Below are 57,671 nucleotides of genomic sequence, written 5' to 3'. Positions count from 1 at the left end.
CAACACCGTGCAGCGCTTCATCGACTTACTGCCGCAGTACCAAACGCAACTGGTCACGGCTCCTTTAGTAGTTGCGCCCCGTTCGGCGTAACTTGCCCGAAATTCTCTTTTCTAACTCTACCTTACTCAATGCTTTCTCAACGCATTTCTTTGAGTCTGGCCCTGGCGGCCGGCTTTCTGGGCCTCGCCTCCTGCAACAAGGGCGGTGGCGATTTTCAGAAAACCAAGTCTGGTATCGAATACAAAATCTTCAAGAAGGTAGGCAACAAGTATGAGCCCCGCGAAGTAGCCGTCACCGGCGACCCTACCTACAAAGAGCGCATCGGCAAGATTATGGGCTTGCACATTGAGTACCGCACAGCGAAAGACTCGCTGCTGATGAGCTCGCGCGTGCAGCGCATGGGCATCCCCGCGCCGTTCCCTCTGGACTCGGTGCAGCAGAAAGGTGCGGAGGCCGAAGCCTTTGCCATGCTCCAGCCCGGCGACTCGGCCGTATTCAAATTCAACGCCGACACGCTGGCTATGAAGAACTCGGGCCGTCCGGCGCCGCCCTTCATCAAGAAGCAGGGCAACACCATCACCATGCTGGTGAAAGCTGAGAAGGTACAAACCCGCGACGAGGCCATGGCCGACCAGCAGAAGCAAATGATGGACGCCCAAGTGAAAATGCAGGCGCACGCCAAGGAGCAGCTGAAAAAGGATGATGTAATTCTGCAGGAATATATCAAGAAAAACAACCTGACTGCCCAGCGCGATACTTCAGGCGTGTACTATATCATCACGCAAGCCGGCACCGGCGCCAAGCCCAAGACAGGCCAAACCGTTTCGGTGCAATACAAAGGCACCTTGCTCAATGGCAAAGAGTTCGACTCTTCGGCCAAAGGCAATGGTGGTAAGCCAATCGAGTTCCCGCTGGGGGTAGGCCAGGTGATTCCGGGCTGGGACAAGGGCATTGCCCTGCTACCTAAGGGCTCGAAGGCCGTACTGCTGATTCCTTCGTCGCTGGCCTATGGGCAGCGCGGCGCGGGTGCCGACATTCCCGCCGATGCGCCTCTGCGCTTCGATGTAGAGTTGGTAGACGTGAAGCAACAATAGGTAAATAACCGCCGCCGGATGCAACCCGGCGGCGGTTATTTTTCTCTTACTGGTATGATGAATACTTTTTCTTTCTTCCGCGCCTCGCGCTTTGTACTCGGTTTGCTGGTATTGCTACTGAGCGTTTCGTCCTGCCTCAACAACGACAGCAACGACGATTATCTTGAGGACTTGAAACGCCAAGCTGCCCAAGCCAAAATAGACGACGAAGCTACCATTCAGAAGTACTTAGCCGATAATAAGATCACGAAGTTTGATAAACGTGCTTCGGGTATGTATTTCGTGCAGGACAGCACTGCCCTAGGTACTGGCGATATGCCGAAAGCTGGTCAAACTGTTTCGGTGCGCTACACCGGCTATTATTTCACTACCCCCCCCAAGGCATTTGATGCCTCTGGCGCTACACCTTTTCCTTTCACGTTGGGCATCGGCCAAGTAATTGCGGGCTGGGACGAAGGCATTGCACTGATGCGCAAGGGAGGCAAGGCTACCTTACTTATTCCGTCAGAACTGGCATACGGTGTATTTGGTCGCTCTACTATTCCGCCGAATACACCGCTACGCTTCGAAGTAGAACTGATCGACATTAAATAAGCTAAGCGGCTACCTTTTACTTTTTTTCTGATGATACGACCTTTCCTGCATCGCCTGTTTCTCTGCGCTTCGTTGCTGGTAGCTGCTGGCAGCGCTACGGTACTTTCTGGCTGTAACAACACGCCTAGCTACCTTAAGCAATACGAAGACCACCGCGAGCAGCAAAAAACCTTGGACGATGCTTCGATTATGAAGTATCTCACGGACAACAACATCAAAAACTTCACTCGTACTGAATCGGGCTTGTATCTGGTGCCCGTTACAGACGCTCCCGCGGGCACTGAGTTGATTAAGGAAGGTCAGCGGGTGGAGACGCAATACATTGGCCGGTATCTCGAAAATGGCGTAGTGGGCACTAAGTTCGATAGCTCCTACGACAACCGCACGCCCTGCCAGTGCTTCCAGGTAGTAGCTGGAGCCGGCAACGTAATCAAGGGCTGGGATGAAGCCTTGCTGCTTATGAAGCCCGGCGACCGGAAGCAACTATTGATTCCTTCCTACCTGGCCTATGGCTCTCAGTTATCGGGCGACCAACTCTCGAACGTTGGCAACGACCAGGTGCTGTATTTCGACATGATCGTGACCAAGCGCATCAACTAACAACGCATGATGGTCTCTCGTTGGCGGGGTTTCTGGTTGTGCTTGAGTCTGCTTTTCAGCACTCTCACTGTTGTAGCACAAACTCCACCAGCTGATACCGTGCAAACCGCTAGCGGCTTGCGCTACTTGGTAGCAACGCCCGGCACTGGTGCTACCCCCCAACCCGGCGATAAGCTGGTAGTGGAATATTCTGGCTTCTTGCCCAGTGGCAAGGTGTTCGATTCGTCGGCAGTAGATGGGCATCCGTTGCGCCTACGAGTAGGGCGCGGCGAGGTTATCAAAGGCTGGGACGAGGTGCTCTTGCTTCTACCCGCCGGCACTCGCGCCCGCGTCTGGATTCCGGCCGCGCTGGCCTACGGCGCGAAAGGCGCCCGCGACCCCGACGACGACAGCCGCTACCTGATTCCACCCAACACCGACTTGGTCTTTGACCTAACCGTGGTGAAGGTGCGCTAAGTAAAGTCTGTCATCCTGAGCAAAGCGAAGGACCTTCTCATGTTAGAACGATTTTCGTCACAACGACTCGTTCTAACATGAGAAGGTCCTTCGCTTTGCTCAGGATGACAGACTTATTTTTTACTCACTCACCATCTCACAACTTCGCCACTACTCCGCCAGCACTTCCGATAGCACGGCCAGAGACCGGACATCGCCCAGGTGCTCGATATGGAGCTGGTAGTAACGAATAAGCAAATTGAGCAGCTCGCGGCGCACCCGGCCGTTGGGCACGGTGGCGTGGGTAGGGTCGTGCAATAGCTCGTCGAAATACTGGTCGAACTCCTGGAAGCGCAGCACGGTAGGCGTGCTGGTGCCGCTACCCGTAGCAGGCACCGCCGAGGCGAAGGCAACCTGCGTGGTTATCTCCTGTCCCGATTCTATCCCAAACCCTAAGTAGGAAGCCAGGCGCAGCAGGAAAATCAAGGCAAAGTTTTCGTAGCCCGTTTGCTGCTGATCGAAGGCCAACAAGGCGTCGTGCAGGAAATGAAACAGTGGCTCATTTTCTTCCTCTTCCTGCACCACCCGTCCTACAATTTCCGACAGCACCAACACCACGCTACTCTTCTGCACATCAAACGGAATGCTGCGGTAAGACTCAGCGCAACGGTACTCCGAGAGGCGCGTTAGGCCGCCCTGCCGCGAGGTGTAGGCCACCAGATCCAGCAGCGTAAACGGCTGAAACAGCGCAATACGCCCGGGAGGTTTAGCCTTGCGCACCCCATTCACCACGTACGACTGCAACCCCAGACGCTCGGTATACACCCGGGCAATGATAGACGTTTCGCGGTAACGCATGTAGTTAAGAACAATACCGCGGGTTTTGATGAGCATGATTTCACTTAAAAGAGTAAGAGTAGCTCACGTCCTTCAACTAGGAAGAGCGCAAGCTTTTGATATCTGCTTTAACATCCTTTGGGATAGACTAATTCCTAATTCTCTACTACCGCAATTTTGCTGATGCAGCCGTTCTTGCCATCGGCGTCGGAGGAAAGAACCAAGTACACGCCGGACTGCACGCGGCGGTTGTTGCTATCCAATAGATTCCAGGTGACGGTGCCGCCGTTGGCGCGGGTTTGGTAGACAAGGGCGCCGGTGACGTCCGTTATTTTCACAATGGCATCGTTTACCAGGCCCGAAATCCCTACCTCACCCGTGAAGCTGGTGCGAACGGGGTTAGGGGTCACCTTTACACAGTCAGGCTTGCCTTCCGTGACGGTGGCCGAGCCGCGGTACGTCACCAGGCCCGCATCGGTGGCCACGAACACCTCGCCGGTACGGTCGTTCACCGATACGTCGTTGATGCGGTTGGATGGTAGTGGGCTGTTGTCGGTGGTGAAGTGCAGCAGCGCCTCGTCGGCATCGGCATTGAACAGCCACAGACCATTATCGGCCGTGCCGAACCACTTGCGGTTGGCCCCATCTGTAGCGATGCACAGCACGGTTTGGCCGCGTAAAATGGCAAAGCCGGTATCCGATTCGCCCTTACGCAGGAATGGCACCCGAAAAGTTGCGCTGGGGTCGAAGGCTTGGCTGGGGTCGTCGAATACGGCCACGCCCACTTCGCCACTGCTGCCGCTGGCTACCCAGATGGCACCTCGTCGGTCCTTCACTACATCGTAGAGATTGATGAGACCCGGCGTAGAGTTATCGGGGGCGGTAGCACTCGTGAAATAGCGCACGGCGCCGGTAGCGGGGTCGTAGGCCACTAGGCCCTGTCCGCCCTGGCGGGCCTGCGTGGCCCAGGCCACGTTGTCGTCGTCGAGAGCGAGGCGGTCGAGGTTTTCGGAGCCGGAGAAGTAGGGCAGCGTCCGCCAGGTATTGCTGGTAGGGCTAAAGACGAATAGGCCCGAATTGTTGGTGCGCTGGTGGCGGTTTACTACCCATACGTCGCCGTTGCCATCCAGGGCCACGTCTGTGATGCGAGCATAGTTCGGATTACTGATGGCACTCAGCAGCGGGCTGTTGCCGTTGGCAGGGTTGAACAGCCGAAAATTACCCGCGCCCTTCCATTCCAGCAGTCCCTGCCCATAGCTGCCCACGTAGAGCGTGCCGTCGGCGGTGCGCACGCCGTGGGTAAGGTCTTTGGGATTGGGATATTGCGTAGGGTCGGGTAGGGTGGTTGATGTGATGTTGGCCCAGCGGCCATCATGATATTCATAAAAACCAGCGTACAGGTCGCTTTGCAGGTAGCGGTCCTGGTAGCCGCCGCTGAACACATCGGTGATGCCGCTACGAGCATCGCTATACACGCCAAAGCTGAGGGAACTGGCCGGGGCGTTATTTACAAAGCTCTCCGCCTGCTGCCCATCGGCCGCAAGGCGGACGAGGCCATTGCGATAATCAGCCACGTAATAGGCACCATCCTGCGCCCGCAAAGCCGCCCGTGGGCTCTGAACAGGCGCGGCAGCGAGCGGCCGAACCTGTCCGGCAGCAGTCAGCACGCTCACTTTTTGGTTATCGGTGATGATCAACCCAGCTGCCGAAGGGGTGAGTTGGTTGAAAGTGCCAGCACTGGTGCCGGGTACCGCCTGCCAGGTTTGGCTGGCAGGTAGGAAGCGGTAGAGCTGGTCGCCGTTGACGCCCGCGTACACGGTGCCAGCCTGCGTAGCCAGTGTGCGGTATGGGTCGCCGGCGCGCGCGGGTAGGACGATGGCCCAGGCACGAGAATCGAGCAGGTTGGCGGCCAGAGAGCCGCGCAGGACGCCGCCCGATGTGGCGGCCAACAGGTAGCCATCGGCCACGGTGGTAGCATACACTTGCACGGCAGCCCCGCCAGCACCAATAGTGGTGTAGGTTTCGCGCACTTCCAGCCGCGCCATATCCAGCACCAGCAGCCCAAAGCTGCATGATAGGTAGGCCATCCGGTTGTTGAATGAGATGCCGTAAATGGCTTTAACACCCGTGATTTGCTTACGCAGGATATCCGTCAGGTTCTGGATGGAGCCGTCGGCTTGCAGCACGTCGAGGTTGCCGTTGGCGTAGGCCACCAGTGTCTGGCGCGTCAGAGAATCGTAAGCGACGGTTTGCACGCCTACGTCGTGCAGGCCGTCGCGACGCGAGAGCAGCGCCGTTGTGTTCAGCTCTTTATCGTAATAAAAAAAGGCATCTTCGGCGGCTACGTATACGCGGCTGCCGGCATCGGCTAGGGCCTTGGCGCGGTTGCTGGGTAGGTGCAGTTGCCAATCGCCATAGCCCACGCCCGACTGCGCCCAGGCAGACGACGGGGGCAGCAAGCCCGTAAGCAGAAGCAGTACACAGCACAGGGTGGGTAGGAGGTGGCGCATGCGGAACAAGGTACATACTACGCCTTTAGCTTGTAGCTATTAGCTGTGGGCTTTTCGATTGGTCAGCCAACTTCTGCTTACCCCTTAGCTTTCCTGTCGGGCAGCGGGACGAACTGTGGCGGGTGCTTTCTCCTGCATTCCGGCTTGAAAACACGGCCGGCAGCGTGCTTCGTACGAATCGGTTTCGCCGAGCAGCACCTGCGCCTCAGACGCCGCAATACGGAACGAGTAGGCGGCCACCTCGCCGCAACACACGCACACGGCGTTTACTTTGGTCACGAACTCGGCCACGGCCATCAGGGCCGGCATGGGGCCGAAGGGCTTGCCAGTGTAGTCCATGTCGAGGCCAGCCACGATGACGCGGGTACCCTGATTGGCCAACTGATTGCACACATCAACCAGTGAATGGTCGAAGAACTGCGCTTCGTCGATGCCCACCACGTCGCAGCCGCTAGCGAGCAGCAGTATTTCTTCGGGCAGTTGCACGGGGGTGGAGCGGATGCTGGTGGCGTTGTGCGACACCACATCGTGCTCGTGGTAGCGGGTATCGAGGGCGGGCTTGAAGATTTCGACCCGCTGGCGGGCAATTTTGGCGCGATTGAGCCGGCGGATCAGCTCCTCGGTTTTACCTGAAAACATGGAGCCCGCCACCACTTCAATCCAGCCCCGATGCGGCGCTTCGCGGCCATTGCCAACGCGAGGTTCGATGAACACAGTCGATGCGTGAATGAATGAGTGAATAAGAGAATTTGCCTGGAGGCAAACGGTCAAATTTACAACTTTGGCTGGCAGGCGGCAACAAAGCTGCCTTCGCAGTTGAGGGTAGGAGGGTGTGGGGGTGAGGGTAGGAAGTAAGAAGTTTGTCATCCTGAGCGGAGCGAAGGACCTTATCACGGTGGAACGAGTCGTTGATAGAATGGTCGTTCAACTGGCATAAGGTCCTTCGCTCCGCTCAGGATGACAAACTTCTACTTCCTATCCTCACACCCTCCTACCTCCTACCCCCACCTACCCTTCTCCATACTGCACGTGCGGCAGCTTGGTGGCTTCGGGCACGCGGCCTGTCACTTCGCCGGTGGGTAGGCGGGTCTGGCAGGTGAGACGCTCGTGGCTGAGCAGACGGCCAGCACGGCGGTAGCGCAATTCTACATCGGTAGGCGGCGTTAGTAGTTCCAAGCCCGTTATAACCTGAATGCGGCAGCTGGTGCACCGCCCACGGCCCCCGCAGGCGTGCATCCAGTCGTAGCCGGCGGCGTGCAGGGCCGCTAGCAACGTAGCGTCGGCTGGCACCGGCACGGCCGCACCAAATAGATTTTGCACGGTCAGAATGGGCATCTTTCCCTAAATTGCCATTGAATAAGGCTTTCAATGAAGGACAAATATAGCTCCGCGAAACGCGAACAATACGGCCGCCGCCTGGCGGCACACCTGTGCAACCAGCACTTCCTTGCCCAGCCCGACGCTACTCTGGACGGTCCCGCTGTGCTGAAATTTACACCCCTCCGGCAGGTCAATCTGTTTGTGGTGCAGCAACTACTAGGGCAGTGGACGCAGGAAATGGCCCGGCTGCGCAGCCCCTACTTCGATTTCGAGGCTGCCGACGTGCGGCAGGCCCTCACGCAGTTCATGAACACCCTGTCGCGGCGCATTAAGCTGAACCGGGCTACGTTTGAGCCGCTGCTGGCTACGGCCGTGGCCGATACGCTGGGCATCGCCACCGACCCGGAGCAAATTTTCGAAGGCAAAATCCTGGGCACCAGTCCCAGCGTGACCGTGGAGCAGCTCCACGACGCGCTGCGCTACATTGATGTAGACAAAGCGTGGTTTCAAACGTTTATCGACTCGCTGGTGAAGGGCGCACCCCTGGAGCGCACCTTTGTGCTAGAGCGATTTCAGCAGTATCAGCAAGCCAACCACGCCCGCCAACGGCCCCTGGAAAAGCTAGTGGAAGAGCTAAGCAACCTGCTACCCCTCACCGCTGCTGATCTGCGCGAGGATGGCCCAGTGGCTGAGGCTCCACCTCGGCCGGCCCCTACCCCACCGCCGGTTATGGCCGCACCGACATCACCGCCCGCCTTACCACCGGTAGCACCAGTGCCCCCCGCGCCCCCTACCCCGGCGCCGGCATCTACGCCAGAGGTTCCGGCCGCGCGTCTCTACGAAAAGCTCAAGAGCGAACATACGTCTGCGCCAAGCCTAAGCACAACGCTACGCACCGAGCGCCACGCGGCAACGCTAGCCGAAAAGCCAACGCGCGTGGAATCGTTGCGGGAAGCCATTTCCATCAACCAACGATTCAGCTTTATCAACGAGCTGTTCAACGGGGAGAACATGGAGTATCACGCCGCCATTCAGCACCTCGACACCCTACCCGACGCCGACGCGGCCAAGCGCTACGTGACCGACACGCTGGCTAAATCGCACGACTGGACCCGCAAGGAAGAGCACGTAGGGCGCCTGCTCAAGCTGATTGACCGCAAGTTTGCCTAAGCCACAGCCCTGCCTCGCACCCCTACCTTAGGCACGAGGCAGGGCTACGGACGGTAGCATCAGGAACAGCTTTCGGCTGCCCAGCGTTGCGCCAACTACTAGCAGCGGAAACACAGGCACGGCAAAACGAGCAGCGCCCAAAGGCCCCGTGAGGAAGGCAACGTAGAGCAGTATACCAGCAGCACTCAGCCGTACAAAGAGCGCGTACTGCCTTTGAAAGAGGAAAAGGCCGAATGCCAGCAGGCGCACCACGTTCCCAACGGCTACGAGTAGCAGTGCCGACAAGAGCCCTAGGGGTAGGCGCCAGATATAGCGCGCCATCCCTTTGTAGCCATAGACGGTGTATTGCCCCAGCAAGCCCCTACCCTCCTGGCCGGGCAGTTTAAAGAAATGGACGAGGTCGAAGCGGCCGGGGTCCAGAAAGCAGTTCACCATGCCTGTTAGGTGAATACGAGCGTAGGTGACGGGATATTCCCACAGGACGGCCATGCTCCGGGCTCGAATATGCTGTTGCTGCTGCGCAAAGGTTGCGTAGCGACGATGCGCTTCAGCCTCGACGGTATCAATGAAATGATCGGCCACGACAGCTCCTTCGGTACGGCGCAGCACGCCTTCCGTATTGTAATGCAGCAGATTGATGGTGGCAATACTGGAAAAATGAAACAGGCCCGTGCGTTGGTAATTCCAGCCTTGGTAGAGCAACGCCACTGCCAGTGGCAGTGCAGCGACTACCGCTACTGGTAGCCGTCGCCAACGCAACGCTGCCCAACTGCCTACTAGCAATACCACAATACTGAAAGGGTAGAATACTGGCTTCACCAACATGGCAGCCGTAGCAGTTGCCGCCACTGCCAGCGCGTAACGCATTTGTTGGGTTTCCCAGGCCGCCACGGCGCTCAGCCATAGCAGCACCACGCACGTCTGCAACAGCATCTCGCTCATCAACACGTTGGCATAAATAAGCTGAGCAGGATACGTACATACGCCTAGCAACAGAAACACCCACTGCGCCGGCAGCAGCCGAAACTGTTGCAGCCAGCGCGCCAGCAACCCCAGGTTGAGCAAGCTCAGAAGGTTCTGAACCACCAACGCCACGAAGGGGAAACGGGCGCTAGGCGTGTCCAACGCAAGCAAAAACAAAGGGTAGCCTGGCGGCCGGATGGTATATTCCTGCGGCTTTTTTGCGCCCGTGGCAGGTAGTGGCTGCGCATAAAACTCGCCCGCTTCCCTGATATTAACAGCCTCCATTCTATAGCGGTCCGTATCGGGGAAGAAGTACGTGCGCTGGTGCAACTGCACACCGAAGAACAAGATGTGCCACGCTACCAAACCCACCCAAAACCAAGTAGGTACCTGGCTGCGCGCCGATATAGAATGAGAAAGCGCGCGCCGGAACATCATGGGGTAGAAGTTGCAGTTGCCCTATCGAACCAAATCCTGCTTGCGGTAGGCATCAATGGCCAGCAGGATAAACAGTAGGGTAGTAAATGACCAGAGCGAGGAGCCGCCATAGCTGAAAAACGGCAACGGAATTCCTACCACCGGCGCCAGCCCAATGGTCATGCCGATGTTCACGGCGAAGTGGAAGAAGATGATGCTGGCTACACAGTAGCCGTAAGTGCGCCCAAACACCGATTTCTGCCGTTCGGCTACGTACACAATGCGCCACAGCAAGGCCATGAACAGCGCAATGGTGACCACGGAGCCCAGCCAGCCCCACTCCTCGCCCACAGTGCAGAAAATGAAGTCGGTGCTTTGCTCAGGAACGAAGTCAAACTTGGTTTGGGTGCCTTGCAGGAAGCCCTTGCCCACTACCCCACCCGAGCCAATGGCAATTTTGGACTGCGTCACGTTCCAGCCTACCCCCAGTGGGTCAGCCGAGGGGTTGATGAGGATTTCGATGCGCTTGCGCTGGTGCTCCTGCAAAACGCTGTTGAAGAAGAAATCAACCCCGAATACCATCCCAATCACCACCAGCCACACACCAATAGAGAGTGGTAAATGGTGGCGTAGCAAGCGGTTGTTGAATACCAACACCAGCACTAGTAGCACGGTAAAAAAACCAATCAGCCAGAGCTTGGGTACCAACAGCGCCAAAATTAAGATAGCCCCGCCGGCTGCCAGCAACAGCAGAATAAGCGGCGACATACCCTCGCGGAAGTACGCCAGCAGAAATGCCCCGAACACCAGCGCTTGCCCGGTCTCGTTGGCCGCAATGATGAGCAACGGGGGTAGCAACGTGAAAACGGCCAGCATCAGTTGGTCGCGAAAATTCTGGTGGCGCAGGTTGATGCCCGCCATGTAGCGCGACACGGCCAGGGCCGTGATAAACTTGGCAAACTCGGCGGGTTGTAGGCGCACGGGCCCCAACTCCAGCCACGAGCGGGAGCCTGCAATAGGTCGCGCAATAAAGGGCGTGACGATGAGCAGCACAATCATGCCCGCATAGAGTGCGTAGGCAAACGTGTCGTAGGCTTTGTAATCGACCACCAGCAGTACCACAATGAGCAGCACTGCCGTTCCGATCCACAGAATCTGCTTGAACCAGTTGAAGTTCATCAACTCCCCGAAGCTTAGGCCAAAGACATGGGTAGGCGCGTCGGGCGAATAGCTAGCCGCATACACGTTCAGCCACCCCACGAACACCATCAGCAAATAAATGCCCACGGTAACCCAGTCAATGCTGCGGGAGTAACGAGCGGGGGTTTTCAATGGAAAATAGAGAGGCTAAAGAACTGGGTAGGGGCGGCTTGCAGCTGCCCATCCACAACGAAATAATAGTTAGAGTGTCCTTCTTCTCAACGGTTGAAGAAAGCCGGACGCCCCATCAGGGCGGCTGCAAGCCGCCTCTACTGCTAATGGTGTCGCTTCACGAAACGGTCGGCGCTGCCAGGTAGCCACTCCTCCCACTTCTTGCGCACCACTTTGCCGCGCAGGTAGCGCTCTACCATCAGCGAGGCTAGGGGTGCAGCCGAAGAACCACCAAAGCCTGCATTTTCAATAAACACGGCAATAGCAATCTTGGGGTCTTCTACCGGTGCAAAGGCGGCGAAGGTAGCATGGTCGGCGCCGTGGCGATTTTGTACGGTGCCGGTTTTGCCGGCCATCGAGATGCCGAATTGCTCTAAGCTGGCCAGGCTAGCGGTGCCGCCTCTACCCACCACCATCTGCATCCCTGGAATAATCTGCTCAAAATAGTGTGAGTCCACGCTTGTTTTGTGGCGTTCCTGGAACTGGGGTAGCGGCCCGTTTTGACCCACGCTGCGCACAAAGTGCGGCGTGTAGTAGTAGCCGCGGTTGGCAATAATGGCCATGATATTCGCCATTTGCAGACTCGTTACTTGCACCTCGCCTTGGCCGATGCTGAGAGAATACACCGTTTTGTAGGTCCAGCGGTGGTAGCCGTAGCTTTTATCATAATACTCAGGCGACGGAATCAGGCCTTTCTTCTCGCCCAGCAGATCCACGCCCAGTTTGTCGCCCAGCCCGAAGGTTTGCACGTTGCGCTTCCACTCGGCCAGCCCCAACCGCGAATCCTCGAAGCGGTTGCGCGAGCGTCCGCGCATCACGGTGGCCTGCATCACCTGGTAGAAGTAGGGGTTACAGCTGTTTTTGATGGCAATGCTCACGTTGCCGGGGTACTCGTGGTTGTGCGTGCAGCGTACCAGGCGCTGGTTGCAGGGAAAACCCGTATTGGCCGTCACGGCACCCGTTTGCATAGCCACCAGCTCGTTCACCAGCTTAAACACCGAGCCCGGCGAGTAAATAGCTGTGAGGGGCCGGTCGATGAGCGGGCGTTCAGGGTTATTGAGCAGCTCCATGTAACGGTTGCCCAAACCCTTACCTGTGAGCATGGCCGGATCATAGGCTGGTGCCGACACGAAGGCCAAAATTTCCCCAGTTTTGGGGTCGATGGCGACTACCGTACCACGCTTGCCAGCCATCAGCATCTCGCCGTATTGCTGCAAGTCGATATCGATGCCAGTATGCAGGTCTTGGCCGGCCACAGAAAGCGTGTCGAACTCGCCGCCTCGAAAGGCGCCTTTCTCAATGCCGCGCACGTTCACCATGCGGTACTGCACGCCCCGGCGCCCCATCAACTCCTTCTCATAAAACGACTCCAGGCCGCTGATACCCAGAAAATCGGTAGGGCGGTACTTGGCGTACTTCTCCCGGTCTACCCAGGTGGCCGGTATAGGCCCCACATAGCCTAGGGCATGCGCCATGCTCTGGGTGCCATAGGCCCGCGCCATGCGCGCTTCGATGCGGAAGCCAGGAAAATCAATCAGGTTATCCTGGATGGAAGCCAACTCGGCGGTACTCAGGTTCTGCACTAGCGGCGAGGCTTTTACGCGCGAGTATTTTTTGGCGGCCAGCAAGCCGGCGCGCAGGTCCTCAATAGGTAGTTGTAGCAGCTGGCAGAAGCGTACTGTGTCCAGCTGCTTCACTTCACGGGGCACCACCAGCAGGTCGTATACCGGCGTGTTCTGCACCAGCAGCTTGCCGTTGCGGTCATACACCAACCCGCGGTAGGGTACCTTCACGATGCGCTGCAACGTGTTGCGGTCGGCAGCCAGTTTGTAGCTGCCATCCAACACCTGGATGTAAAAGAGTCGACCCGCGAATAGCATTGCCACAGCCAGAAAAATGGCCTGTACTACGTATTTGCGTCCTTCTAAATATTGCAAAGCAAAGAAAATCTGAATGATACGACACGCTGCTTGCGTTAAGCAGCGTCGCAAAGATACAACCCCATTGGCGGTAAGAACCAGCCAAAATGCGCGTGCTTACAGATGAGCTGCCTACCCGCGCCAAACAAATGGAGCAAACCAATCAACGCCGTGGATAGTTTCGTGTACCGACATAGCCATGGTGTAGGCGCAGGGCCTCCTATCCCCTAGCGCGACCGGCGGCGGGTAGGGAAAAATACCAGCTGCACAATCAGCATTACCAGCGTGGTATAGATGGTGCTAACAAGAATTTTGGCCATGGTGAAGCCTATGGACAGAAAGCTGCCCAACTCCAGCAGAAAGAAGACAATGTGGTGCAAAGCAATGAGCAGTACTAGGTACACCATCATCCACTGCCAGCCCATCTGGTGAATATTCACCGAGTCGGCGGCGTCGTAGCCGTCGCGGGGGGTGAGTAGGCGCAGCACCCACGGCCGCAGGTAAGCCGTGAGCACAGCCGAGGCAGCATACAGCCCACCCGTATCCTGAAACACATCCACCGTGAAGCCCAGCCCGAAGCCTAGCAGCAGCTGCACCACAATGGGCGTTTCGATGGGCAGGAACAACAAGAAGCCCAGGTAGAAGAAGTTCCAGCCCAGGTCGAACAGCACGAAGTTGCTGTTGTCGAGCAGCAACACGTACAGCCCCACAAACAGCGCAAACCGCACCAGCTGCCACGCAATGGTTCCGACTATGCTCATCGTTTCCCTCCTCCTACTACGGTGCCCGTGTGTGTTTCCAGGGTATCGCGCTCGGCCTGGGGCCGGCTGCGCACCACGTACACGTAGGTCAGGTTTGAGAAATTGACTGCCAGCCGCACCCGCACGGTCCAGAAGTTCTTGTCGGGCTCCTTGGTAAAGGTGTCGATGGTGCCCACCATCACTCCTTCCGGGAAGGTAGCGTTGTAGCCGGAGGTGATGACCGTATCGCCGCGCACCAGCTTGTTCTGGCGCGGAATGTAGTCGAGCAGGGCGTGGGTGGGGTCGTCGCCCTGCCACTTGATGCTGCCAAACGTACCATCGCGCTGAATTTTGGCCGAAATAGCCGTTTTGGAATGCAGCAGCGACGTGATGCGAGCGTAGTGCTCACTCACCGACTGCACCCTACCCACTATTCCGCTCGCGGCCAGTACGCCCATGCCGGGCTGCACTTGGTCGAGCGTTCCTACGTTCAGCGTCAGATAGTTATCCACGTCGCGCAAGCTGTTATTTACTACCCTGGCCGGAATCAGGGGGTAGCTGGGGTCGTTGTTGCTGAGGGCTTGGTTGCCCAGCACCAGCGAATCGGGGCGGCCCGTGCGCAGCAGGCGCATCTGAGCAAGACTGTCGCGGCGGATGGGTAGAGAATCGGCTACGCGCCTACCCAAGTCAGACAGGTACAGACGCTGGCGCAAGGCTGCGTTTTCGGCGGCCAGGCTCTGGTTCACCGCTGCCAGTTCAAAATATTCCGACACCTGCGTACGCCATTCCAGCAGCTGTCCGGCATAGGTGTTGGCCGAGTTGAAAAACGCCGCCCGCTGGTAGGCGCTATTGCGAATCAGCAGGTAAACGCTCAATACCTCCAGCAGCGCAAACACGAGGATGCCCCGGTAGCGAAACAAAAAGGCAAAGAGGTTTCTCATTGTTGAATTAGGAATTAAGAATTAGGAATTAGGAATTTTTAGCTTGATGCATCGCCCTACCATCATTCCTAATTCATAATTTCTAATTCATAATTAAGTAAGCAGTACGCTCTTGAAAGCCTGAATATTCTTGATGGCAGCGCCGGTGCCGCGTACTACGGCGCGGAGCGGGTCCTCGGCAATGTGAATGGGCAGCTTGGTCTTGGCAGCCAAACGCTTGTCGAGGCCGCGGAGCAGGGCGCCACCACCGGTCAGGTGAATGCCGTTTTCGTAGATGTCGGCCGACAGCTCGGGCGGGGAGATTTCTAGCGCCTTCAGCACGGCTTCCTCAATCTTCGCCACCGATTTGTCGAGGGCAATGGCAATTTCCGAGGAAGTCACTTTGATAACCTTCGGAATGCCCGTCATCAGGTCGCGGCCGCGCACCTCGAAGTCGGCGGGCGTGTTTTCCAGCTCGGTGAGGGCAGCGCCTACCTCAATCTTGATGCGCTCAGCCGAACGCTCACCAATCAGCAGGTTGTGCTGGCGGCGCATGTAGTCCAGAATATCCTGGTTGAACACGTCGCCAGCCGTCTTAATCGACTGATCGCACACGATGCCCGACAAGGCAATAACGGCTACCTCGGTGGTACCGCCCCCAATGTCGATAATCATGGAGCCGATGGGCTGCTCCACGTCGATGCCGATGCCGATGGCGGCGGCCATAGGTTCCTGAATCATCCAGACTTCCTTGGCGCCGGCGTGCTCCGCGGAGTCACGTACGGCGCGCTTCTCTACCTCCGTGATGCCCGACGGGATGCAGATTACCATGCGGTGCGAGGGCTGAAACAGGCGCGTGCGGGTGTCAATCATCTTGATCAACCCCTTAATCATTTCCTCGGCAGCGTGGAAGTCGGCAATTACACCGTCTTTCAACGGCCTGATAGTCTTAATGTTATCGTGGGTCTTCTCGTGCATTTGCTGCGCCTGTCGGCCCACGGCTATTACTTTATTGGTCGTGCGGTCTTTTGCAATGATACTCGGCTCATCCACCACGACTTTATCGTTGTGAATGATGAGCGTGTTGGCCGTGCCCAGGTCCATGGCGATGTCGCTGGTCAGAAAATTGAAGAAACCCATTGAGTGACGGCAAGTAGATGAAACCGGGCGTCTTGCACCGGAAAAAGTGGGGCAAAAGTACGCAAGTTTCCGCGAAGCCCTACTATAGACATAGGATTGCCGTGCGGCGCCATGGCCCAATTATTTCAGTTTAATACCAGAATCCTTCTATCCGAAGAATCTGCTACACCGGCGTAGCACCCGCTTTCCAACCCGAAATAATCGCTCTCAGGCATACTGGTCAGCAAACCGACTACCCTAAAAACACCCGAACGGTCCTGCGTCGGCAAGCTCGGCAGGACCGTTCGGGTGTTTAAGGTTATCTATTTGCGTCTCTACACCGTGCGGTCCGTAACGCAAATAGCTTCTAATGTTTGAAGTGACGCACGCCGGTCATCACCATGGCCATACCAAGCTGGTTGCAAGCCGCAATGCTATCCTGGTCTTTGATGGAACCGCCGGGCTGCACCACTGCCCGGATGCCGGCTGCGCCAGCAATTTCCACGCAGTCGGGGAAGGGGAAGAAGGCATCGGAGGCCATCACGGCACCTTTCAGGTCGAAGCCGAAGGCATGGGCTTTTTCGATGGCTTGCTTGAGGGCGTCTACGCGAGACGTCTGCCCTACTCCTGAAGCCAGCAATTGGCCGGCGCGGGCCAGCACAATAGTGTTGCTCTTGGTGTGCTTACACACTTTCAGGGCAAACTCCAGGGCTTCGGTTTCCTCGGGGGTAGGCGCCGAGTCGGTGACGGTTTTGAAGTCGTCGGCGGTTTCGATGGCGCGGTCGAAGTCCTGCTCAATCATACCATTCAGCAAGGTTTTCACCTGCTTTTGCGGGAAATCAACAGGCTTCTGGCGCAGCAGAATGCGGTTTTTCTTGCTTTGCAGCACTGTGAGAGCCGCCGCGTCGAACTCGGGCGCAATCAGCACCTCAAAGAACAGCTTGTTCAGTTCCTGGGCCGTGGCTTCGTCTACGGGCTTGTTCACGATAATCACGCCGCCAAACGCCGATATCGGGTCGCAGGCCAGGGCATTGAGGTAGGCCGTGTGCAGGCTATCGGCTTGGGCTACGCCGCAGGCATTGGTGTGCTTGAGAATAGCACAGGCAGGCTTACCCTGCTGGAACTCCTGCATGAGCAGCACGGCCGCATCTACATCTACCAAGTTATTATAGCTAAGCTGCTTACCGTGGAGCTGATCGAACAGCGCATCCAGGTCGCCGCGGAATGTGCCGGCCTGGTGCGGGTTTTCGCCGTAGCGTAGCGGCGTTTCCTGGGAGCTATTAGCTGATAGCTGTTGGCTATTGGATTCGTTTTGTAAGAAGTAACCGGAAATGGCCGTGTCATAGTGCGCGGTGGCAGCGAAAGCGGCGGCGGCGTACTGCCGGCGGTCTTCGAGGTCGGTGCCGCCGTTTTTCTCCGTCAGTAGCTGCGTGACGGCCTCATACTGGTCGCGGCTGCTCACCACCAGCACGTCGCGGAAGTTTTTGGCGGCGGCACGCAGCAGCGAAATGCCACCAATATCAATCTTCTCAATGATGTCCTGCTCGGGTGCACCCGACGCCACGGTTTCCTCGAAGGGGTAGAGGTCTACCACCACCAGGTCGATGGGCGGAATCTGGTGCTGCTCGGCTTCCTGCAAGTCGCTGGCCTCGTGGCGGCGGTGCAAGATACCACCGAACACCTTGGGGTGCAGCGTTTTCACGCGGCCCCCAAACACCTCTGGGAAGCCCGTCAGGCTCTCCACGGCCGTCACATCGGCGCCCTGCTCCTCGATAAACTGCTGGGTGCCCCCCGTAGAGTAGATGGTCACGCCGTGCTGCTTGAGCAGGGCCACCAGCGGCTCCAGGCGGTCTTTGTAATAGACAGAAACGAGAGCGGAACGAATCGGCTGCGACATGGTAGGGGTTGGTTGCGGACTGTGTGAATGACAGCACGAAGGTAGCCACGGCAAGCGGGCACCCCGGTGCCCTATATGTTACGGAATTGTTAAGCACATAGTAACCCCTTCATAATCAGCAGCAAATTCCATCCGTTTTCATAAAATATACAAGAACGTCATTCCGAGCTTGCTGAGGAATGACGTTCTAACGACTTTACTTTTCACGCAAGCACAACACCCCGGATTCAAATACAGTACATGTTCACTACCACGCTATTTCTATTGCATGTCTACTCCCCTACCCTTCCCTACCACCGAAGAAATCACACCTGCCGAAGACGCCGCTGCCCGATTGGCCCCGCGCCTAGCGGCCCAAGCACCCGCTTCCGACCAGGAAGGTGGCTTTCCGGAACAGGAGTTTGACTGGTTGCGTGCGGCCGGCTTGCTCACGGCTCCCCTACCCACCCACCTCGGCGGACAGGATTTGGCAGTGGCTTCACAAACCTTACCCCTGCTGCGCACGCTGCGGCACATTGGGCGCGGTAATCTGGCGGTAGGGCGCGTGTACGAAGGCCACGCCAATGCTCTGCAACTCGCCCAGCGCTTTGGCCGCACGGAGCAAGTAGTGCGTTGGGCCGAGGACGCAGCGGCCGGGCATTTGTTTGGGGTATGGAATACGCAAGCGCACGACGGCGTGCAGCTGGAACCGCTCCCCGATGGTCGCTACCGCTTGCAGGGTAGCAAAACCTTTGGCTCGGGCGCGGGCCACGTCACGCGCCCGCTGCTCACGGGTGCCCTACCCGATGGTGGCTGGCAGATGCTGGTGCTGCCGGCCGATGCGCAAGTGCCGCAGCTGGATAAATCGTTTTGGCAGCCACTCGGGATGCGGGCCTCGGCTAGTTTTCGGGTCGATTTCACGGGACTAGAGGTGGGTGCCGAAGATCTGCTAGGCCAGCCCGGCGACTATTACCGCCAGCCGTGGTTTAGTGGGGGCGCCATACGGTTTGCGGCCGTGCAGTTGGGCGGGGCTGAGGCTGTATTTGACGAAACCCGCCACTTCCTACAAAAAACTGGTCGCACCGACGACCCCTACCAGCGCCAGCGCCTGGGCGAGCTGGCTATTCTCATCGAAAGCGGCCAGCACTGGCTACGCGCCGCCGCCGAGCACGCCATGCGCCCCCACGCCACGGAAGCCGCCGAAACCACCGTGGCCTACGCCAACATGGTGCGCACGGCCATCGAAGAAATATGCTTGCGGACGCTCCAATTGGCCGAGCGGTGCGTGGGAGCCCGCGGCCTGCTCCGCCCCGAGCCCTTCGAGCGCCTCCACCGCGACCTGACGCACTACCTCCGCCAACCCGCCCCCGATGCCGCTCTAGCCGACGCGGGACGCTTCGCGCTGGCTTCTACCACCCCTGCTTATTCGTTGTGGCATGGCTGAGTTTTCGTTTGATTCGCTACCCCTCCGCCCGGCTGATTTTGCGCCTACCCTTTGTTCTACTGTGGTGGTAGCGCCCCACCCCGATGATGAGTCGTTGGGATGCGGCGGGTTGCTGGCGCTTTTGCGGCAGGCGGGCGTACCAGTAAATGCTGTTTTGGTGAGCGATGGCACGATGTCGCACCCCCATTCGGTGAAGTTTCCGGCCGCGGCCCGGCAAGCACTGCGCGAGGCAGAGCTACGCGAGGCGCTTGCATTGCTAGGCGTCAGTACGGATGATCTATTGCTGTTGGACCTTCCCGATAGCGCCGTCCCTACCCCCGATCAGCCAGGTTTTGCGGAGGCCGTAGCTACCCTGCGTGCCTACCTTCAGCGCGTACAGCCGGCTACCCTACTCGTGCCCTGGCGCCGCGACCCTCATCCCGACCACCGGGCTACCAGCCAACTGGTAGCCGCTGCTTTGGCGGGCTTATCCATCCGGCGGGTGGAGTACGTGGTGTGGGCCTGGGAGCGCGCCGCACCGGAAGATTTGCCGCAGTCAGGCGAGGCCACCGGCTGGCGCCTGGATATCAGCTCCGTACTGTCTCAAAAACAGGCAGCCATTGCAGCCCACCGCTCCCAACTTGCCCCCGGCGTTATCGACGACGACCCCAGCGGTTTTCTGCTTTCGCAGCAAATGCTTGCTCATTTCGCGCAGCCTTTCGAAGTGTATTTTGACGAATGACGTTTCTCGCGGAGGGAGGCACAGCACAGAGGTTCGCAGTATGCTGACGTATGCACTCTGCCAACCTTTGTGCTGTGCCTTCTTCCGCGAACCTCTGCGAGCAATAAACCAACCTCTACTCCTATGAACCCCAATCAGCCTAATACCCTACCCCCTGCCTACTTCAACGATGTGTATCGGGCCAACGACGACCCGTGGAAGTTCGAAACCAGCCCCTACGAGCGGGAGAAATATGCTACCACGCTGGCCGCCCTACCCCGCCCGCACTATGACCGGGCTTTTGAAATCGGTTGCTCGTTGGGCGTACTCACGGAGCAATTGGCACCGCGGTGTGGGCGTCTGCTGGCTGTGGATGTAGCGGAAGCCCCGTTGGAACGCGCCCGGCAACGGTGCGCGCAGTTGCCTCAGGTGGAGTTTCGGCTGATGCGCGTGCCGGAAGAATTCCCGCAAGAGCAGTTCGACCTGATTATGGTGTCGGAGGTAGGCTATTATTGGTCGCCCGAAGACCTGACCCGCGCCGCCGAGCAGCTCCTGGCAGCCCTACCCTCTGGCGGACAATTGCTGCTGGTGCACTGGACTCCACCCGTGCACGACTACCCCCTGACCGGCGACGAAGTGCACGAGTTTTTTCTGCAAAAAGCCGAGGCCAATGGCCCCTTGCGCCACGTGCACTGCCAGCGCCAAGAAACCTACCGTCTGGACTTATTGGAGAAGCGGTAAGGCTACCCTTTACTCATTGCCGCCTCAATCGCCAATGGCGTATGCTGCTTCAGCAACGCCCGCAGTTCAGCAAGGGCAGATGACAGCGCAATCGGCGGCCACCGTTGTACCCATTGCTGGCGGGTGGCCTGCTCCTGCTGTACGCATTGCCACAATGCACCAAACGTAGTAGCCTCCATAATGGCCTGGCACAGCGTCTTTTTGGTGAGACCGAGCATATCGGCTATCCTCGTGCTGACGGTGTGCAGGGTAGGGCTGAGCACGGCGCCCGAGAAAGACACGTCGTTTTTAAATGATTGCCAGAGTTGCCGCAGTTGCCGACGGGCCTGCCACTGAGTAGCTAGTTGTGGTCCGCTGGCTACCAGAGGTTCCTGCAATTGCTCGCTCAGCGCCGCCCATTCCCGCAATTGCCAGGATAAACCCACTGCCACTCGCCCTTCACGGCGCGCCGAGGTGGTTACGCGCACGGCAGGGCTATGTCGCACGCGCAAATCGTGGTTGCACAGTGCCTGGTATAGGGCTTCATCCTCCAGATAGGGCACCACCGGCAGTCCCCCTACTTGCTCATAAGCCGAAACCGTAAGGGCGAAGCTGGCGCCAAAGTGCTGGTGATGACGCGGCCACGCATCCACCGGATTGGGGTCAATCAGGTGCTCCAGCTGCGCTGCCAGCAAGCGGTAGGCTGCATCACGCAAGTGGTAGCGCCGCACGGGGCAATTTCGCTGCGTAGGTGCCTCGGCCATAATACGTCCGCATACGGCATCAGCCCCTGCGGCTATTTCGGCAGCAATGCTGGCCAGCCAGGTAGGCGCAACGCGGGTATCGGCATCGGTGCTGGCAATGATACCGTGCGGGCAACCTACGCTACGCAGGCGCTGGGCAGCTTCATCCATCAGCAAGCGCCGGGCTTTTCCCACATGCGCCTCAGTGGGAGGTAGGGTGCGTTCTACTACGTGCAGCACCAGTTGCGGGTAGGCTTGTGCCAGTTGCCGGGCTACGTGTGCGGTGGCATCCTCGCAGTTATTGGCCAGCACAATTACCTCGTAACTAGAAGGAGGTAGCGGCTGCCCCTGCGCATCCACTTGCGTAGCCAGCGCAGCTAGGGTAGCAGGCAGGTTTTCGGCTTCATCTTTAGCCGGGATAATAACAGAATAGCATAATTCTGCTCGGGGCGGAACAGTCAGCAAGCCACATTCTAACAGAGGCGAAACAGCCACTTCGTGGACAGCATGAAAGCGCGAGGGTAGTATGGATGTCATCAGCGTACTCTACGCGGATTGTTAACCTATGGCTACAAACAGAAGCAGCTTTCTCACTGGTGAGAAAGCTGCTTCTGTTTGTAGCCGAAAGAAGATTTTTCAGTTACGAGTCATGAGTTGATTAGCCTGTAGTTCTCCAGCAGGAATAGGCCAAACGTAAAGAGGATCAGATGGAGCAACTGCACTAACAGAACTCTTACCCGGAATGGTTGCATTTAGACGCATAATGTCGATGTTACGAATTCCCTCTCCTATAAATTCAATTCTTCGCTCCAAGAGAATATTTTCAACTGTTGCTACCGTATAAGGGCTGCCTTTTGAACGTGTACGAACTGCGTTAAGTAAAGCCAGAGCTCTTGCACTACCAAAGCCGTTCACACGTGCTTCCGCCTCGGCTAGGTTTAGCATTACCTCAGCGTACCGAATAACGGGAGCTTTATCTAGATTAGGATTCGTATTCCCAGGCAAAGTTCCATTTGGATACTTAGTGAGGTAAGGTGTGTTAGCTACCCTTGTTACGAAATTAATTCTTCGCTCATCGGTTGCTTCCCACACTGAATTTCCCAAAATCCCAGCGGTATTTAATGAATACTCACCATTACCGCCTAACGATCCTGGCAAGTAATAGAACGCTAAAGAATTTTGCGTACCAGGTGCATTCTGCGTAGTAAAGGGAAAGCTAAAAATGCTCTCCGAAGTAAGTTCCGGAAAGGTGAAAACTTCTTTTACAGAAGCGTTTAATGCATTCGCTACCCCTGAAGAAGCTACATACGGGGCTGTAGCGGGTACAATTTTATTAGCCTCAGTAATAACTTCTTTATACCTACCCATTGTTAGCAGCACACGCGTCTTTAACGCAATTGCGGTATTACGATGAGCTCTAGTAACATTCAATTCACTACTACTGTAGGTTAACGGCAAATTATCTTCTGCAAATTGAAGATCTGCCAGAATTTGGTCATACACCTCCGCTACGGAACTACGAGCCAAGTCGTTATTATTGGAATTAGTTTCAGCTATTAGGCGTAAAGGCAAGCCCGGTTTATTGCCTTCTCCATCAGCATAAGGCCTAGCGTATAATTGCAAAAGTGCGTAGTAGCTCAGAGCACGTAAAAACCTAGCTTCCCCTCTGTAATTGTTGGCTGTAGTAGTAGCAAAATTGGTAGGGAAAGTGGGAGCTACAAAATTTGCTTGATTAGCATCCATACCAGCCAAAAACACATTTGCTTGGTTGATAGCTGCATAGGCTGCATTCCACAAATTAGTAACATCATTGATGTTTGATTCATTTAGTGTATGATTCCAAACACTGTAGCCCGTTACATTATTTGTAGTTTGAGCAATAAAATCGTCAATCCTAATATCATTGTATACTTGATAACGTCCTGCATAGAAGGCTCCAGCCTTGACATAAGTGTAAAGGCCATTCACCTGTAATGCAATCCGTGCTGGCGTATTAAATACAACCAAATCCGAGAAAACAGTTTCTGGCACAGGATCCAACAAATCAGTCTTGCAAGAGCTTATGCCTAATGCCAGTAAGGCTGAGGAAAGAATTACTGTGACTTTTTTCTTTAGTATTATTTTCATCAGAAAGCGATTTTTTAGAAGCCGATGTTGAAACCTACTGTGTAGGTACGAGCTTGACCTACAGAATTACGGTCAACACCTGAGCCTGTGTTATTTGCTCCATTTGTCGAAATCTCCGGATCAATACCTGAGTAATTCGTTAGTAGTGCTGCGTTCTGCACTTGCACGTATACCCGTGCATTGGAAAGACCAATTTTATTAGCCAACACTTGGTCAATTGAATAGCCAAGCGACACATTGCGTAAGCGAGCAAAATCTCCCTTTTCCACATTAGATGATATAACTAAAGCGGAGCCATTCGATACGTTGTCGCCATAAACAACACGTGGCCATTCAGCATTCGTATTTTCTGAAGTCCAACGATTTAGAATATCTACATCGTTATTCCAGAAACGTTGATCATGTAAACCGGCTTTCGTCCCATTGTATATATAGTTACCACCCGAATATTGGATGAATACGCCTAAATCAAAGTTTTTGAAACGGAAGTTATTATCAAACCCCCCATACCATTTTGGTAGTGTAGGTCCATAGTATACTCCGTCCCGTGTTTGGCTCGGTGTCACTGTTGCACTACGACCATCTAGTGTTGTCCAGCCGCCGCCCAAATGGTTGTATTGTAGCGTTGTTCTAGTACCGTCCGTGTTTAGAACACTAACCATACGTTGCCCGTTGGCTGGATTTACGCCTAGGGAAGGTATAGCTAAGATTTCCCCTACTGATCTGCCTACTTCTGTGAAGTTGACAGTTTCCAAGCCTGAAGTTGCCGTTCCAATGCGTTGTCCTTCAGTAGCCAGTGTTAATACCTTATTTTTTAATGTAGTGACGTTACCACTTACAGTCCAGCTAAACGCCTTCTTTTCAATAGCATTGAATTTAAGATTCAACTCAATACCTGTGTTGCGCATTGAGCCCACGTTAGCTGAAATAGTATTCGGGTTGTCAGGATTTGGAATTCCCTTTGAAGGCGCTTGCGGAACATTCAAGATTAAGCCATCAACCACATTTCGGTAATAGGAAAAGTCTCCCTGCATGCGGTCCTGGAGTAGCCCGAATGAAAAGCCGACATCCGTTTTCTTACTTGTTTCCCAAGTCAATAACGGGTTCCCGGCTCTTGAATAACCTAGTGTAGCATTCCCTGCATACAATCCAGGCCCATACGTGGACAAAGAAGCAAAGTCGTTTATACCTTGACTATTACCTACCTCACCGTAACTACCTGTTATTTTCAAGAAACTGAAAGCATTCGAAAAACCAGCGTTTTTCCAGAAATCTTCTTCAGAAATGATGTAGCCTAGTGATGCTCCGTAAAAGTTACCCCACTTATCAGCCCAAGCAGAATAACCATCACGCCGTACATTAAGTGAAGCCAAGTATTTTTTGCCGAAGTCATAAGTTAAGCGGCCAAAATAAGAGACTAAATAATTCTCACCCTGCGAGTTACCAGATACAGCAATATTAGTAAAGCTACCCTGGTACGTAGTAAAGAAGTCATCGGCCACTTGCGTACGCTCAGCACCCCAGCGTTGTACTTGCGTACGTTGTTGCTCGCCACCCACCAAAAGGGATACATTATGATTGCCAAAGCTGCGGTCGTATTGTGCAGTATTCTGCCAATTCCAACGCTTATTTGTGCGGTAGTAGTTTGCAGCTGTACCGCTTTGGTAGCCGTCACCTGATAAAGAGTTGTAAAACAGTTTATCTTCAAACGAGATATTGTTCAAGCCATAAGTCGTGCGCACGTTCAAACCATTTATGATTTCCCAATTTGCGTACACGCTCCCTTGAATCTCATTGCCCTCTGAAGTGAAGTAGTTGTATGCTATGTCAACAGCCGGGTTGTAATAGCCAATATTAAGCGGCCCGTATGTCAAAGGGTTTAGCCCAACTGGTCCTGGGTTTAAGTTATTACCCGGGCCTACTCCATTACCTCTAGGGTTAATATTAAACGTACCGTCAGCATTATAAACCGGTATGTTGGGGGGTAATACTAGTGGTAAACGCCCTATACCTGCTGTACCGAAAGCCCCATCTCCCACTGATCCTGTGTTTGGAGAAGAGTTATAGTTATTGGAATAACCAATACGTGCTCCGACTGTGAAGTTTTTATAGACTTTATGATCCACATTCACGCGAGCCGAAGTACGTTTGAACTCGTTATTCTGAATCATTCCTTTTTGACCAGTATACCCTACCGATGCGTAATAGCTGGTCTTTTCAGTACCACCCGAAAAGTTAATGGCGTTGGAGTGAGAGAAACCTGTACGATAAACTTGATCGTACCAACGCGTATCTATCAGGTTACCATTAGCATCATATGAGGGAAGAAAGCCCTCTGTGTTATTACCAAGCTGATTAATAGCAATGCGGTTTGCGTTTAGGTTGCGCACAGCTTCATTTTTAATCATCATGTAATCTTCAGCACCTAGTACATCATATAGGCGCACAGGATTAGACCATCCAGCCCAAGAATCAAGCGATATTCTGCTTTGTCCCTTTTTACCTCGCTTTGTAGTCACAAGGATAACGCCACCAGCGGCTCGTGAGCCATAAATAGCAGCGGCAGCAGCGTCTTTGAGAACTTCAATGCTTTCAATATCATTAGGATTGATATTGCTCAATGGGTTGTTAGGTACACTACCAAGTGCTGAGTTATTGCCACTGAACGCAGGGATACCATCTATTACGTAGAGGGGCTGAGAACTTAGACTAATAGAGTTAACCCCTCGGATACGAACTACAGGAGGAGCATTCAACACTCCATTAGGAGTAGTTATATTGACACCTGCTGCACGTCCTTGTAAGGCTTGTTCAAAGCTTTGTACGGGTTTCTGGGCTACATCTGCGCCAGAAATAGTAGCTACAGAACCAGTCAACTCGCGTCGAAGCTGCGTGCCATAGCCCACTACTACCACTTCATCAAGTCCCGTGGTATTAGTAGCCAATGATACATTGATAGCAGACTGGCTACCGATAACAACCTCTTTGCTGTCGTACCCAATAAAGGAGTACACTAGCGTATTCGCATTAGCAGGTATAGATAGCGAGTAACTACCCTCCGCATCAGTGGAAGTGCCTTGCCCTCCTCCTTTTACAACAACAGTTACGCCCGGCAGTGCCGAACCATCCGATCCTACTACTTTACCAGTAATGGTTCGCACCTGCGCCCACAAATCGTGGCTTGCCAATGCGAATACTGTAAGCAGTAACAAGAGTAATATTTTCCTCATGTGTACTTGTTTGATTGGTTGATATTATTTCAATGAATGCATCTAATAAAGAGTATAATTTTAACATCACAATGATTACCCCTATAATTTTTTCATAAAAACAAGTAATAATTATAAATACAATCATTGAACTGTACTACAAAAGCACCTCATAAAATCACACTAAACGGCTATTCAAGCTGGATTTATGGGTTTTTACATCTTTTGCAAATCAATAGTGCACAATTAATTTAGGTTGAGTTCATTCTTAAATACGAATCAATTCGTATTTAAGAATGAAAGAAGAAGCCATGCTTTCTAATCAGAAAGCATGGCTTGAAAATTCGAATTCTAGATTTTAGTTAAAAAGCTTCACCCACCGCGAAGATGATACCGGAGTTACCACCTGAGCCAACCCCATAGTCTAAACGGATGTTAAGCCGGTCGCGGCGATTAAAGCGAAAGCGGGCTCCTACCCCACCAGCTAGCTTCGTGCCGTCAAAAGTGTAATCGTTCAGGTCATACCCTACTTGGCCTGCTGCAATGAATGCCGCTATATCAAAGCGCCAGATGAGCTTCTGCCGGATTTCGGCTTGCACAGTAGTAAATTGACGGTCGCGGAAGCGGGCTTCATAAATACCGCGCATTAGGTAGGCATTGTTATAAATAGCACCACCCAAAGTGCCCCCCATACCTCCTAACTCCCGAAAAGGAACATCACCGGAATGATACTGTCCCATGAATTGCAGGGCTAGAATAGTATTATTGGAGCCAAACAAGGGGTTAAAGTGGCGAGCATCAATTTGGTAACGGGTGAACCGGTAGTCGCTACCCAGTGCTCCACCATTAAACAGGATGTGCGCGTCCACAAAGTTACCGCGGTACGTAGCCAGCACATTATCGCGGCCATCGTAGAGTAGTGACGGCCCTACCCCAGAACTGATTGTGCCTTTGCGCTGCTCTCCCAAGCCACGAAAGTTGGCCAACTCATTGTATACAACAGGCTGGTTAGTAGTCGAATTGTACCGATCAGAATTCTGTAACTTCACATCACCCAAGTTGGTTAAGCGGTAACGCACACCCACAAACAGGTTTGGAGCCGCCCGAACCAGGGCCTTCTCATCGAATACGAATAGCGGATACTGGATTTGGACCTTATCACTTTTGCGCGTGTTGTTGCCTACACCGAAATAATCGAATTGCAGATCATAGTAGCTCAACTCGCCCGAGAAATAGAATTTCTCACCGGGCGTGAAGATGGTGTGCGTCAGCTGAATAGTGGTCTGTTTCTTCTGACTAAACCACGCCAGCAAACGAGCATTAGACTTGCGCACGGTAGTATCAGTACCAAACCGCCATACAGGCAAAATAGCTGCGCCCACGGCAAACCCGGTTTCTTGCTGGTAGAAAGCAACAGGCACCGGAATAAAACTCGGCTTATCGCTAGGACTGAAATCTAGCTTACGGGCGGAAACACGGCGCGGCGTCAGCAAAGACGTAGCAGGCTGGCGGTCGGCCAGCAGGCCCAGTGTAGGTGCCGGCGTTTTTATGGGCTCCGCCGCTGATGCCAATAAGGTAGGGGAAGCAGGAGGTGGAGCCACCACCGAGTAGGACGCCGTAGATTGAGCGGCCGCAGACAAAGCCAGTCCGGATAAGACTAGCGGCAGGTAGAAAAAGCGCATAAAAATGCCAGACAGAAAAAGGTGGAAGCCAGGAAGTCAGGCAACCCGAAGAGGTGGTGCCATGCAACGCATCTGACTAAGATTTCTGCACTAACGCAACAGTGCCTGCTACGGTTTTAGGCAATGGCAGATAAAGGAATGGACAGTACGCCGGCCAGCATAATCCATTTGCACCAAGCGCTGAGCTGCGCAAAATGCCGCCGACGGTCGGCGCGCCGCAATTGATAGCCCAGCGCTAGCATAGGAAGTAGGCAAAGCGCTATCAGCCAAGCGCCTAGCCATAGGTAGCCGGTCTGTAATGATTCGGATATAGCGCCGCTTGTTAAGAGCAACAGGCAAATCAGGAAGGCACCAGCTACCCATTTCGCCCGGCTCACGCCCCATAGAATAGGGAGCGTACGACAATCGTGCTGCGCGTCGCCGCGCATGTCTTCCACATCTTTCACAATTTCGCGCACCATCGTGAGTAAGAAGGCTGCTAATGCATAGCCCCACGGCCCGGCCTGCCCCGTGCGGGCCTGCAATTCGGGTAGGAGCACTAGCGCAGCCGTGAGGGTAGCAATGCTAGCATTACCGGCCAGCGCCACGCGTTTGAAGCGCACCGAGTAGCCCCACAGCAGCAGCGCCGACCCCACATGCACCAGACCCAGCAGCGGCGAAAGCACACCAGCCACCACAATGCCAATACCTGATAGAATGAGATGGGCCATCATGGCATGGCGCCGGTTAATGAGTCGGCCAATGACAAGCCGGCCGGGCCGGTTCACGGCATCAATTTTCACATCGTAATAGTCGTTGATGATGTAGCCGGCAGCCGCTACGCACAGCGTGGCCAGCATCAACAGCAAAAATGGTGAGGCTAGCACTACCCGCCAGGAAGCAGCAGGCAGTAGCGTTGCCCGCACCAGCAGCAGGCACAGCCCCATCAGCAGCAGGTTAGGCAGCCGTATCAGGCGGGCCAGTTGCCGGCTTCTTTCAACCCACGATAATTTTCCGGTAGGCATAGCTGGTTTTATAGAAGATACGCTGTACGTCATTGCAACACAATACCTATTACACAGTCAATTTATTGATAATCAGATTATTAATCTGTCAAGCAAGAGCCATCTTTCGTCCTATCACCCGCATGGCGTTATCCGCCTGTTTCTCCAGCTTGTGTGCATGCAACACACGAACTTCATAACGTACTATATTCCCTATTCACCCACTCGTTTCTTTATCACCCCTCCCTACCCTTAAGCATCTAAAAAGAAAGCCTCTCCAACTAAGGAGAGGCTTTCTATACTAATAGTAAGAGGCCAGTGGATCGGGTGACCCTACACTTTCTTTACGTTCACGGCGTTAACGCCCTTACGGCCTTCCTGGGTATCAAATTCCACGCGGTCGTTTTGCTGAATCTGGCCCCCGTTAAGGCCGGTAATGTGGACGAAGAAATCTTCCTTCGTGCCGTCTTCCGTAATGAAGCCGTAGCCCTTCGACTCATTAAAGAATTTTACGGTTCCTGTTTTCATGAAAAAAAGCAAATGGGTGAATGGATGAGCGGGTAAAGTTAGAGGGATTTCGCAAAAACGCAACCCCTCTACCGCTGGCTTTATAAAAAGATAGCACTTTTACGATAAAGCCTCACAATCACCTCTTTCGCGCTTACCAGGTACCCTGGCTTTTCATGGTTGCCTCTAGTAGCTCCCGCACGGCCCCGCGCCCACCGGCTCGTTGGGCCACGTAGTTGCTGATGGCAAGTACGTCGGGGGTAGCGTCGGCAGGGCAGGCGGCTACGGCGCAGCGGCGCATGGTTTCCATGTCGGGCACGTCGTCGCCCATGTAGGCAATGTGCGCGGGGTCGATGCGGTGCACGTTGATGTAGGAGTTGAAGATCTTCATCTTGTCGTCTACCCCCAAGTAGATGTCGTACACATCCAGCGACTCCAGCCGCCGCCGTACGCCTTCTTCTTCGCGTCCCGAAATAACCACCACGCGGTAGCCCTTGCGCAGCGCGTGCCGGATAGCATACCCATCGTGAATGTGAAAGGCGCGGGCCTGCTCGCCCGAGTTCAGGGCCAGCATGGTTCCATCAGTCATCACCCCATCCACATCCAGCACAAACATTCGAATGGCGGTCAGATCGGGCGTATTCGTTGCTTCCATAAGGTGAAATTGTGAGGTTGTGAGGTTGTGAAGGGAAAGTTTATCATCCTGGCCGCACCACTTGCGTAGGCTGCGCCACTAGCATCAGCAGAATAGCTGCTTCACCCTTCACAACTTCATAACTTCACTATTGATTATCGCGCCACTCGTAGACCCATTTGGCCTGAATTTGCTCCAGATGGCCTTCGTTGGCCTGCTCGCGGGTGCCCTCGAAGTTGGGGAGGGACAGCACCCAGTCGATGAGTTCGGTGAAGCGGATACGGTAGATTTTGGCCTCCGTGAAATCGTCACCGAATTTCTCGTAGAGGGCGATGGCCACGTCTTCGTGGTCGCTCCACTTAATGGGTGGCTCGAAGTGATTCATAGGTGAAGTGTTGAGTGGTAAGGGTTGAGTATTAGGTGTTGAGCGCACTGAGTGCTGGCTACGCCAACTCACTACGCTCAACACCTAATACTTCCAATCAGTGTCCCAGGAAGTTCTGGGGCGGAACCAGGATTTGCAGCTCGTCGGTGTCAGCTTGCACCACGCATTGGCAAGCCAAGCGCGAGTTGATACGGGGGTTGATGGCGCGGTCGATGAAATCCTCTTCCTTGTCCGAAATTTCGGGCAGAGAGTCTTCGCCGCGCTGCACGTACACATGGCACGTGCTGCACCCACACACGCCGCCGCAGTTGTGCTGCAACTGCACGCCGTTGTTGAGCGCCACGTCCAGCACTGACTCGCCCTCAGCGGCCACATGGGTCTGGTCGGGTTGCCCGTCCTGAAACTTGAAATGTATATTGACGACTTTCACGGGAAGTAGCTACGTAATTAGCAAAGAGGGGCAAAGGTACGGATGCCTCCCCCCGAATCAAAACTAGCCGGCCGACGGCTCCGCTGCCTGCTGAATACTGCGTGAGACAGTAGCGTACACCTCCTGCCACATAGGATGAGTCTGTAGCGCGGCCTGGTGCCGGGCCAGGGTAGGCGCATCGTGCCGGGCGGCGGGGCCGGTTTGCACCGTGAACGGAGGGTAGGCCAAGGCCTTTTCTACGGTTTCGCGCACCAAGGGTACGATGAGTTCAAACGGCAGCCCGGCTTCCTGCAACAGCGCGTGGCTAATGCCGAGCACGTGGTTGGTGAAGTTGCCGGCAAACACGGCCGCGGTATGTAGCAGGAGGCGCTGCCCTGAGTTGAGCAGACGCACGTCCTGGCTCAAGCTGTGCGCCAGCGTCAGCAGGGTAGCTTGGCTGGCCGCATCGGCCGCTTCCAGGCAGAGCGGGAGCGTGGTCCAGTCTACCATGCGGCCGGGGCTGAACGTTTGCAACGGGTAGAAAACACCCCCGCGCAGGTGGGGGTAGGGCGCGAACACAGCCAGCGGCAGTGCGCCAGCCGTGTGCGCGGCTAGCATATTCGCTGGCAATTGCAGCTGTGCCAACAGCGGCTCCACGGCGGCATCGGGCACGGCCAGCAGCACTATTTCTGCTTCTAGCTGGCGCAAATCTGGGTTGGTGGTAGCGCGGGCTCCGGGCAGCTGCGTGGCCAGCGCGGCGGCACTGGCTGCCGTGCGACTCCACACATGCGTGATGGTATGGCCCGCCCGCAGCAGCGCCGGCCCTAGGTGGGTGGCTACCCGGCCGGCGCCTACTAAACAAATAAGCATAGTGAAAAGGCAGTTTGAAGCGGTAAGTTGCTGCTGCTTATTGAAAACAGCATCTAGTGGCAAGACGACGCGACCCCGTATTTTTTCGCCGAAGATGCTATCTTAACTATGGAAAGCACGTAGTGTTTACTGCTTTATTTACAGCAGCAACTTAATCCGCTTTACTTTCCTGCTCCGCTCTCAACTTAAACGCTTTTTACCGAAACACTTTCTACATGCAACATCTATACACTACCCCGACGGAGCGCTCTGCGCGGCGTCGATTGGGCCGCTTGCTGGGGCTGTGCGCGCTGGCGCTTGGCTTGCAGCTGCCGGCTCAGGCACAATTGAATTACAACCAGTATACTGGAGAAAATGTAGCTGGTACTTACACTGACCTCGGCAGCGCGGGCACTGCTATTGCCACGGCTAATACCGACGACGCTAATTCAGCGGCCCAGAACATCGGCTTCAGCTTTCGATATAATGGCCAAAATTTCACGCAGTTTGTGCTGAATACCAATGGCTACCTGCGCTTAGGTAGCGCGGCCCCTTCCACCACATATTTTTTCAGCAACCCGGATGATTTTGAAGGGGGTCCGCTGGATAGTGAGAATGCAGCCGACGTGAACCTGCTGCTCCCATTTAATGAAGACCTGACGGCCGGCACTAGCCCCACCGAGTACCGGGTGGCCACCACCGGTACCGCCCCAAACCGGGTGTGTACCATTCAGTGGAAAAACGTGAGCGACAAAACGCGTGCTCCGAAAGCCAGCCAGTATACCAACCTGTCGTTTCAGGTAAAGCTTTACGAAACCAGCAATACGATTGAATTTGTGTATGGTCCAGCTACGGGCGGCGCTACCACAGTGCAGTACAAAACCGTTGCTATCGGGCTTAAAGGGAACACCGCTACATCTGATGTAGCTGCCGATGTCTTGGCGCTTAACAAGGAGGCCTTTACGCCCTGGGCACAAGCGCAGTTTGTGGCAGGCGTTACGTTTTTCGATATCCGCAATACAGTGACGCCCGATGCAGGCCGCACTTTCCGATTCAACACACCGCAAGCCAATGATGCGGCGTTGGTGTCTGTTTTCACTTACGGGCAGATTTCGCCCGAAGCAACGCCTCATGCTCCGCAGGCTTTGGTCTACAATACAGGTACGACCACGTTAGCTAGTATACCCGTAACGCTAACAGTAAGCGGCGCTACTACTTTTACCAGCACCCGCACGGTAACGAATCTGCCAGCTGGGAGAATAGCACTCGTGAGCTTCCCCTCCTACCCTGTTCCTACCAGTGGCACCAACAACCTGACAGTAAGTATAGGCAACGACGCTATCAACGGCAACAACCAACAATCTGTTTCTCAGGTTATCACCACCAATACTTTGGGTTATCAAACGCCTAACCAGGACCTAGAAGCATCTTTCCCGAATGCAGGAGCCAATTCTGAGTTTGCGGCCAAATACCGTATCAACCAATCGACTACGGTAAATGGAGTGAAGCTAAACTTTGCACCTGCTACTACTACTTACCCCTACCAGGTGGTACTGTACGATACGTTGGGCACTGACGGTGGCCCTGGTAACGTGCTGTATACATCGACTGCACAAACGCGCACCGCAACTGGCGGCGCCGTAACAGTTGCTATTCCAAATACAGTGGTTAATTCATCGTTTTTTGTAGCGGTGCGTGCCACTCAAGGCCCACTGGGTTTGGGTGCGCAGGTAGAAAACCTTATTGTGCGCCCTACTACCTTTTACCTTATAGCTCCCGAAATTGCTAGTTTGGCTACCTGGACGCCACTGGAAGAAACTGGTGTTGATGATTTACGGCCGGCTATTGATGTGACCTTTGGAGCAGTACCGCCTTGCCAAGCGCCCGTTAATTTGCGATTCGCGGCTGTTACAACTACCTCAGCCAACATCACATTTACGACTTCGGCTGGCACTGGCCCGTACGTAGCTGAATACGGTCCCGTAGGTTTCACACCAGGTTCAGGCACTACAGTTGCCAGTGCTACATCACCTATCACCCTTACCGGTTTATCGGTGCTGACTACTTACGACGTATATGTAAGCAAGAATTGCGGAGGCACGGCCGGCACCAGCGCCCGCTATGGACCATTGAAACTGACTACGCTTTGCCAGCCAGCTGCCGTCACTTTCCCTTACACCCAAAACTTCGATGCAGCCAATACGTTGCCCTGCGGTTACACAATTCTGGACGCCAACAACGACGGTAATACTTGGGAAATTTTATCCGACGCACCTACGCTCACACGCAGCAGGCCAAATGCGCTGATTTGCTATCCTAGTAACAATACAAGTAATGATTGGGTATTCACACAAGCTTTACCACTAACTGCCAATCAGCGATATACAGCCTCGTTTTACTATTACTTAGCTAATACACAAAGCAACAATCAACCAGGACCCTATACGCAACCAGCCAATGTGGAAGTATTTATTGGCACTTCGCCTACCCCAGCTGCCATGACAACTAATCTCTATCGAAATACCAGTCTACCAGTAGTAGCTACAGCCTATACGCAAATCCAGGGAGATGCATTCACTCCACCTAGTGCAGGCTCGTATTACATAGGCATACGTAATAATGGCTCCTCTACTTCGGGCATTTTGATCATTGACGATTTATCTATAACAACCACCACCCTACCCGTCAACCAAGCTCTTTCGCGGGCTATTGAAGCCTACCCCAACCCTACTACAGGCATACTGCGCCTGAACCTGAGTGCCAGCAGTGCCCGCCAGCGGCGTGCTACGGTGTTTAATACCTTAGGCCAGGTAGTGCTGACACGTACGCTCAACACTGCCACCGAGCAACAGCTCAACCTTTCTACGCTCAGCAATGGCCTCTATACGGTGCAACTACAGCTGGACAATGATGTGGTTGTGAAGCGCGTGAGCTTGCAGAAATAAGGTTGACTTGTTTCCGATTTTTACCAGAAGGGCAGTCTAGCTAGACTGCCCTTCTGCTTATGTGAGGTCAGTGTCCGTGTTACAAACAGAAACCAGAACGTTCTACTCGTCCTCAAAAAACGGCGCTTCGCTGTAGAACTTTACGCATAGCCGTAGTAGCCTTGTCAAAGAAATTCAGCATCTTGACAAAGCAATTTTTCCCTTGTTAACACCACTTCCTTTCACCTCTTATTCTGTTTCTATGGCGCAATCCTACCCTGAAGATAAAGTTAGATTACGCGGGCGGCACTGGGCACTAGCGGCTCTGTTGGCGCTGGGCACTACCGGCCTGCACGCACAAAACCTCAATTATCGAACATACGGTACGCAAACTGGCGTAACTGCCTACACTGATCTAGCTGATACCGGAACAGTAATTTCTACCCCTGATAAAGACGATTCCAACTCAGCAGCACAGGAAATAGGCTTCACGTTTCGCTATAACAACCAGGATTTCACGCAGTTTATCCTGAATACGAATGGCTACCTGAAACTGGGTGGCACGGCGCCCTCTCCCGCACTGTATTACGAAGCGGCGCAGACCTTCGCCCAAGGCGGTCCTTTTAAAAGCACGAACGCTGCCGATGTGAATTTGCTGATACCTTTCGCCGCTGATTTGCTGGGTCCTGATGCAGCTGAGTATCGGGTAGCCACCACCGGCACCGCGCCAAACCGCGTGTGTACCATTCAGTGGAAAAACGTGCAGGACAAGCCTCGCCAAACTACAACCACAGGAACAGGCGCTACGACCACCGTTGCGGAGCAATACACTGGATTTTCGTTTCAGGTGAAGCTGTACGAAATCAACAACGTTATTGACTTCGTGTACAATACGCCGACGGCTGGTGCTGGTGCTGCCGCACCTAAGGTGGCAGTAGTAGGTTTGAAAGGCTCGGGCAACGGATTTGAGCAAATTCTCAGCGTAGCGAAAAATACAAATGTCGCTTGGTCAGGACCCACCTTTGCGCAGGGTGACTACGGCGGTATTCCGTTCGTCTTTGCTAAAACCACATTGCCCGATGCTGGCCGTACGTACCGCTTTCGGCCCGCCGCCGCCACCGATGCCAGCGTAGCAGCCATCTACACGCTGGGCAAGCTACCTATTTCGGGTGTGGGTCCGCAGACCATCCAGGGCGCCGTCCGCAATGAGGGCTATACTACCCTTACCAATGTGCCGGTGACCCTAACGGTAGCGGGCGCCAACTCTTTCACAAGCAGCAAAACGGTTGCCTCCATTGCACCCGGCGCCACCGCTACCGTTGCATTCGATAGCTTTACGCCTACCGCCACCGGCGACAATACCGTAACCGTAACTGCTACCGCCGCGGGCGACGTGACCACAGCGAATAACACCACTACAGTAGCCCAGCAAGTTACGGCAGATACCTACTCCCACGCTACCCCTGGCGTACTGAATACGAGCAGCTACGGCGGCACTACTGCTGTGGCGTATCTGTCGCGCTTTCAGGCCACTGATACGCGTAGTGTGCAAAGCGTGAATGTATACACCAACAATGCAGCCTCTGTGGGCCGCACGGTATACGCAGTGGTAGTAAATGCCCAGGGCGCTATCATTGCCCGCTCTCCCGATTATCAATTGCAAACGGCTGATATGGGCCGGTACAACACTTACACGCTCAGTACGCCCGCTATTGTCTATGGCACCGACTTTTTTGTAGGACTTGCTTTAACGCCAAACGCTACCTCCTACTTCCCGGTTGGCACTCAAGCAGAAAACCCTACTCGTCGCTTAAGCACTTATAGCCTAGCAATAGGTGCCGGCACTGCCCCAGCGGATTTATCGACCAGCAATGCGGGCAAGCTCATGATTGAGGCTGTAACGGCTCCCGTAACCTGCCTACCACCTACCAACCTACTCGTTTCGGCTACCACCTCCACCGGTGCTACGCTGAGCTTTACGGCTCCGGCTGGCACCGCGCCGGCTGGTTATAGCCTTGTATACGGTCCTGCGGGATTCGATCCGGCTACGGCAGGCACGCCCGTAACAGGTACGACTTCGCCGCTTGCCCTCACAGGCCTAGCGCCGGCTACCACGTACCAGGCGTATGTGCGCAGCACGTGCAGTAGCACCAGCGCCAGCCTATTTTCGGCGCCGGTGACCTTTACTACGCTGTGTACGCCTCCCGCGCCGCTAGCTACGTTCCCGTACAATGAGAACTTTGATGGTGTAACAGCCCCAGCCCTACCCTGCGGCTTTACGGTACTCGACGCTAACACCGATGGCTTCACCTGGACCACTAGCACCGCCGCCGCCCGCAGTGGAGCCAACGCGCTGACGTACAACTTCAACAACCAAAGCCTGACCACCGCTGCCGACGACTGGGTGTTTACGCCGGCTCTCACGCTCCAGGCCGCGCAGCAATATCTGTTGTCGTTCTACTACCGTGTGGGCAATACAGCCACGCCCGAGCGCCTGGAAATTAAAGTAGGTACTGCGCCTACCGTGGCTGGCATGACGACTACCATTTTCACTGGTAACAACCTCACGGCCAATACCTTCACGCAGGGCACAGCCCAGCCCATCCGGGTAACGACTGACGGCACGTACTACGTGGGCATGCACGTAACCAGCGCCGCTAACTCCTTCCGCCTGTCGATTGATGACGTGACGCTGACGGCTGGCCCGTTGGCAGTCAACCAAGCACTGTCGCAGGCCGTGGCGGCCTACCCTAACCCTACCAGTGGCCTGTTGCACATAGACTTGCGCAGCAGCAAGGCGCACCAGGCACAGGCCACTGTTATCAATTCTTTGGGTCAGTCAGTCCTGACCCGCACGCTCTCCACTAAGCAACCTGATGAGTTAGATATGGCTACGTTGGCAGCGGGCATCTATACACTAAAGATTGATCTTGATGGCGAAACCGCTGTGAAGCGCATTAGTGTACAGAAGTAACCTGCTTTTCGCTTACAATAAAAAGGGCAGCCAAATGGTTGCCCTTTTTATTGTGGAGTACCTCAAAAAGCGGAGCAGCCGCGTAGCGATTTTTTGGGTCTGCAAATGAGTTGATGATTATTACTGATCAGCGCTGTGTAGTGGTATAAAGACTCTACCCATTTTCGCACCGCTATGCGGCGCTTCGTGCGGGCAACGCTATTTTTCTACAAACCTTCCGCCACTACGCAGCTACTTCGCAGCTTGGATTACAGAAATAGCTTCCGTGTATTTTCAGGTCAACATAGGGGAAGTGCTGCCACCTGACGCAAAAAAGCCGGACTACCATTAAGGTAGACCGGCTTTTCAGTTCTGGCAAAGCGTGCGTTAAGCCACTTGGCGCGGACGCTGTACGGGCCGTGCCCGTAGTGGGGTGGCCTCGTCGTTGGTCGCGGGTAGGGCGGCGCTGGTGTCGCGGCGGCGCTTCACGAAGGCCATGCCGAAGCCTACTGCCATTAGCAGCGTACCGCTCCAGAGCAGGTTGATGAAAGGCTTCTCCATCGCTTTCAGAATGATGTAGTCCTTCTGAGCCGTGCTTACACCGAAGGTGAATTTGCCGGCCGTGGGGTCTACGTTCAGGAACGTCAGGCGCAGGCCCAGGTCTTCCGATTGGTCGGGCACGCGGCCTACCATGCGGTTGCGCACCACAAACATGGGGTGGATGTGATACTGGCGCTTCTCACCGTACACAATGAAGTCGCCCTGAATGGCCAAGTCGCCTTCCTTCAGATTTAGACCAGCCGTTTGGTGCGCGGGCTCTACGGCGCGCAGCACCGCAAAGTAATCGTTGAGGTAGATGGTGTCGCCCACGCTCAGAACGTGCTCCGTTACCTCACTCCAATCGGGGCCGGTGGTAGGCGGGGTAGCACTCACGTGCGAATAGATATCGTGGTCCCAGAACTTCTTGATATCAGGCGAAGCCAGCAGGCCGCCCATTTCTTCGTTAGCCTGGGCACGCGGGAACAGCTCGAAGGTTTTGCCGCTTTTCTTCTCCTTGTACTCGACGCGGTAGTAGGTATTCTCGGGCAGGATTTCGAGCGTATCGCCAGCCTTGTAATACGTTTTACCGCCGCGCTTCACATCGCCGCGGGCAACGGCTTTGTACTCGTCGTCGGTGCGGAATAGCAGCTCTTTGTTGACGTAGCCAGGCACGCCGGGCACATCAAGATACTGACCGGTGTAGCTCACGTCGTACGGTCCCATAGGCGCCGCCTCGTTGCGCCACAGCAGCACGTTATCACGATTCAGCTCCTCGTTGAACTCCTTAGAATACACTAGGCCCGATACGTTGCCGGAAATGATGTTGGAGTAGCCGGCCGAAGCCAGAATACCCAGCAGCATCAGCGCCACGCCAATATGCGCCACGCCGCCGCCCGATAGGCTCACTTTGCGCCGCAGCAATGTAAGCACCATGCTTAGGTTGGCCAGCACGCCAAATAGGGCCGCAGTTAGCAGCACGATATACACTGGCTTCATTTCCAGCTTGTTGTAGCGCACCAGCAAAATCACTAGGGCAGCGCCCAGCAACGTGAGGATGCCCGGCACCGTGAGCGAGTTGGTGAGGCTTTCCTTATTGTTTTTCTGCCACCACATCACCTGCGCCAGCCCCGATAGGAAGACTACGCCTACCCCCATCCACAGCTGAATTTTGGTGTAGTGCCCGATCTGGTCGGCGGGTAGGGCTAGGTTGGATTTGATGCCGATGAAGCCTAGGAAGGCGTTGTACACCGGAATGCTGGTAGTAACCAGCACCTGAAACGCGCCCAGGCATAGCACCGTAGCACCCACAAATACCCATAGCTCCGGATTGTAGGTAGTCAGCTCTTTCTCCGAAACCGGAATAGAGCGCCAGCGCGCCACCAGCAGCGCTACAGACAACACCGCGAAAACACCCAGGTAAATCAACAACTGGCCCGACAGGCCCAGGTCCGTAAAGGAGTGCACTGAGGCGTTGCCCAATACACCACTACGCGTAAGGAAGGTAGCGTACAGCACCAGCACAAACGTAGCAATGACGAGCACAAATGACGTGCGCAGGCCAGTTTTGCCGCGCTTCCACAGGATGAGGCCGTGCAACGAAGCCACCAGCACCAACCACGGGATGTACACGGCATTTTCTACCGGGTCCCAGTTCCAATAGCCGCCAAAGTTTAGGGTTTCGTAGGCCCAATAGGCACCCATCATCACCCCTACCCCTAGCACCAGGCCACCTACCAGCGTCCAGCGGATGGCGGGCTGTACCCAGGCAGTCAGTTCGCGCTTCCAAAGGCCGGCCATGGCGTAGGCAAACGGTACTAGCGTGAGAGCAAAGCCCAGGAACAGCGTGGGCGGGTGAATCACCATCCAGTAGTTCTGGAGTAGGGCATTCAGGCCGGTGCCGTCTTTGGGAATGAAGTTGGGGTCGGTTTTGAAAACCGGAATATCCAGGAAGTCGCGCAGCAGAATAAACGGCGAAGAGCCAATCTTGACGTCGCCAATCACTACCCCCAGGATCATGGAAACCAGGAAAAGCTGCACGCCCGCAAACACGGCCATTACCGGCGCTTCCCACTTCTTACTGTATCGGATAATAATGAAGCCCAGCACTACCTGCCAGAAAATCCAGAGCAGGAACGAGCCCTCCTGTCCCTCCCAGAAACAGGAAATCATGTAGTATACCGGCAGGTGGTTGCTGCTGTGGCTCCAGGCGTAATAGTACTCGTAGTGGTGGCCGTGTATGATGGCGAATAAGCTGGCAATAACTGCCAGCACAGCCGCCCCGTGCACGAAGAATGCACCACGAGCCAACCGCTGCCAGCCCAAATCGGGAGTGCCCAGCGGCTGGGCTTTGGCCGCCATATAGTAGGAATAGGCCGCTACGCAGGCTGCCGCAAACGCTACAATGACACTTGCGTGTCCCAGGTCACCGATGAACGTGTTTAGCATAAACTGTTTGTTGAAAAGACTGGCTGCGTAGTGCTCGAAAGGTGCTCTACTTTCTTTTTTCAGTGGTAGACAAATGCTTCAGGCGGGCCTGATGCTGTCGTCGTTGCCACTGCATCATGGTTCGGGAGTCTCGCTGCCGGGTGGCAGCTTGCTTCTTGGCGGCAGAGGGCATTCGCTGCACGTAGGCCACCCACTGTTGCTGCAACAGCAGCGGCGGCGCGTTGTTGGGCGCTTGGGCTACTATTTGGTAGAGGTAGCGACCGGGGGCCGCGAGCGTATCGGTGTAGGAGTAGCTTTGGTCGCTGCCACCGTAGGTGGTGCGGCCCACCTCCAGCGCCGCCAACGGCTGGCTGCGAAATTCCGCTGTCTCGCGGCGCACCACCTGAAACCGGGTGGTGCTACCCAAGGAGTCGGGTAGGGTCCAGTACAGTTGTACTACCCTAGCATCGGTGGGCACTACGCTGCTCAATGAGGGCTCGGCGGCGGCAGGGCGGCCTTGTGGCTGCTGACTGACGACCAAAGCAAACTGGCAAAAGTCTTTCAAGTAGCCATCCACATCCAGCAGGTAGGGCTGCCCGGCTTGCAGGCTATCCAACATCACAAATACATCGTCCTGGCTACCCAACGAGGTACAAGATAGTACCCGGTAGGTAGCAGGCTGGCAAGGAGTACCCGTAAGCACCACCAGCTGCACACCACGAGTGTCGCGGCACTTTTGCCCACCGATATTCACGTAGTAACGTCCTGAAACCGATGGCGTGAACTCAAACCACTGGTCGTTGTGGTATTCGATGCACTTGCCCGTTAGCTTTTCGTCAACGCAGGCCCACTGCACGGTGCAGCCCGTTGTGGTAGACGTTACTTGCTCGTTCAGGCGCAGCACGCGGCGCTTCTCAATATCATCGTTGGGTACCTGCGCTGTGGCAGTTAAAAATTGAGCGTTGACAATTAAAAAGCAGTAAAAAGAAGCCATACTTATGCGCGGCCAGAAGCGAAGTTTCGCTTCCACTATCCCGCGCATTATCTCTGGCTCACTCCGCATTTCAACTGTTTAATTCTCAACTTTTAATTAACCGACGCCGTGGCGCCCTTAACATCTTTCTCCACGTATTTAGAGGGGCACTTCAGCAGAATCTTATCGGCCACGAATACATCGTTACGCATGGCGCCGGTAATCACTACCTGCTCCGACTTATCAAAATCCTGGGGCTTGGGATTGAAATACACCACGCGTTGAGCGATGCGGTTGGTATCCACCAGGGTGAAAGCAAAATAGTTGGGGTCGAGGGTAGGGTTGTACTCCAGGCCCATAATCTGCTGGCCACTGCGCGGCAGGCGGCCTACCACGTGCACTTTGGTGTTCTTGCCCTCGGCGGCCAACTCGCGGGCCTCTTTAAACGAAACGTATTGGCTGACATCGGCCGAAGTAGTCATCAGAATACCAATGGCGGCGGCGATAACGACCAGAATGAGAATATGCGATTTCTTCATGGGTGCAAAAAAGCGGAAGACGCGGCGCTGCCGAAAAGCGACAGCAACTTAGAACAAGAAAGCCGGGTAGAAAAGTCCCCTACCCGTAAAAAGCGTGAGACTAAATCTGTTGCCCGCGGCAAAAGTACGCACGCAATCGGCAACTATTGTTGAAGAGTGCTCGTAAGGGCGCGCCTAGTCGCGCACTTCCTTCTCCAAACGGCTAATTTTGCGGTCCAGCGAAATCAAAAAAAACAGCAGCCCGGCCAATACTACGGCAATAACGGCCACCACCACGTAGATTTTGCCACTCTGGCGCAGGGCGTCAGCCATTTCGGGCTGATCAGCAGTTTGGGCGGCAGCACGTAGTACCGGCAGTAGCAATGCTATGAAGAGAGTTACTATCCGCATCACCCTACCCTTCTTCATCAACTCAAAACCCTTGTTACGCAAGCTGTTTGTCATATACTTTTTGTTTGAGAAAGGCCACGCGGCTAGCTAGTTGCGCCAGCCAAAATCCTAATAGCGTCCAGCCAATCACGGCGGGGTAGAATACCATGCGCATGTTGCTATCCAGGTCGTACTTGGCAAAGGCCGGGTTGCCGCCCGCGCCGGGGTGCAACGAGGCCGTCAGGCGCGGCAGGATGAAGAACAGCGGCATGGCCGCCGCAAAGGCGAATATGTTGTAGATAGCCGAAACACGGGCGCGTTGCTGCTCATCCTGGAAAGACGAGCGTAGCACCAAGTAGGCACCGTAAATAAGCATGGCAATGGCCGCGCCGTTGAGCTTGGGGTCGTTGGTCCACCATGCACCCCATGTATATTTAGCCCAGATGCTACCCGTAGCCAGCCCCACAAAACCCATGTAAATGCCGGTTTTAGCGGCTTCGTGCGAGAGAATATCCAGCTGGGGGGTAGGAGCGCGCAGGTAGCGCACCGAGTAATAGACCGAAGCCGTGAGCACCGCCGTCATGCCAAACCACATGGGCACGTGGAAGTAGAGGTTCCGAATGCTCTCGTTGAGAATTGCCAGCCGGGGCACCGGCATCAGCAGGCCCGCCACCGCCACGTATAGCAGCAGCACCACGGCCAGACCTTTCCACCAATTGTTTTTCATAAGCTACTTGCTGCTACACCCGAAGGCCACAGTCTTTGGTGAACGAAGAGAAACAGTATACAAATTCCGGACGGGCAACATTAATTCTGCATGAAAAGCTGAGCACAGATCAGGAGCGCCACAGGAACGGAAAAAGCAGGTAAGAAACCGCTCCTACAATCATATTTAGTGCTACCAGCGTGAGCAAAGAGCTGCGGCTGGCATCGAACTCCAGCCCATCCAGGGCATTTTTAGAAACTTTGATGAGCAGTAGCAGCATCGGAATCATTAAGGGAAAGCCCAGAATGGCCATGAGCGTGTGGCTGTTGGTGGCCTTAGCCGCAATGCCCGATACCAGCGTGAGTGTGGAGGCAAATCCAATGGCCCCTAGCGCCATATTCAACAAAAACAGCGGCACATCCTGCACCGGGTTGCCTAGCACCAACGCATAGAGCGCAAACCCCACCCCACCGAGCCCCAACAGGAGCAGCACGTTGTAACCGATTTTAGCCAGAATTACGGCCTGCGGGCGCACCAGCGCATAATAGTAAAGTTGTCGGCCGCGGCTTTCCTGCAAGAATCCTTTGGCTACGGCATTCACGGCCGTGAACAGCAGGATAATCCAGAACAACGCATTCCAGGCGGGAGCGGGCAGTTCCCCTCCCCGCAAGGCAAAGCTGATGTAGCACACGAATACCGTGCTGCCCACGTACAGCAACATGCCGCTGAGGGTAGCACGCTGCCGCCATTCCAGACGAAAGTCTTTCTGCATCAGATAGCCAATCTCACGAACGAGCTGCATGGGAAGCGGGGTAGAAAACGGACCGCAAAGATACAGCACGCGAACTTAGGGTAGGCAGGTCCATCGTCATCAAAGATGCTAGTTGCTTCTGACCTGCCCTAAAAACAACAGCCGCCACGATACGTCGCGGCGGCTGTTCCATCAAATTATTGCTTATGCCAGGGTTTTAGAAATCATACCCCAGCGTGAAGTAGAATTTCGGTCCCGAACGGTTGTAGTCCTCCTGCCCCCAGGCCACATCGGCTTTGCCGTAGAAACCCAGGATGGTGGTGCGAATACCGCCGCCGTAGCCAATCAGCAGCGGATTGCCGAAGGTGGTAACCGTACCGGAAAAGGCATTACCGTTTCCGCCGAAGGGCTGCGTATTATAGGAGTTGTTGGTATTGAAAGGATTGACGCCAGAATAAGCTGAGCCTCCATCTACAAAACCCGTTAGTTGCAGATTGCGGAAGAAGCCAGAGTAAATGGGCTTGTTGGAGAGGTACTGAATGATGGGTACACGCAGTTCGGTGTTGAACAGAATGTATTTTGGACCGTTGCGCTTGCTGTAGTTGAAGCCCCGTAGGTTCGTCACGAACTGCTGGTAGAACAGCTGGGTAGGGTCGTAGTTGGCGCTTGGATTACCATCGGGTTGCAGACGGGGATTATCGTAACGATTGTTTAGCCAGTTATCCATACCACCCAGACGGTATGCCGACTGCGCCGGGCCAAAGAACTGCCCGTGGCTCACACGGGTAGCCCAGACAATCGACCGGTGAATTTTCTGGTAGTGGCGCAAATCCACGTACAAATTACTCAGGTTCATGTCGTTATTATCCATGCTGGTCAGCTTCTGGTAGCCCACCTTCATGCGCGTGCCTTGCAGCATGTTCACGCCCGTAGCAATAGCATTGTCGAAGATCAGTTCCCCGTTGAAGCCCAGATAATTTCGGTTGATATCCGCCGCACCGAGCAAGTCATTCAACACTAATCGACTGACGTTCACGTAACTTGGACCACCTCGCACGCTCAAATTGTGCGTGAGGGGATAGGCAATGCTCGGCGCAATCTCGTGCCGACCATAGCGCGTTAGATAACCCGACTGATTTGGCACGCTCAGGAAATACGCCTGCTTCTGGTACCGAATGCTCCAGTCGTAGCGGTGCGTCAGGTTGGTGTACTCCGCATACATGTTACTGGTTTTCAAATCAGTAAGCGCGAAGATACTGGCCCGTATCCGGTGGTTCTCGAACAGATCCGACATATTGGCCTGCCCAATCAAGCCAAAGCCCAGTAGCGGGTCCACGTACAGCGACGACACCACGTTGTCGATGCTGAAACGGTTGTCGTAGCGGTAGGGGCCGTTGATAGCCAATGCATTGGCTGGTGGCGGGGTTGGGGCGGCCGTCAGGGCTTTGGTTGTAGCCGAGGGGGTGCGACGACGCTGTGCGGTATTGTTGCGAGCCGTCGACATCGGAATATCCTCGTCGAACTTATAATCACTCACGTTCACCTGCTGGGTGCGGCGCGGTGCCGTGGAGCTTGGCGTAGCAACCATCGGAGCCGTCGTCTGGGTTGTATCGGGCGTGGCGGCGGGGGGCGTTACGGCCAGCGTAGAGTCGGTAGTAGCCGGCGTGGGGGCCGGGGCGGGGCGGCGCACGGCAGACGGCGTTACCGGCCGGCGCACAGGGGCCGGCTTGGGGCGCGAGCGGTCTTCCAACGTTTCCTGGCGCGCCGTTCTGTAGAGCTTCACGCTCTCGGGCAGCGGGTAGTTGGGATAGAGAAACACCGCATCGCGGGCACGGTCGGTGGTAACGAAGCCCAACGCGTTGGTTGTGGCGTTGTAGTCGAAGCTGCGGATATCAACCGGAAAACTGGTTACGGCCGTGCGCTGCCGGGTAGCCAGATTCAGCCGATACACGCTCCGAATCCCGCTTTCTTCCCCTAGATACAAGACTTCAGAATCGGAAATAGCGCGGGGAGTGCCTTCGTTGGAGATGGTGCTGACCAATGACTCCATTGGCCGGGGCCGACCATCGAGGTGGTACAGAAACAGGTCGTAGTTATTGACTACAGAGCTAAAATCGCCCCGCGCCGTGCCCGTGTTATCGAGCCAACGGTTGGAGCTGAACACAATGCCCTCGCCATTGGGTAGGAAGGTAGGCTCCACATCATCGAACACGTCGTCGGTCAGCTTTTCGGGCCGCCGGCTACCAGCGCGCAGCAAGTACAGATCGTTCTGCCCATCGCGGGCGGCACTGAATACCAACGATTTGCCATCGGGCGAGTAGGCCAGGCTCATCACCTGCGTAAACTGCCGAAAAATGGACTCATCCTTCCGCCGGAAAGGTAAGGCATCGAGCAGGCGCTCCAAGGTGTTGGCGAAGCCACTACCACCGGCTTGCCGTAGGCGCAGGGTCATGTACCCTTTGTCCATCTCGGCCACGGCTACTTGGTTATTGCCGCGCCACGCCAGCACCGGCAGGCGCGTTTCCACTTGTTGATCGGGCGTGCGGTAGCCGTTGCGGTGAATCACGTCGCGGTGCGAGCCGTCGCGGTTCACCACTATCACGCGGTAACGCCCGCCCTCGTTGGCCACATAAGCCAAGCGTTGGCCGTTGGGACTGAGCACTGGCTGCGAGTAAATTACCGACTTGCGGTTGTTGCGCGAGGTTAGCTGCGCCTGCTCATTCAGAGGCACAAAAGCCGTTTGAGGCTGGGCATTCAGCTGGCGATAATATTGCAGCCAGTCGCGCAGAAAAATCTTGTACGGCACGTTCAGCGACGAGCTGATGCCTACCTCCACATCGCGCGTAATACGCGTGAGGTTCAAAATGTTCTGAATAGTGGTGTAGCCGTAGCGCTCCGCGATGTAGTTCCAGATGCTTTGGCCGGCCAGTTGGGGGTTGCGCAGGAAGAATGGTGCCGTGCGCGTGCCCTCGTACTGCTGGGTCATGTCGCGCATGTAGTTGTCCATATCCACGCTCCACCCCTCGGCGGCGTAGGCCGAAGCCCCACCGATAAACCAGTCGGGCAGTTGCAGCAGGTAGGTGCTTTGCAGCACTTCTTTCAGCGAGCCGCCGTACATCATGTCGTTGAGCAGCACGCGGGTTACCTGGTAGCTCACATCACGTTTAAACTGCGTTTGCTGGCCCTGGTAGGCAATCTGCACCTTGGTCATGCGCAGCAGCGAGGTTTCGCCACCCATCTGGTACTTATCCTGATCCAACCCAATATTGCTCTGCCGCAGGTCGCCCACAGAGTTATAGAGCATGATGGTGGTTTTAGAATAGGGGTAGTAGCCGATGAGGGAGGTGATGCGCTGCAACTCCTTTTCGGCGTACTCGGCGGCGCGGCGGGCTGCAATTTCGCCCCCGGCATAATAATAGATGTTGAAGTTCTGGGTGCTCAACTGCATCCAGTCAAACTTCTTGTATTGCAGGCGCACCCGCCCAAACGGTTCCTGTGCGGTTTGCGCCACGGCAGCGGAGGGGGCCACCCAGAAAGAACCCGATAACAGCAGCACAGCAAGTCCCAGCAACCGGCCTACCCGGCGGGGTAACAGTAAGGAGTAGTGCTTCATATAGGAACCAGAAAGAAGAGTTCAGGAAGAAAAAGCAGCGGCCACCGGAGCGGCTTTATACAACGCGTGATATCGGGAAATATTGACCTCCGGCCACAGGTCGGAGGCACTATTTTCCAAGTAATTAGCCAGCTGGTCGGCCAGCCCCGGCGCCAGCAGTACGCCTTTGGAGCCGAAACCGTTAAATATACTTAAAATAGGCAGTTCGGGGTGCCGCCCCAGCAAGGGTTTTCGGTCGCGCACGGCGGGGCGTACGCCGGCTCGCTGGGCCGTGATGGTAAAGGGTAGGGTAGTCATGTCGGCGAGGCGCTGGCTTAGCTCAGCAGTGGCTTCCGGCGTGATGCCCTCCGCAAACGGCGGCCAGCGGTAGGTAGCTCCTACCCGGAAATGCCCCTCGCCCAGCGGCACCACGTAGGCTCCTTTGTTGAGTACCTGTTCTTCGGGTAGGCCGGGACACGCCACGTCCAGCACTTCGCCTTGGTTGGGCGTGAGCGGCAGCCAGTTGAAATACGGATTCTGAACGGCTCCTACCCCCTCGCAGCACACCACTTGCCGGGCCTGTACCTGGCCGGGTGCATAGGTAGCGCCGTCGGCATCAAACACCAGCTGCGACCATTCGAATACTTCCTGACGCAGCCAGCCCTGAGCCAGCGCTTCATGCGCCAGCGTAGCCAGCAGCTCGCGTAGCCGTACGTAGCCACCGTGCTGAATCTGGATACCCCCAAACTCCTGCCGTACGCCTGGCAGCGGCGGCAGGGAGCCGGTTACCTCCGTCACGTAGTGCCGCCAGGGTGCGTCGGCGCTGCGGGCCACCACCGTGTTCTGCTCCCCCACCGACGAAAACAGCTTTTGGACAGGCGTTTGAATGAAAAACGTTTCGCCGTATTGCTGCTCCATTGCCTGGTAAAAAGCGGTAGCAGCGGGTAGTAGTTCGTCTATTTTCCAGGCCAGTGCGAAACGCTTGCCGGCCACAGGATTAATCAATCCGGCCGCTACGTTGGAGGCCGAATTGGGGTGGCCAGGGTCGTAGACCAGCACCGTGTGGCCGCGCTGGCGCAGGGTGTGGGCCAGGGTAGCCCCCGCCAGGCCGTGCCCAATCAGCAGGTAGTCGTAGGTTGTCATGCAGGGGTAAAGTAACGCGAAATTGCTGGCGTTGGGTACGGGTGGTTGCCCACAACAAGCCGCGGCGGGCTTCGGTTCGCGTCAACTCTCGTAACTTACCTCCCCAATTTCATCCAGCGCGTGCTGGTTTCTTTTCTTTACTTTATGCTAGTTGCCGGCTTCACCTTTAATGCCTTTTCGGAGAATACCTATCTGCTCATTGATGAAGCCACCCGCCAGTGCGCCATCGTAGACCCCGGCTGCTACGACTGCGCCGAGCAGCAGGCGCTACGCGAGTACATTGAGGCCGAAAAACTACAGGTAGTACTGCTGCTGAACACCCACGCCCACATCGACCACGTGCTGGGCAATCAGTTCGTCATCGACACGTATAAAGTCCCCTACCTGCTGCACGAGGCCGATTTGCCCGTACTGCGCGCCGTGCCTACCTACGCGGCCAACTACGGCTTTCCGGCCTACTCACCCGCCGAGCCCACAGGCACGCTCACGCCCGACAAAGCAGTACGCATCGGCGAAACCGAGCTGGAAGTGCGCTTTGCGCCGGGCCACGCCCCCGGACACGTGGTGTTGTACCACGCGCCTACCCACACCGTCATCGGCGGCGACGTGCTGTTCCAGGGAAGCATTGGCCGCACCGATTTGCCTGGCGGCAACCACGCTACGCTCCTGCAAAGCATTCGCACGCAGTTACTTACCCTGCCCAACGAAACGGTGGTGTACCCCGGCCACGGCCCGGCTACTACCATTGGCGAGGAACGTCAGTCCAATCCGTTTCTGCAATAAAAGGCTTGTTTGAACGTCATTTCGAGCGCAGTGAGAAACCTCGCTTGATAGTACTTTCTATCTACCGTCAGCACGCGAGATTTCTCACTGCGTTCGAAATGACATTCAAACAAGCCCTTAAGACCCTCCTATATGAAAAGACATATTCCCAACGCGGTTACCTGTCTCAACCTGTTTTCCGGCTGCTTGGCCGTTAGTCAGATTTTTGCCGGGCGGTTGGACTTGGCGGCCTACTTCGTAGCCCTGGCGGCGGCGTTTGACTTTGCCGATGGTCTACTGGCCCGCGCCCTGCATGTGTCGTCGCCGATTGGCAAAGACCTGGACTCGCTGGCCGATATGGTATCGTTTGGGGTAGTGCCAGGCGCCATGCTGATGCAACTGCTGGTACGCGGCGGCACCGACCTACCCGACTGGCTGCCCTACCTGGGTTTTATCGTGACAGTGTTTTCGGCCCTGCGCCTAGCCAAGTTCAACAACGATACCCGCCAGAGCGACTCCTTTATTGGTCTGCCTACCCCCGCGTGCACGCTGGTGGTGGCCTCTCTCCCCCTCATCCTCCTCGACGACCGATTTAACCTAGCGCACCTGATTCTTAATCCGTGGGTGCTGCTGGTACTTACGGCTGTGCTGTCGGGCTTGCTGGTGGCCGAGCTGCCGCTGTTTGCGCTTAAGTTCAAGCACTTTGGGTGGTCGGGTAATGCGCTGCGGTTTGTATTTTTGGGTTTGGCGGTAGTATTGCTTTTTCTCTTACAAGCCGCCGCCGTACCGCTTGTCATTTTGCTATACGTTGTGCTGTCCGTAGCACGGCCAGCGCGAAGCTGAGCCTACTCTATAATACAGTGTAATATTCCTGCGGCGCGGCTGTTATCCTTATTGCCTGCATTGCCCACTGAACTGAGTAAGTGGCAGGTGTGTTTCACGTGCGCTTTTCTTCTACTGTTACCTACGCCGCTTTTTATTTGATTCGAACTTCTATGCGCTTCCCTACTTCGCTTTTGCTCGCGTGCCTGCTGGTATTGGTTGCCTTAGTGCCGAGCCAAGCGCAGACGGTTTTCTCGCAGCAACTTGCCTGGCAAGGCTACACTACGCTCACTAGCCACAACGGCCAGGAGCGCCGCGTGCCTACCTTTCGGGGCGCCACGTATGAGCCAGGGGCCCGAGCAGGGTTGTATACCCTGCGCATCAATGGCCGAGTGAGTGAAGGGCAGATGGAAAACGCGATGTATGAGGCTTTCGCCGCTACCGATGCGCGTGCTTTTGAAGGCGCCACGTTTCCCGCAGGCCCTACCCTCCGATTTGGTATGGCCAACCGCCAGCCCATCACTTATGTAGATTTGCCCGCTGTGCGCCGCAACGCCCAATCGGGCCAGGTAGAGAAGCTGATTTCGTTTGACTACCGCTATGTGCTCGGTGGAGCGGGTACTACTGCCAACCGACCATCGCGCACCCAGCGCAATCATACCTCAGCTTCTGTGCTTCGCCAAGGCACATGGTATAAAATTGGGGTCCCCGAAAGTGGTGTGTATAAGCTTGATAAAGCAGCACTGACTTCCTTAGGCATCAGCGTGCAAAGCACCGATCCACGCCGGATTCAGGTGTTTGGCAATGCGGCCGGCGGCATGTTGCCCCAACTCAATGGCGCCCCCCGCCCCGCCGACTTAGAAGAACTAGCACTCGGGTTCGTGGGCAATGCCGACGCAGTTTTTGACGACAACGAATACCTGACGTTTTACTCCCGCGGTCCGCACGTGTGGGAGCGAGACCCCACGGCCCCTACCCCGCGCTTTCGCCACGTGCAGCACCTGTATACCGACACAGCCTACTATTTCGTGACGGTAGGCACTGGTGCGGGACGGCGTCTCACCACGGCCACCACCGCGGCCGCGCCCACTGCCACCATCACGACCTTCGCCCACCGCGACTACTACGAGCACGATATTGTCAACATTCAGAAGTCGGGGCGGCAGTGGTTAGGCGAACCGTTGGAAGGAGGCACGTTGGAAGTTCCGTTTACAGTGCCAAACGCAGTGCTGGGCGCAGCAGTGCAGCTCACATCGTCGGTGGCCGCCTCTAGCCTTAGCGCAAGCACGGTACAGTTGGCCCTAAACGGACAGAACGCCGGTACACAATCCATTTTGGGTCGCTCGGCGTCCTCCTACCCCGAGCGCGCCAATACGGCCCTCACAACGTTGGCTATCACCCCAACCTCTTTGGCGGCTGATACGCGCGTGCGGTACACCTTCAGTAGCACTGATGGGAGTGCCCGCGCCTGGCTCGACTACGTAGAGCTGAACACCCAGCGCCAGCTGCGCTACGTGGGCAGTGGCCGTCAGCTCGATTTTCGTTCTTTCAGCAACATCGCGCCGCAGGCAGTTAGCCGTTTCACTGTTGACAATGTGGGTAGCGCCACGGTGTGGGAAGTGACGCATCCGGCGCGCCCCGTGGCCTACCCGCTCAGCAGCGGCAGCTTCGTAGCACCCACCGATTCGCTACGCGAGTTTGTGGCCTGGCAAGAGGCTGACCTATACACGCCGCGTCTGTTTGGCCGGGTAGGCAACCAAAACCTGCACGCCCTCAACCTCGACGGCAAAACGGATCTAGTGATTGTCACACACCCACTGTTTCTGAGCGAAGCCGAGCGCCTAGCTGCCCACCGCCGAACGCACGATGGCCTTACGGTGCAGGTGGTCACTACCTCGCAGATCTACAACGAATACAGTTCCGGCGGGCAGGACATTACCGCCATCCGCGACCTGATGAAGCAGGTCTACGACCGTACTGCCAGCGGCAAACAACTCTACTTGCTGCTATTTGGTGATGCCTCGTTTGATTATAAATCGGACCCGACCAATGACCTTAATAAGGTTCCTACCTGGTGGAAGTTGCGCTACTACCTTGAGCCTCGTACGCTGAATGTCACCAACCCCACGCCCGATCGGGCCAATCAGAATTACGTGCCGGTGTACGAGTCGCGCGAGTCGTTTGCCGTTGTGGCGCCTCGCAGCGGGCAGCAGGGTGTCACCTTCTCCACCGACGACTACTTTGGCTTGCTCGATGACAACGAGGGCGAACTAAACGAAAGCTACTCGGCCACAGATGAGCTGATGGACATTGGGGTAGGGCGCCTGCCGGTGCGGGTCTCTTCTGGTACGAACACGGCTGCTCTCACTGTCAACAAGCTGATTCGTTACGACGACCCAACCACCTACGGCAAGTGGCGCAATCGCCTCACCTTTGTGGCCGATGATGGCGACTATAACCTGCACACGCTTTACTCAGCCGAGCCACTGGCCAATGCACTGGTCGCCAACCAGCCGGCCTATAACGTGCACAAGGTCTACCTCGACATGTACCCGCAAATTGCGGCGTCGGCTGGGCAAAGCTCGCCGGCGTGCATGCAGGCCATTGATGAGTCGCTGGAACAGGGCACACTCATCATGAATTACAGCGGCCACGGCGGCCCCGAAGGCTGGGCCGATGAGCGGATTTTAACTCGCTCGTCTATTCAAGCGCTCCAAAACAGTCAGCGCCTCGCTTTCCTGCTCACCGCTACCTGCGACTTCAGTACCTACGACGACCCCGACCGCACCTCGGCTGGCGAAGAGATGCTAACCAATGTTGAAGGCGGCGCCGTGGGCCTGCTGACCACTACCCGCCTAGTGTTTTCCAACAACAACCAGGCCTTAGCTGAGTCCTTCTACGCGGCAGCTTTCACACCCATCAACGGCGTCCTACCCCGCATGGGCGACATTCTGGCTGAAACCAAAAATAACAGCGTCCGCTCGGTCTACAACCGCAATTTTTCTTTCCTGGGCGACCCGTCTGGCCGCCTCGCCTACCCCGAGCAGACCGTAACCCTACGCAGCATCAACGGCAATGCCTTCACTACCATCCCCACCGACACGCTTAAATCGCTGTCTCGGGTGCAATTAGTGGGCGATGTGCGCGTGGGCGGAGTCGTTAATGCTAGCTTCAACGGCACCACGCGCGTAACGGTGTTCGAGAAACCCGAAACCATCCGCACGCTCGGCAGCGAGCCTACCGATGGTCCGCAGCCTATTCAGGTACAGGAAAATATCTTATATGATGGACAGGCAACCGTGCGCAACGGACAATTTTCCCTACGCTTCGTGGTACCGAAGGATATCAACTACAATTACGGCTTGGGCAAAATCAGCTTTTACGCCGCCGATTCCGTGCGCCGCATAGATGCCCACGGTGCTACCCGCACGGTAGTAGGCGGCCTCGATGCCACAGCTGCCCTGGATACCATTCCGCCTACTATCCGGCTGTTTATGGACAATGAATCGTTTGTGTTTGGCGGCCTTACAGGCACTTCGCCTACCCTACTGGCGCACCTAACCGATTCCAGCGGTATCAACACGGCCGGTTCAGGCATCGGCCACGAAATCACGGCTACCCTCGATGGTGATGCCAGCAAGCTGGTTATCCTCAACGATTTTTACACGGCCGATGTCGACAAGTTTCAGTCCGGCAAGGTGCGTTATTTGTTCAAAGAACTAAGTACGGGTCCGCACTTGCTACGTCTCAAGGCCTGGGATACATTCAACAACTCCGGCGAAAAAGAAATTGAGTTTATTGCAGCCAGTACCGAGAAACTAGCCTTGCAACACGTCCTCAATTATCCCAATCCTTTTTCGCAGAATACCACCTTCCATTTCGACCACAACCGCACCGGCGATGAGCTAGACATTCAGGTACAGATTTTTACGGTATCGGGGAAGTTGGTGCGTACTTTGCGAACCACCGTGCTCGGTAGCGAGTCGCACTTGGCTGCGCTCTCCTGGGATGGTCGCGACGAATATAATGACCAACTTGCGCGCGGTGTATACGTGTACCGCGTGAGTGTACGTTCTATGCGCGACCGTGCCACCGCTTCAAAGTTTGAAAAGCTGGTTATCCTCAATTAAGCTCTTTTCCACTCTGTTTTCACTTCCTTACCGGCTCACTTCTCCTCTTCTGTATGTCATCTAAGTCTAAGACGCCCTTGCGCTTCTTTTTACTGTCGGGTTTGCTGGGCTTGGCAGGCACGGCTACTGCCCAGTTGAATCCCAATAAAACCATCACGACGGCAGTGCCGGTTCTTACCCTAAGCCCTGATTCACGTTCTGCGGCTCTAGGCGATGCCGGGGTAGCGCTCAGCCCCGATGCTAATGCGGCCTACTACAATGCTGGTAAGCTCGGTTTTGTGCCTTTCAACTACAGCGTTTCTCCGTCCTACTCTCCTTGGCTGCGTGGCATCACCGATGATATGGGCATTGCGCATCTCTCCGGTTACGCACGCCTTAATCCACGGGCAGCTATATCAGGCTCTCTGTCTTATTTCGATTTAGGCCAAGTACAGTTCCGGGACGCGAACAATGGCGATTTAGGTAACTACAACCCAAAGGAATATGCCGTTTCAGTTGCTTATGGTCAGAAGCTGAGCGACAACTTCGGTGTGGGTATTTCGGCACGCTTTATTCGTTCCAACCTTACTGGCGATGGTTTCGATGCCCGTCCTGCCAACGCAGCCGCCGTTGATTTGGGTGCCTACTACAACAAAGATCTAACGATTGGTGCAGGCCAGTATAACCTGGGCCTTGGTGGAGCTATTAGCAACATTGGCAACAAAATCACTTACACCAACGCCACACAGGCCGACTTTTTACCAACCAATTTAAAGCTTGGCGCGGCATTGACGCGTGAATTAGACGCGTATAATAAGATTACTTTCACAATTGACGCCAATAAACTACTTGTGCCATCGCCCTACTATATTCAGGGAGACACTATCGGTCAAGGAAAGCGCATCAACCAAATAAACGCTGACCGTCGTGCCAAAGGAGTAGTAGGTGGTATGCTCAGTTCCTTTACGGATGCTCCTGGTGGTCTCAAAGAAGAGCTACAGGAAGTTCGTTTATCTGCCGGTGTTGAGTATTGGTACAACGATTTACTGGCCGCACGGGTAGGCTATATGTACGAAAACGAAGAAAAAGGCAACCGGAAATATTTGAGCTTTGGCTTAGGCATTCGCTACCAGGTTTTCGGTGTTGATGGCGCTTATTTGGTGCCGAACAGCAACCAAAACCCCCTTGCTCAAACTATTCGCGTATCCTTACACTTTAACTTTAACAAGGCCGAGGAAGCTTTCGGCCCATCCAACAACTAACCCGCTTTCATGCTCGACCGTACCGTCGCTCCTCCCGTTCAGCCGCTGGCCAGTGTAACGCTGCCCGCGGCTGACGTGCTTTCGCTCCCCAATGGTGCCCGCCTGCACGTTCTGCGTAACAGCGCTCAACCTGTCGTACGCCTGCAAATTATTTTCCCGGCTGGTAAGTGGTATGAATCTGGTCCCAGCGTCTCGTTGCTAACGGCTCGTATGCTGCTAGAAGGTACGCGCACACGTACTGCCCGCCAAATAGCCGATACGGTGGCTTTTTACGGCGCTTCACTGGAGTGTGAGCAAGGTTTCGACCGCGCCACTCTCACGTTGTATTGCCTTACCCGCCACCTCGAGCAGTTACTACCGCTTGTACTAGATGTTGCAACGGAAGCGGCTTTCCCTGAGCCGGAATTCGACTTATTGAAAACACGCACTATTCAAAATGTGCGTATTGAACGTCAAAAGAACGGCTACCTTGCCAGTGAGCGTTTTTCGAGCAATCTATATGGATCCGCATATCCATACGGCGTCACGTTTGATGAGGAACTGTTCCAAAAGATTCCTGTAGAAGCGGTACAAACTTTTTACCAAACAGCTTACCGCATACCAGCCGCTGAGTTATTTGTTTGCGGTGATATAAGCAGTACTCAGCAACAACTGATTGCCGATTTGTTTGGCCAGGTTCAAGCGCAAGCAGATGCTCCTATTACAGTTGCTTCTCTGTCGCCTGTTTCTTCCCCCTTACAAGATCAAGTGGTAGTTGCTGATAGCCTACAGTCCTCTCTGCGCATTGGCCGCCTTTGGGTTCCTCCTACCCACCCAGACTATCATCCTCTACAGGTATTGGTCAAGGTGCTAGGTGGCTATTTTGGCTCTCGCCTAATGAAGAATATTCGGGAGGACAAAGGCTTCACGTATGGCATCCATGCCAGTGTCAGCCTTCGGGAACACGCCACAAGCCTCGTCATTGGCACTGACGTGAATGCAGCAAGTACAGAAGCGGCTATTAAAGAAATACGATATGAGCTAACTCAGCTTCAACAAGAGCTAATTCCTACAGAAGAACTACAAACCGTCAAGAACTACATGATTGGGAAGTTCGCGAATGAGCTAAGTACAGTTTTTGAGCAATGCGATAAATACAAATCATTAGTATTCCTCAATCTGCCAAACACATATTACGCAGATTTCTTGAACAACATAAATACTGTTAATGACGATCAACTTCGTGTGCTAGCCCAAAAGTATCTCTCTCCTGAAGAAATGATTGAGGTAATAGCTGGACCAGCTATGTATTAACTCTACCCATACAAGATGAAAGCCCGAAAATCACATGGATATCGGGCTTTCATCTTGTATGGGTAGAGTTAATACATAGCTTCCGTGCAGTCCCCGGCTTTTGCAGGAGGCGAGGTTATAAACGAGGGAGGCCCCGGCCGCATCCCCGCTAGTAGTGGGGACGCAGGGCCGGGGCCTCGCTGCTGATAAGTTGGCGGCGACCTACTCTCCCGCCGGTGAAGGCAGTACCAT

45 protein-coding genes (1 of these 45 running past the window's edge) are annotated in these 57,671 nt (G+C 55.2%); 16 read left to right on the top strand and 29 right to left on the bottom strand.

Annotated features, from left to right (window positions below):
• The 5 genes from J4D97_RS12100 to J4D97_RS12080 all read left to right on the top strand — a co-directional run.
• On the top strand, positions 1-91 hold the 3' portion of the coding sequence (locus tag J4D97_RS12100; RefSeq protein ID WP_185282432.1) for a DHH family phosphoesterase. The gene continues 953 nt to the left of window position 1, outside the view; 91 of the gene's 1,044 nt are visible here — the last part of the coding sequence; its start codon lies off the left edge, out of view; its stop codon occupies positions 89-91.
• Positions 92-129: 38 nt separating this feature from the next.
• Entirely contained in the window at positions 130-1,095 is a 966-nt protein-coding gene (locus J4D97_RS12095) for an FKBP-type peptidyl-prolyl cis-trans isomerase (protein ID WP_185282431.1), read from the top strand.
• Positions 1,096-1,149: 54 nt separating this feature from the next.
• Positions 1,150-1,689, top strand: a complete 540-nt coding sequence (locus tag J4D97_RS12090) for an FKBP-type peptidyl-prolyl cis-trans isomerase (protein WP_243900280.1) — start codon at positions 1,150-1,152, stop codon at positions 1,687-1,689.
• Between the two features lie 30 nt (positions 1,690-1,719).
• On the top strand, positions 1,720-2,289 hold the full coding sequence (locus J4D97_RS12085; RefSeq protein ID WP_185282429.1) for an FKBP-type peptidyl-prolyl cis-trans isomerase: 570 nt from the start codon (positions 1,720-1,722) through the stop codon (positions 2,287-2,289).
• Positions 2,290-2,388: 99 nt separating this feature from the next.
• On the top strand, positions 2,389-2,745 hold the full coding sequence (locus J4D97_RS12080; protein WP_347879342.1) for an FKBP-type peptidyl-prolyl cis-trans isomerase: 357 nt from the start codon (positions 2,389-2,391) through the stop codon (positions 2,743-2,745).
• A gap of 150 nt (positions 2,746-2,895) precedes the next feature.
• Here the strand turns inward: J4D97_RS12080 and recO are convergent, their stop codons facing one another.
• The 4 genes from recO to J4D97_RS12060 form a co-directional block, all read right to left on the bottom strand.
• Complete coding sequence (recO, locus tag J4D97_RS12075; protein WP_185282427.1) at positions 2,896-3,618, bottom strand: DNA repair protein RecO; 723 nt, start codon at positions 3,616-3,618, stop codon at positions 2,896-2,898.
• A 98-nt stretch (positions 3,619-3,716) separates the two neighbouring features.
• On the bottom strand, positions 3,717-6,071 hold the full coding sequence (locus J4D97_RS12070) for a T9SS type A sorting domain-containing protein (protein ID WP_208307796.1): 2,355 nt from the start codon (positions 6,069-6,071) through the stop codon (positions 3,717-3,719).
• 84 nt (positions 6,072-6,155) lie between these two features.
• Positions 6,156-6,785 (bottom strand): thymidine kinase, encoded by a 630-nt coding sequence (locus J4D97_RS12065; RefSeq protein ID WP_208307795.1) that lies wholly within the window; start codon positions 6,783-6,785, stop codon positions 6,156-6,158.
• 294 nt (positions 6,786-7,079) lie between these two features.
• Positions 7,080-7,406 carry a 2Fe-2S iron-sulfur cluster-binding protein gene (locus J4D97_RS12060; RefSeq protein WP_208307794.1) on the bottom strand — a complete coding sequence of 109 codons (327 nt, stop codon included), beginning with the start codon at positions 7,404-7,406 and terminating at the stop codon, positions 7,080-7,082.
• Positions 7,407-7,439: 33 nt separating this feature from the next.
• Here J4D97_RS12060 and J4D97_RS12055 point away from each other — a divergent pair, with 33 nt between their 5' ends.
• Complete coding sequence (locus tag J4D97_RS12055; RefSeq protein ID WP_208307793.1) at positions 7,440-8,561, top strand: hypothetical protein; 1,122 nt, start codon at positions 7,440-7,442, stop codon at positions 8,559-8,561.
• A 27-nt stretch (positions 8,562-8,588) separates the two neighbouring features.
• Here the strand turns inward: J4D97_RS12055 and J4D97_RS12050 are convergent, their stop codons facing one another.
• The 7 genes from J4D97_RS12050 to purH all read right to left on the bottom strand — a co-directional run bounded on the left by J4D97_RS12050 (position 8,589) and on the right by purH (position 17,907).
• A complete protein-coding gene (locus tag J4D97_RS12050; RefSeq protein WP_208307792.1) occupies positions 8,589-9,962 on the bottom strand; it encodes a hypothetical protein in 1,374 nt (457 codons plus the stop codon).
• Between the two features lie 21 nt (positions 9,963-9,983).
• Complete coding sequence (rodA, locus tag J4D97_RS12045; protein ID WP_208307791.1) at positions 9,984-11,273, bottom strand: rod shape-determining protein RodA; 1,290 nt, start codon at positions 11,271-11,273, stop codon at positions 9,984-9,986.
• 143 nt (positions 11,274-11,416) lie between these two features.
• Positions 11,417-13,249 (bottom strand): penicillin-binding protein 2, encoded by a 1,833-nt coding sequence (mrdA, locus tag J4D97_RS12040; RefSeq protein WP_208307790.1) that lies wholly within the window; start codon positions 13,247-13,249, stop codon positions 11,417-11,419.
• 209 nt (positions 13,250-13,458) lie between these two features.
• On the bottom strand, positions 13,459-13,992 hold the full coding sequence (locus J4D97_RS12035) for a hypothetical protein (protein ID WP_185282420.1): 534 nt from the start codon (positions 13,990-13,992) through the stop codon (positions 13,459-13,461).
• Positions 13,989-14,912 carry a rod shape-determining protein MreC gene (gene mreC / locus J4D97_RS12030; RefSeq protein WP_208307789.1) on the bottom strand — a complete coding sequence of 308 codons (924 nt, stop codon included), beginning with the start codon at positions 14,910-14,912 and terminating at the stop codon, positions 13,989-13,991. The genes J4D97_RS12035 and mreC overlap by 4 nt, the downstream gene beginning before the upstream one ends.
• Positions 14,913-15,005: 93 nt before the next feature.
• On the bottom strand, positions 15,006-16,031 hold the full coding sequence (locus tag J4D97_RS12025) for a rod shape-determining protein (RefSeq protein ID WP_185282419.1): 1,026 nt from the start codon (positions 16,029-16,031) through the stop codon (positions 15,006-15,008).
• A gap of 346 nt (positions 16,032-16,377) precedes the next feature.
• Positions 16,378-17,907 (bottom strand): bifunctional phosphoribosylaminoimidazolecarboxamide formyltransferase/IMP cyclohydrolase, encoded by a 1,530-nt coding sequence (gene purH / locus J4D97_RS12020; protein WP_208307788.1) that lies wholly within the window; start codon positions 17,905-17,907, stop codon positions 16,378-16,380.
• A 268-nt stretch (positions 17,908-18,175) separates the two neighbouring features.
• Between purH and J4D97_RS12015 the strand changes: the two genes are divergently transcribed.
• The 3 genes from J4D97_RS12015 (at position 18,176) to J4D97_RS12005 (ending at position 20,771) form a co-directional block, all read left to right on the top strand.
• Positions 18,176-19,330, top strand: a complete 1,155-nt coding sequence (locus J4D97_RS12015; protein WP_208307787.1) for an acyl-CoA dehydrogenase family protein — start codon at positions 18,176-18,178, stop codon at positions 19,328-19,330.
• The gene (locus tag J4D97_RS12010; RefSeq protein ID WP_208307786.1) at positions 19,323-20,051 is read left to right on the top strand and encodes a PIG-L deacetylase family protein; all 729 of its coding nucleotides are present in this window, start codon (positions 19,323-19,325) and stop codon (positions 20,049-20,051) included. The genes J4D97_RS12015 and J4D97_RS12010 overlap by 8 nt, the downstream gene beginning before the upstream one ends.
• Before the next feature lie 123 nt (positions 20,052-20,174).
• Entirely contained in the window at positions 20,175-20,771 is a 597-nt protein-coding gene (locus J4D97_RS12005; RefSeq protein ID WP_208307785.1) for a class I SAM-dependent DNA methyltransferase, read from the top strand.
• Between the two features lie 2 nt (positions 20,772-20,773).
• On the opposite strand, the gene J4D97_RS12000 is transcribed toward J4D97_RS12005, so the two are convergent.
• The 10 genes from J4D97_RS12000 to J4D97_RS11955 all read right to left on the bottom strand — a co-directional run bounded on the left by J4D97_RS12000 (position 20,774) and on the right by J4D97_RS11955 (position 32,299).
• Positions 20,774-22,030, bottom strand: a complete 1,257-nt coding sequence (locus tag J4D97_RS12000; RefSeq protein WP_208307784.1) for a glycosyltransferase — start codon at positions 22,028-22,030, stop codon at positions 20,774-20,776.
• Positions 22,031-22,129: 99 nt separating this feature from the next.
• Complete coding sequence (locus J4D97_RS11995) at positions 22,130-23,620, bottom strand: RagB/SusD family nutrient uptake outer membrane protein (RefSeq protein ID WP_208307783.1); 1,491 nt, start codon at positions 23,618-23,620, stop codon at positions 22,130-22,132.
• A 14-nt stretch (positions 23,621-23,634) separates the two neighbouring features.
• Positions 23,635-26,850: a SusC/RagA family TonB-linked outer membrane protein gene (locus J4D97_RS11990; RefSeq protein WP_208307782.1), complete on the bottom strand. Its 3,216-nt coding sequence runs from the start codon at positions 26,848-26,850 to the stop codon at positions 23,635-23,637.
• A 341-nt stretch (positions 26,851-27,191) separates the two neighbouring features.
• Positions 27,192-28,511, bottom strand: coding sequence for a BamA/TamA family outer membrane protein (locus J4D97_RS11985; protein ID WP_208307781.1), 1,320 nt, complete (start codon positions 28,509-28,511; stop codon positions 27,192-27,194).
• A gap of 116 nt (positions 28,512-28,627) precedes the next feature.
• Entirely contained in the window at positions 28,628-29,515 is an 888-nt protein-coding gene (locus J4D97_RS11980; RefSeq protein ID WP_208307780.1) for a geranylgeranylglycerol-phosphate geranylgeranyltransferase, read from the bottom strand.
• A 312-nt stretch (positions 29,516-29,827) separates the two neighbouring features.
• Positions 29,828-30,022, bottom strand: a complete 195-nt coding sequence (locus J4D97_RS11975) for a cold-shock protein (protein WP_185282410.1) — start codon at positions 30,020-30,022, stop codon at positions 29,828-29,830.
• Positions 30,023-30,155: 133 nt separating this feature from the next.
• Positions 30,156-30,656 carry a KdsC family phosphatase gene (locus J4D97_RS11970; RefSeq protein WP_185282409.1) on the bottom strand — a complete coding sequence of 167 codons (501 nt, stop codon included), beginning with the start codon at positions 30,654-30,656 and terminating at the stop codon, positions 30,156-30,158.
• Between the two features lie 127 nt (positions 30,657-30,783).
• Positions 30,784-31,020: a Fe-S cluster assembly protein IscX gene (gene iscX, locus J4D97_RS11965; protein ID WP_208307779.1), complete on the bottom strand. Its 237-nt coding sequence runs from the start codon at positions 31,018-31,020 to the stop codon at positions 30,784-30,786.
• A gap of 97 nt (positions 31,021-31,117) precedes the next feature.
• Positions 31,118-31,450 (bottom strand): 2Fe-2S iron-sulfur cluster-binding protein, encoded by a 333-nt coding sequence (locus J4D97_RS11960; protein WP_185282407.1) that lies wholly within the window; start codon positions 31,448-31,450, stop codon positions 31,118-31,120.
• A 63-nt stretch (positions 31,451-31,513) separates the two neighbouring features.
• Complete coding sequence (locus tag J4D97_RS11955) at positions 31,514-32,299, bottom strand: Rossmann-like and DUF2520 domain-containing protein (RefSeq protein ID WP_208307778.1); 786 nt, start codon at positions 32,297-32,299, stop codon at positions 31,514-31,516.
• Positions 32,300-32,514: 215 nt separating this feature from the next.
• Between J4D97_RS11955 and J4D97_RS11950 the strand changes: the two genes are divergently transcribed.
• Both J4D97_RS11950 and J4D97_RS11945 read left to right on the top strand, forming a co-directional pair.
• Positions 32,515-35,223, top strand: a complete 2,709-nt coding sequence (locus J4D97_RS11950) for a T9SS-dependent choice-of-anchor J family protein (RefSeq protein WP_208307777.1) — start codon at positions 32,515-32,517, stop codon at positions 35,221-35,223.
• 241 nt (positions 35,224-35,464) lie between these two features.
• Complete coding sequence (locus J4D97_RS11945) at positions 35,465-38,176, top strand: T9SS-dependent choice-of-anchor J family protein (RefSeq protein ID WP_208307776.1); 2,712 nt, start codon at positions 35,465-35,467, stop codon at positions 38,174-38,176.
• Positions 38,177-38,542: 366 nt separating this feature from the next.
• On the opposite strand, the gene ccsA is transcribed toward J4D97_RS11945, so the two are convergent.
• The 8 genes from ccsA to J4D97_RS11905 all read right to left on the bottom strand — a co-directional run bounded on the left by ccsA (position 38,543) and on the right by J4D97_RS11905 (position 49,192).
• Positions 38,543-41,140 (bottom strand): cytochrome c biogenesis protein CcsA, encoded by a 2,598-nt coding sequence (gene ccsA / locus J4D97_RS11940; RefSeq protein ID WP_208307775.1) that lies wholly within the window; start codon positions 41,138-41,140, stop codon positions 38,543-38,545.
• Between the two features lie 46 nt (positions 41,141-41,186).
• A complete protein-coding gene (locus J4D97_RS11935; RefSeq protein ID WP_208307774.1) occupies positions 41,187-42,113 on the bottom strand; it encodes a hypothetical protein in 927 nt (308 codons plus the stop codon).
• Positions 42,114-42,205: 92 nt separating this feature from the next.
• The gene (locus J4D97_RS11930) at positions 42,206-42,631 is read right to left on the bottom strand and encodes a cytochrome c maturation protein CcmE (RefSeq protein WP_208307773.1); all 426 of its coding nucleotides are present in this window, start codon (positions 42,629-42,631) and stop codon (positions 42,206-42,208) included.
• Positions 42,632-42,805: 174 nt separating this feature from the next.
• A complete protein-coding gene (locus J4D97_RS11925) occupies positions 42,806-43,075 on the bottom strand; it encodes a CcmD family protein (RefSeq protein WP_347879341.1) in 270 nt (89 codons plus the stop codon).
• Positions 43,056-43,727, bottom strand: a complete 672-nt coding sequence (locus J4D97_RS11920; protein WP_208307772.1) for a cytochrome c biogenesis protein — start codon at positions 43,725-43,727, stop codon at positions 43,056-43,058. Before J4D97_RS11920 ends, J4D97_RS11925 begins: the two co-directional genes overlap by 20 nt.
• 109 nt (positions 43,728-43,836) lie before the next feature.
• Positions 43,837-44,508: a heme exporter protein CcmB gene (locus J4D97_RS11915; protein WP_243900279.1), complete on the bottom strand. Its 672-nt coding sequence runs from the start codon at positions 44,506-44,508 to the stop codon at positions 43,837-43,839.
• Between the two features lie 166 nt (positions 44,509-44,674).
• Positions 44,675-48,070 (bottom strand): PD40 domain-containing protein, encoded by a 3,396-nt coding sequence (locus J4D97_RS11910; protein ID WP_208307771.1) that lies wholly within the window; start codon positions 48,068-48,070, stop codon positions 44,675-44,677.
• A 21-nt stretch (positions 48,071-48,091) separates the two neighbouring features.
• Positions 48,092-49,192, bottom strand: coding sequence for an NAD(P)/FAD-dependent oxidoreductase (locus tag J4D97_RS11905; protein WP_208307770.1), 1,101 nt, complete (start codon positions 49,190-49,192; stop codon positions 48,092-48,094).
• A gap of 144 nt (positions 49,193-49,336) precedes the next feature.
• Here J4D97_RS11905 and J4D97_RS11900 point away from each other — a divergent pair, with 144 nt between their 5' ends.
• The 5 genes from J4D97_RS11900 (at position 49,337) to J4D97_RS11880 (ending at position 57,440) form a co-directional block, all read left to right on the top strand.
• Positions 49,337-49,975, top strand: a complete 639-nt coding sequence (locus tag J4D97_RS11900; RefSeq protein WP_208307769.1) for an MBL fold metallo-hydrolase — start codon at positions 49,337-49,339, stop codon at positions 49,973-49,975.
• A 132-nt stretch (positions 49,976-50,107) separates the two neighbouring features.
• Positions 50,108-50,797, top strand: a complete 690-nt coding sequence (locus J4D97_RS11895; protein WP_208307768.1) for a CDP-alcohol phosphatidyltransferase family protein — start codon at positions 50,108-50,110, stop codon at positions 50,795-50,797.
• 152 nt (positions 50,798-50,949) lie between these two features.
• The gene (porU, locus tag J4D97_RS11890) at positions 50,950-54,906 is read left to right on the top strand and encodes a type IX secretion system sortase PorU (RefSeq protein WP_208307767.1); all 3,957 of its coding nucleotides are present in this window, start codon (positions 50,950-50,952) and stop codon (positions 54,904-54,906) included.
• A 53-nt stretch (positions 54,907-54,959) separates the two neighbouring features.
• Entirely contained in the window at positions 54,960-56,147 is a 1,188-nt protein-coding gene (gene porV, locus J4D97_RS11885) for a type IX secretion system outer membrane channel protein PorV (protein WP_208307766.1), read from the top strand.
• A 9-nt stretch (positions 56,148-56,156) separates the two neighbouring features.
• Positions 56,157-57,440 (top strand): M16 family metallopeptidase, encoded by a 1,284-nt coding sequence (locus tag J4D97_RS11880; protein ID WP_208307765.1) that lies wholly within the window; start codon positions 56,157-56,159, stop codon positions 57,438-57,440.
• Positions 57,441-57,671 lie beyond the last annotated feature (231 nt).

It is taken from the genome of Hymenobacter defluvii (genome assembly GCF_017589435.1).
Classification (GTDB): domain Bacteria; phylum Bacteroidota; class Bacteroidia; order Cytophagales; family Hymenobacteraceae; genus Hymenobacter; species Hymenobacter profundi.
This window is presented reverse-complemented; position numbering and strand designations above follow the sequence as displayed.

What these genes read in the sequence shown, in the direction of transcription:
- J4D97_RS12095 (WP_185282431.1), top strand. Translation starts at nt 130, where the DNA reads ATGCTTTCTCAACGCATTTCTTTGAGTCTGGCCCTGGCGGCCGGCTTT.
- J4D97_RS12090 (WP_243900280.1), top strand. Translation starts at nt 1,150, where the DNA reads ATGATGAATACTTTTTCTTTCTTCCGCGCCTCGCGCTTTGTACTCGGT.
- J4D97_RS12085 (WP_185282429.1), top strand. Translation starts at nt 1,720, where the DNA reads ATGATACGACCTTTCCTGCATCGCCTGTTTCTCTGCGCTTCGTTGCTG.
- recO (WP_185282427.1), bottom strand. Translation starts at nt 3,618, where the DNA reads ATGCTCATCAAAACCCGCGGTATTGTTCTTAACTACATGCGTTACCGC.
- J4D97_RS12070 (WP_208307796.1), bottom strand. Translation starts at nt 6,071, where the DNA reads ATGCGCCACCTCCTACCCACCCTGTGCTGTGTACTGCTTCTGCTTACG.
- J4D97_RS12060 (WP_208307794.1), bottom strand. Translation starts at nt 7,406, where the DNA reads ATGCCCATTCTGACCGTGCAAAATCTATTTGGTGCGGCCGTGCCGGTG.
- J4D97_RS12055 (WP_208307793.1), top strand. Translation starts at nt 7,440, where the DNA reads ATGAAGGACAAATATAGCTCCGCGAAACGCGAACAATACGGCCGCCGC.
- J4D97_RS12050 (WP_208307792.1), bottom strand. Translation starts at nt 9,962, where the DNA reads ATGATGTTCCGGCGCGCGCTTTCTCATTCTATATCGGCGCGCAGCCAG.
- J4D97_RS12035 (WP_185282420.1), bottom strand. Translation starts at nt 13,992, where the DNA reads ATGAGCATAGTCGGAACCATTGCGTGGCAGCTGGTGCGGTTTGCGCTG.
- mreC (WP_208307789.1), bottom strand. Translation starts at nt 14,912, where the DNA reads ATGAGAAACCTCTTTGCCTTTTTGTTTCGCTACCGGGGCATCCTCGTG.
- J4D97_RS12025 (WP_185282419.1), bottom strand. Translation starts at nt 16,031, where the DNA reads ATGGGTTTCTTCAATTTTCTGACCAGCGACATCGCCATGGACCTGGGC.
- purH (WP_208307788.1), bottom strand. Translation starts at nt 17,907, where the DNA reads ATGTCGCAGCCGATTCGTTCCGCTCTCGTTTCTGTCTATTACAAAGAC.
- J4D97_RS12015 (WP_208307787.1), top strand. Translation starts at nt 18,176, where the DNA reads ATGTCTACTCCCCTACCCTTCCCTACCACCGAAGAAATCACACCTGCC.
- J4D97_RS12010 (WP_208307786.1), top strand. Translation starts at nt 19,323, where the DNA reads ATGGCTGAGTTTTCGTTTGATTCGCTACCCCTCCGCCCGGCTGATTTT.
- J4D97_RS12005 (WP_208307785.1), top strand. Translation starts at nt 20,175, where the DNA reads ATGAACCCCAATCAGCCTAATACCCTACCCCCTGCCTACTTCAACGAT.
- J4D97_RS12000 (WP_208307784.1), bottom strand. Translation starts at nt 22,030, where the DNA reads ATGACATCCATACTACCCTCGCGCTTTCATGCTGTCCACGAAGTGGCT.
- J4D97_RS11995 (WP_208307783.1), bottom strand. Translation starts at nt 23,620, where the DNA reads ATGAAAATAATACTAAAGAAAAAAGTCACAGTAATTCTTTCCTCAGCC.
- J4D97_RS11990 (WP_208307782.1), bottom strand. Translation starts at nt 26,850, where the DNA reads ATGAGGAAAATATTACTCTTGTTACTGCTTACAGTATTCGCATTGGCA.
- J4D97_RS11985 (WP_208307781.1), bottom strand. Translation starts at nt 28,511, where the DNA reads ATGCGCTTTTTCTACCTGCCGCTAGTCTTATCCGGACTGGCTTTGTCT.
- J4D97_RS11980 (WP_208307780.1), bottom strand. Translation starts at nt 29,515, where the DNA reads ATGCCTACCGGAAAATTATCGTGGGTTGAAAGAAGCCGGCAACTGGCC.
- J4D97_RS11975 (WP_185282410.1), bottom strand. Translation starts at nt 30,022, where the DNA reads ATGAAAACAGGAACCGTAAAATTCTTTAATGAGTCGAAGGGCTACGGC.
- J4D97_RS11970 (WP_185282409.1), bottom strand. Translation starts at nt 30,656, where the DNA reads ATGGAAGCAACGAATACGCCCGATCTGACCGCCATTCGAATGTTTGTG.
- iscX (WP_208307779.1), bottom strand. Translation starts at nt 31,020, where the DNA reads ATGAATCACTTCGAGCCACCCATTAAGTGGAGCGACCACGAAGACGTG.
- J4D97_RS11955 (WP_208307778.1), bottom strand. Translation starts at nt 32,299, where the DNA reads ATGCTTATTTGTTTAGTAGGCGCCGGCCGGGTAGCCACCCACCTAGGG.
- J4D97_RS11950 (WP_208307777.1), top strand. Translation starts at nt 32,515, where the DNA reads ATGCAACATCTATACACTACCCCGACGGAGCGCTCTGCGCGGCGTCGA.
- J4D97_RS11945 (WP_208307776.1), top strand. Translation starts at nt 35,465, where the DNA reads ATGGCGCAATCCTACCCTGAAGATAAAGTTAGATTACGCGGGCGGCAC.
- ccsA (WP_208307775.1), bottom strand. Translation starts at nt 41,140, where the DNA reads ATGCTAAACACGTTCATCGGTGACCTGGGACACGCAAGTGTCATTGTA.
- J4D97_RS11935 (WP_208307774.1), bottom strand. Translation starts at nt 42,113, where the DNA reads ATGGCTTCTTTTTACTGCTTTTTAATTGTCAACGCTCAATTTTTAACT.
- J4D97_RS11930 (WP_208307773.1), bottom strand. Translation starts at nt 42,631, where the DNA reads ATGAAGAAATCGCATATTCTCATTCTGGTCGTTATCGCCGCCGCCATT.
- J4D97_RS11925 (WP_347879341.1), bottom strand. Translation starts at nt 43,075, where the DNA reads ATGACAAACAGCTTGCGTAACAAGGGTTTTGAGTTGATGAAGAAGGGT.
- J4D97_RS11920 (WP_208307772.1), bottom strand. Translation starts at nt 43,727, where the DNA reads ATGAAAAACAATTGGTGGAAAGGTCTGGCCGTGGTGCTGCTGCTATAC.
- J4D97_RS11915 (WP_243900279.1), bottom strand. Translation starts at nt 44,508, where the DNA reads ATGCAGCTCGTTCGTGAGATTGGCTATCTGATGCAGAAAGACTTTCGT.
- J4D97_RS11910 (WP_208307771.1), bottom strand. Translation starts at nt 48,070, where the DNA reads ATGAAGCACTACTCCTTACTGTTACCCCGCCGGGTAGGCCGGTTGCTG.
- J4D97_RS11905 (WP_208307770.1), bottom strand. Translation starts at nt 49,192, where the DNA reads ATGACAACCTACGACTACCTGCTGATTGGGCACGGCCTGGCGGGGGCT.
- J4D97_RS11900 (WP_208307769.1), top strand. Translation starts at nt 49,337, where the DNA reads ATGCTAGTTGCCGGCTTCACCTTTAATGCCTTTTCGGAGAATACCTAT.
- J4D97_RS11895 (WP_208307768.1), top strand. Translation starts at nt 50,108, where the DNA reads ATGAAAAGACATATTCCCAACGCGGTTACCTGTCTCAACCTGTTTTCC.
- porU (WP_208307767.1), top strand. Translation starts at nt 50,950, where the DNA reads ATGCGCTTCCCTACTTCGCTTTTGCTCGCGTGCCTGCTGGTATTGGTT.
- porV (WP_208307766.1), top strand. Translation starts at nt 54,960, where the DNA reads ATGTCATCTAAGTCTAAGACGCCCTTGCGCTTCTTTTTACTGTCGGGT.
- J4D97_RS11880 (WP_208307765.1), top strand. Translation starts at nt 56,157, where the DNA reads ATGCTCGACCGTACCGTCGCTCCTCCCGTTCAGCCGCTGGCCAGTGTA.